Raw genomic sequence first — 49,766 nt, 5'->3', positions numbered from 1 at the left:
TCACCCTCGGCGAACTGGACGAGGCTCGACGCCTCGATGAGGACACTCTCGCCCGACGCCGCCGCATCCTCGGCAACGACCACCCCGACACCCTCGACTCGGCCCACAGCCTCGCCATCACCCTGCACACCCTCGGCGAACCAGCCGAGGCTCGACGCCTCGATGAGGACGCCCTCACCCGACGCCGCCGCACCCTCGGCAACGACCACCCCGACACCCTCAGCTCGGCCCACAACCTCGCCGTCACCCTGCACACCCTCGGCGAACTGGACGAGGCTCGACGCCTCGATGAGGACACTCTCGCCCGACGCCGCCGCATCCTCGGCAACGACCACCCCGACACCCTCGGCTCGGCCCACAGCCTCGCCATCACCCTGCGCACGCTTCGCTGCTATTCGGAGGCACTGCAACTGCTCGAAGACACACGCGCTCGCCTGATAAACACTTTTGGTAACCAGCACCCCCAAACTCTGGAAGTGACTAAAATCCTTGCTGCCGTCTTGGGCGATACTGGGCAGCGCTTCAAAGCCCAAAGGCTACTGTCCCAGGCAAAGCGGAAAAAAGGTGGCTCAGGCAAAAAGCGCCGGTAGCCGGGCGCAGCCACTGCGGGCGAGAAATAGATCCCTCCCCGAGCAAGGTGTTCAGGGATCCGTCCGCGAACGGAGGCCTCCTAGATCACCGGCGGCCGCCCCAGCCGCGTCATGCGCAGGACCGTGGACCAGCGGATCGGGGTGCGGGGGCCGGCCGGGCGGCGGATGCCCTCGGCGAAGCCGGCGAACCAGGCGCCGAGGCCCGGGAGGGAGCGGGTGCGGGCCACGGTGAGGAGGGTCCAGACGCCGAGGTAGACGGGGACGAGGAGGGCCGGGAGGTTGCGCTTGGCCAGCCAGACGCGGTTGCGGGCCGTCATCCGGTAGTAGACGGCGTGCCGGGCCGGGCTGGTCTTCGGGTGCTGGAGGAGCAGTTCCGGCGCGTAGACGACCTTCCAGCCCGCGTCCAGGGCCCGCCAGGCGAGGTCCGTCTCCTCGTGGGTGAAGAAGAACTCCTCCGGCCAGCCGCCGATCGCGTCGAGCATCCGCATCGACAGGCCGTGGCCGCCGCCCAGGAAGGTCGTCACCTCGCCGCCGCGCAGCGGGTCCTTCGCGCCGAGGCGGGGCACGTGGCGGCGCTGGGTCTCGCCGGTCTCGTCCGCGATCCGGAACGAGACGACGCCGAGCGCCGGGTCCGCCCCGTACAGGTCCGCGAGGCGGCGGAAGACGTCCCGGTCGACGAGGAGGCCGTCGTCGTCGAGGTCCACCACCACGTCCACGTCGCCGAAGGAGCGGAGCGTCTCGATCGCGACGTTCCGGCCGCCCGACACCCCCCGGTTCTCCGGCAGTTCGACCCCGGTCACGCCCTCGGGCAGCTCCGGGAGCGTTCCCGTGCCGTTGCCGACGACCACGATCCGGGCGGCCGGCTCGTCCTGGTCCGCCACGGCGTCGAGCAGCGCCCGCAGTTCGGTCGGGCGCGTGCCCATCGTCAGTACCGCCACGCCGATACGCGGTCGCGCCACGATCCGCTCCGTTCCTCGCAGGCCAAAGAGTCCTCGCAGGCCTCGAAGGCCCCACGGGCCGCGATGCTAGCCGTCCCCGACACCTCGCGTTCATCCGCACCACGCATGTCGTGCACCGAGGGGGTGTTCGGGGGGAGCGCGGCGAGGAGCACGACCGCGCGGCTCTACGCTGGTCCCCTTCCGTCAGGTTGATCGATCTTCGAAAGGGTGGTCTCCAGGTGCTGGTCGCGGACCGATATCGGCTTCACGTGTGTATCGGCCGGGGCGGCATGGGCGAGGTGTGGCAGGCCACCGACGAGGTCCTCGGCCGGGCCGTGGCCGTGAAGCTGATGCTGGCGAACGCGGCCGACCCCTCCGCGGGCGACCGGTTCCGCCTGGAGGCGCAGACCGCCGCCCGGCTGAGCCACCCGCACGTGGTGGGCGTCTTCGACTTCGGCACGTGGGACGGGAAGCTGTTCCTCGTCATGGAGCTGGTCGAGGGCGACAGCCTCGCCGGAAGCCCCTCCGACCCCCTGGTCCTGCCGCCCGAGCGGGTCGCCGTCGTCGCCGCGCACGCCGCCGCCGGGCTCGCGGCCGCGCACCGGCAGGGCGTGGTCCACCGGGACATCAAGCCGGGGAACCTGCTCATCGACGCCGAAGGGACGGTGAAGCTCGCCGACTTCGGCATCGCCCGCTTCGTCGACGACCCCTCGGCCGCGCTCACGACGACCGGTCAGATCGTGGGCACCGGGCTCTACCTGGCGCCCGAGCGGGCCCTCGGGCAGCCCGCCTCGTCCGCGTCCGACGTGTACTCGCTGGGCTGCGTGCTCTACCAACTGCTGACCGGAAGACCCCCGTTCAACGCGGACACCGCGACCGCCCTGCTCTACCAGCACATCGACACCCCGCCGGCGCCGCCCGCGCACCTCGGGGTCGCCCTGCCGGCCGAGTTCGAGTCGTACCTGCTGAGCCTGCTGGCCAAGCAGCCGGAGCAGCGCCCCTCCGCGCAGGCCATCGCCGACTGGTTCTCCTCCGGCGCCTGGCGCTCCCGCCACCAGGCCCCGCCCGCCCCGGGGCCGCGCCGCTCCGCCGGGCCCGCGCCCGCGTCCCGGCGCGCGTCCGCCCCCGCCGCCCGGCGCACCTCCGCCTCCGCCCCGCAGACGACGGGCCGGACCGCCGCGCCCGCGTCCCGGCGGCGCGAGCGCCCGGCCTCCACCGGCGGGCTCGCGGAGCTCTCCCGGCGCCGCCCCCGCAAGACGGCCGCCGTGGCCGGTGCCATCGCCTTCGTGGTCTTCATGATCATCGGGATGGCCTGGCTCTCCTGAGGCGGCGGGCACCTCGTACGGGCCGTGTCGCTCAGCTCCGTGCGAACGGCCCCGGCCGCCGCCGTACGGGCCCTGTCGCTCCGTACGAACGGCCCCGGCCGCTCAGTACGGCCCGAGCCGGTCGGTACGGGCGCCTCGGTCACCCCGTACGTACGCCCCGGTCCTCAGTACGCCCTCGGTGCCATCACCAGGGGATCGCCCCCGTCCGCCGGTATCAGCAGGCAGCGCGGTACGCCGGGGCCCGCCGCCACCCGTACGGTCACCGTCGTCGGGGGGTCGGTCGGCAGCTCGACCGGGAGGGCGACCTGCCGCTCGTGCCCGATCCCGACCCGGGCGGTCTCCTTGCCGTCGACGAGCACGTCGACGACCGCCGAGTGCCCCGTCCCCACGGTCACGGAGACCGAGTGCCCGAGGTGGTCGACGTGGAAGTGGTGCCGTCGTCTCATGGGTCACCTCCGTACCTCCCAGAGTAGGTACGGCCCGCTCCTCCCGCCCCTCCCCCGTCCTCCGCCCCGGCGTGCGGGCGCGGGGGCCCGGTGGTCAGATGGACCGGTACACGTCCACGTGAACCACCACGTACCGGTACGGCGAGCACCGCCCGCGCGGAACGGAGCACCCCGCCCATGAGCGACACCCTCCCCTCGTTCGAGGACACGACGGACTTCGAGAACGCCGACCGGGGCTTCCTCGCCGCCCTCGTCCCCGGCACGGTCACGGACGACGGCGGGCGGACGGTCTGGGACGGCGACGCCTACCGGTTCCTGGAGGCGGACTGCCCCGACACCGCGCACCCCAGCCTCTGGCGCCAGTCGCGGCTCTGCGCCCGGCAGGGGCTCTACGAGGTCACCGAGGGCGTCTACCAGGTGCGGGGCCTCGACCTGTCGAACATGACGCTCGTCGAGGGCGAGCGCGGGGTCGTCGTCATCGACCCCCTCATCTCCACGGAGACCGCCGCCGCGGCCCTCGCCCTCTACCGGGAGCACCGCGGCGACCGCCCGGTCACCGGCCTGATCTACACCCACTCGCACGGCGACCACTTCGGCGGCGCCCGGGGCGTCCTCCCGCACGGCACCGAGGAGGGCGTGCCCGTCCTCGCCCCGGCCGGCTTCCTGGAGCACGCCGTCAGCGAGAACGTGTACGCGGGCAACGCCATGACCCGCCGGGCGAGCTACATGTACGGCGCGAACCTGCCGAAGGCGCCGGACGCCCAGATCGGCGCCGGACTCGGCCAGACCACCTCCATCGGCACCATCAGCCTGATCCCGCCGACCGTGGACGTCACGGAGACCGGCCAGGAGGAGACGGTCGACGGCGTGCGGATCGTCTTCCAGCTCACGCCGGGCACCGAGGCCCCGGCCGAGATGAACTTCCTCTTCCCCGACCTCCGCGCCCTGTGCCTGGCCGAGAACGCCACGCACAACATGCACAACGTCCTGACCCTGCGCGGCGCGGTCGTCCGGGACGCCCGGATCTGGTCCGCGTACCTCGACGAGGCGATCGAGTACTTCCACGGGCGGTACGACGTCGCCTTCGCCTCCCACCACTGGCCGACCTGGGGCCACGACGAGGTGGTGCGGTTCCTGACCGAGCAGCGCGACCTCTACGCGTACCTGCACGACCAGACGCTGCGGCTGCTCAACGAGGGCCTCACCGCGCCGGAGGTCGCCGAGACGATCGAACTGCCGCCGGCGCTCGCCCGCGCCTGGCACGCGCGCGGGTACTACGGCTCCCTGAACCACAACGCGAAGGCGGTCTGCCAGCGCTACCTGGGCTGGTTCGACGGCAACGTGGCCCACCTGTGGGAGCATCCGCCGGTCGAGCTCGCGAAGCGGTACGTGGCGGTGGCGGGCGGGCCCGCCGAGACCCTCGCCAAGGCACGCGCGTACGGGGAGGAGGGCGACCTGCGGTTCGCCGCGACCCTCCTGAACCACCTGGTCTTCGCCACCGCGCCGGAGGCCCCCGTCGGCGAGGAGCGCCCGGCGAGCGCGGTCCACGAGGAGGCCAAGGAGGCCCTCGCCGGGGTCTACGAGCGGCTGGGGTACGGCTCCGAGAACGGCCCCTGGCGCAACTTCTACCTCACCTCGGCGCAGGAGCTCCGGCACGGCGTCAGCGGCGAGATGGTCGACATGACCAACCCCGAGATGGCGATGGCCCTCACCGTCCCCATGCTGGTCGACTCGCTCGCCGTCGCGATCGACGGGCCGCGCGCCTGGGACGAGGACCTGACCCTCGACCTGGTCCTGACGGACGACCCGGAGGGCGGGCGGAGGCGGCTCACCCTGCACAACGGCGCCCTCACCCACCGGACGGTCACCGACCCCCGGACGCCCGCCGGGCTCACCCTGACCCTGTCCAAGCATCAGCTCCTCGGCCTGCTCGCCGGGCAGGGGCTCGCGGAGCTCGGGGTCGGTGTGGAGGGCGACCCGGCCCTGCTCGGCCGCCTCCTGTCGTACGTGACGAAGCCCGATCCGCTGTTCCCGATCGTGACCCCGTGATCCCGGGTCGCACCCGGCCCTGATCCGCCGGACACCCCCTAGGGCTCCTCGGAGAGGGCGAACAGGCCCAGGCGCGCGCCCTCTTCGTACGCCCGGCGCAGTTCCTCCGTGCCGAGCGCCTCCCGCAGGGCCCGCTCGCTGCGTCCGCGCGCCGTCACGCCGGCGGCCGCCGGGCGGTAGGCCTCGTCGAAGACGGAGCTGCGCAGCACGTCCACGGCGCCCAGGAGGTGGGCCGCCGAGACGGGCCTGCCGGTCGCGATCCGCAGCTCCGCGAGGAGTTCGGCCGCGCAGGACGCCCCCGCCGCCGAGCCGAGCGCCAGATGGGCGCGGAGCGCCCGCCGGGCGTGGTCGGCGGCCCTCCCCCGCTCCCCGTCCCAGGCGAGCAGCTCGGCGCGCGCGTGGTGCGCCCAGGCGTCGGCCCACAGGTCCCGCCCCGACCAGGCCCACCGCCCCGCCCGTTCGAGCGGCAGCCGGTCCAGGGCCTCCTGCGCGGACTCCGGGTCGGTGCGGGCGAGGGCGAGGGCGAGACCGGCCCAGGCCAGTTCGCGGCCGGGACCGAAGTCCGGGGGCTCCTCCGTCAGGGCCAGCGCCTCCCGGAACTCGGCCGCCGCCGCGCGCGTGCGCCCCTGGTGGAGGGCGGTGGAGCCGCGGAGCTGCGCGAGCAGGCCCAGGCAGCGGTCGTCGCCGTCCCGCACGGCCGCCGCCCAGGCCTGGGCGAGGAGCGGGTCGGCGTCCTCGGGTCGGCCCGCCTCCAGCTCCAGGTGGGCGGCGAGCCACAGGGCGCGGGCCGGCGGCGGCCCGGGGTGCAGGGCGAGGGCGTGCCGCAGCCGGGTCCGGCCCTCGGCGACCCGTCCGCAGGCCACCCACAGGAACCACAGGGAGACCGCGATCTCGACGCCCGTGCCGGCCTCGGCGCTCGGGGAGAGCGGGGCGGTCGTGGGGTCCATGGCGGCGGCCAGGTCCGGGAGTTCCCGCAGGGCGAGGTCGCGGGCGTCGAGCTGCCGGCCGCTCTGCCACCGGTCGGCGGCCCGCCGGGCGAGCCGGGCGCACCACCTGCGGTGGTGCAGGACCACGGCCCAGCGGTCGCCGCGCTCGGTGAGCCTGCGGGCGCCCACCGCGCGCATGGGGAGCGGCATCCAGTAGCGGGGCGCGTCCTCCTCGCCGTCGAACAGGTCGTCGACGGGCAGCAGCGCGAGGGGGGCGAGCCGGTCCAGGACCGCCTGGACCCGCGCCGAGGGGAGCGTGCCGGAGGCGCACACCTCGCGGACGGCGTCCCGGCAGAAGGCGCCCTCGAAGACGGAGAGCCGCTCCCACAGGAGGCGTTCGTCGGGGTCGCAGCGGGCGTACCCGCTCTCGGCGGCGGCGAGTTGACCGGCGGTCACCGGTTCGCCCCACAGCAGCTCGGTCCCGGAGGGGTCCCCGGCTCCGGCGCCCCAGGCGTCCCCGGTACCTCCTCCGGCGTCTCCGGGCTCCCCGGTGTCCCCGGCGTCCCGGATGTGGCCGGTGCGCCGGACGCGCCGGGCGCGCCCGGTCGTGCCCCCGGCCGGTTCTCCGGCCGTCCGGCCGGCCGGACGGCCGTCCCCCCGCAGGTGCCTCGTCATCCCCGCCCTTCCTGGTTCACGCGCGCGCGTGGGGTGTGTGCCGTGGAGCCCCGGCCCGTACGGCGGCGGCCCTTCGTGCCCGTGGCCCGTCGCACCCGTGACCCGCCGTTCCCGTGGCCCGCCGCACGGACCGTACCCGCGTGCCGTGTTCGCGCGTTGTGCCCGACGTCATGGCGGAGGCCACCGTCACGGGATTGAATGCACGTGCCCCGGTGCACATCCTGGGGCGCCTCGGAACCCACAGGCCGGGTTTTCCGGGGATCGGCCAAGGAGGCACATGGATACCGGGGAATCCGTCCTGGGAGAGGCGGATCTGGCACTGATCCACGCACTGCAGATGGCCCCGCGCGCCAGCTGGACCCAGCTCTCGGCCGTCCTGGAGGCGAGCCCCGACACCCTCGCCCGGCGCTGGGAGCACCTCAGCGGCAAGGGCTACGCCTGGAGTTCCCTGCTCGCCGCCCGGCACGGCAAGGAGGCCACCCTGTACGCGTGGGTGGAGCTGGAGTGCGTCGCCGGAGCCATCGAGGCCACCGCGGGCGAGCTCTCGGAGGACCCCTGCACCCTCGGCGTCCACCAGGTGACCGGCGACGCCGACCTGGTGCTGCTCGTCGCCTCGCCCGACCTCCACGCCCTCGACGCCTACCTCGCCGGCCGGGTGCGGCGCCTGCCCGGGGTGCTCAAGTGCCGCGCGCAGGTCGTCACGCGGCTGCACAACCGCCCGTACCGGTCGCGGATCGACCAGCTCACCCCCGGGCAGATCCAGCACCTCACGGAGCTGACGGGCGGGGACCGGCGGAACAGGACCCACGCGCGCGCGTACCCGCGCGTCACCGATCTGGACCGGCGGATCGTCGCGGAGCTGGCGGGGGACGCCCGCCGCAGCGCCGCCGAACTCGCCCGGCAGTGCGGCACGAGCGAGTCGACGGTACGGCGCAGGCTGGACGTCCTGACGGCGTCCGGCGCGTTCCACCACCACTGCCTGCCCGCGCCGCGCTTCTCCGGACGCCCGGTGTGGGCGCTGGTCACGGCGGACATCCCTCCCCTGGAGGTGCCGGAGACGGTCGCCGCGCTCGGCCGGCTGCGCCAGACCCGGCTCGTCACCTCGGTCACCGGGCCGCACAACCTGGCGCTCGCGATGTGGCTCCGTACCGTCGACGAGCTGCACGAGGTGACGGCGGTGCTCGTACGGGCCGCTCCGGCGCTGCGGATCACGGGCACCGCGCTCTCGCTGCGCACGCACAAGATCGGGGCGCAGGTCCTCGGCCCGGACGGACGGCGGACGCACCACGTGCGCCCGGAGCGAAAACCCCAGGGCCCGTAGGGCCCCTGCGGGTCAGGCCGGGCGGGACGCCCTGACCGAGTACATCAGCGGGACGCGGGGGCGGTCCGCCGGGAAGCGGTAGCAGCCGTCCTCGTGCCGCTGGAGGGTGCCGTAGCGGGGGACGGACGAGACGTCGTGCTCGTGCAGGAAGTCGATCCGCAGGCCCGCCCGCGCGAGCGCCGTGACGACCTCGCCGACCGGGTGCGCCCGGTCCGCTTCGGAGTCGGCGTACGCGCCGGGGGCGGTGTCGACCCACGGGTCGCGGACGAAGTAGTCGTGCACGACCCGGCTGCCGGTCTCGTCGTCGAGCGAGTCGGCCAGCGGATGGAACTCGGCGAGGTAGAGGAAGCCGCCGGGGGTGACGAGCGAGGCGGCGGTCTCCGCCCAGCGCTCGACGTCGGGCAGCCGGCGCAGCGCCCCGCCGCCGGTGTAGACGACGTCGTACGAGCCGTCGGGGACGGCCTCGGCCGCGTCGTACACGCCGGCGGCGACGAAGGCGGCCCGGTCCTGCGCGAGGCCCAGGTCGGCGGCGAGCGAGCGGGCGGCCTCGACGGCCTGCTCGGAGGGGTCGAGGCCGACGACGTGGGCGGCGCCCCGCCGGGCCCAGGAGAGGGTGTCCAGGCCGGTGCGGCACTGGAGGTGCAGCAGGGTGCGCCCGGTGACGTCCCCGACCTCCGCGACCTCGAAGTCCCGCAGGACGTCCTCGCCCGCGCGGAAGGCGTCGAGGTCGTGGACGGGGCCGGCCGCGTGGACCGGGACGCGCTCGTCCCAGTCCGCCCGGTCGGCCCCGTACCTCTCCTCGGGGGTCGGATCGTGCATGTCGGCGAGGTTATCCACAGGTTGCGGAGCACGCGACCCGGCGGCCCTCCGCCCGGAGCATGATGGGTGCCATGACTGAGAGCAGGAAGCCCGAGAGCCCCGAGAGCCCCGACGCGCCCGTCTGGGAGCAGCGCTTCCGCGCGCCCCGCGTCTCCCTGCCCGAGTGGGCCGAGGAGGCGCCGGACCGCTCGCTGTTCGTGTCCAACGCGACGGGGACGTACGAGCTGTACGCGTGGGACCGGGCGACCGGGGAGCAGCGGCAGGCCACGGACCGGCCGAACGGGACGACGGACGGGACGCTGTCCCCGGACGGCGCGTGGGTCTGGTGGTTCGCGGACACCGACGGGGACGAGTTCGGGGTGTGGATGCGGCAGCCGTTCGCGGGCGGCGCGGACGAGCCGGCCGTGCCGGACCTGGCCCCCTCCTACCCGGCCGGGCTCGCGATCGGCCGGGAGGGCACGGTCGTGGTGGGCCGCTCCACGGACGAGGACGGCTCGACGGTCCACCTCGTACGGCCCGGGGGCGGCGCCCCGGTCGAGATCTACCGGCACCGGGAGTCGGCCGGGGTCGGCGACCTGTCGTACGACGGCTCGCTGGTCGCGGTCGAGCACACCGAGCACGGGGACGCGATGCACTCGGCGCTGCGGGTCCTGCGCGCCTCGGACGGGAGCGTGGTCGCGGACCTCGACGACACCAAGGGCGGCACGGAGGAGCTGGGCCTCACGGTCCTGGGCTTCGCCCCGGCCGCCGGGGACACCCGGCTGCTCGTCGGCCACCAGCGGCGCGGGCGCTGGGAGCCGATGCTCTGGGACGTGGCGACGGGCGCCGAGACCGATCTGCGGCTCGACCTGCCGGGCGACGTGTCGGCGGAGTGGTATCCGGACGGCTCGGGCCTGCTGATCGTGCACGGCTTCGAGGCCCGCAGCGAGCTGTGGCGGTACGAGATCGGCACCGGCGCCCTGGTGCGGGTGGACACCCCGGCCGGTTCGGTGTCGAGCGCGACGGCCCGGCCGGACGGCAGCGTGGAGTACCTGTGGTCCTCGGCCGCCGAGCCGCCGGTGGTGCGCTCCACGGACGGCGGGGTCGTCCTGGACCCGCCCGGCCCGAAGGCGCCGCCGTCGCTGCCGGTGGAGGACGTGTGGGTGGAGGGCCCCGGCGGCAGGGTCCACGCGCTCGTGCAGCGTCCGGCGGAGGGCGAGGGCCCGTTCCCGACGGTCTTCGAGGTGCACGGCGGTCCGGCCTGGCACGACAGCGACGCCTTCGCGTCGGGCCCGGCGGCCTGGCTGGACCACGGGTACGCGGTGGTGCGGGTCAACTACCGGGGCTCGACGGGGTACGGCCGGGAGTGGACGGACGCGCTGAAGCACCGGGTCGGCCTGATCGAGCTGGAGGACGTCGACGCGGTCCGGACGTGGGCGGTGGCGAGCGGGCTCGCGGACCCGGAGCGGCTGGTCCTCTCCGGCGGCTCGTGGGGCGGCTATCTGACGCTCCTCGGCCTCGGCACCCAGCCGGACGCCTGGGCGGTCGGCCTCGCGGCGGTCCCGGTCGCGGACTACGTGACGGCGTACGAGGACGAGATGGAGGCCCTGAAGGCGCTGGACCGGACACTCCTGGGCGGTTCGCCCGAGGAGGTGCCCGAGCGGTACGCGGCCTCGTCGCCGCTGACGTACGTGGACGCGGTGAAGGCCCCGGTGCACATCTCGGCCGGGGTCAACGACCCGCGCTGCCCGATCCGCCAGATCGACAACTACGTCGACCGGCTCGCGGCCCGGGGCGCGGTCCACGAGGTGTACCGGTACGACGCGGGCCACGGCTCCCTGGTGGTGGAGGAGCGGATCAAGCAGGTCGCCCTGGACCTGGCGTTCGCCGCGAAACACCTGGGGACCCGGCCGGTCTAGGGGGTGTCCGGCGGATCGGGGGTGTCCGGCGGATCGGGGGCGGGCAGGACGCGGCGTCCGGTGCGGCACCTCGCCACGACCCCGGCCCCGGCCCCGGCCATGGTCCCGGCCCCGCCCGGCCCCGGTCCCGACCTCGGCCCCGGCCCGGCCCGGCCCGGCCCCGCCATGGTCCGCCGGACACGCCCCGGTCGGGCACCCGGCCGACGGGGGGCCGAGCGGCCTTGCGTACCGTGGGGGCGTGTACCGGTTCCTGAGAACTCCCCGCTGGTGGGGGATCAACCTCTTCGTCCTCCTCGCGATCCCGTTCTGCGTCTTCATGGGGACCTGGCAGCTGGGGAAGTTCGAGGACCGCGTCGACTCCCACCAGGAGGCGGAGCAGCGGGCCGCCCCGAGCACGGCGAAGGCCGAGCCGCTGGACGCGCTGCTCCCGGTGGACAAGGAGACCTCGGGCCGCACGGCCGAGGCGCGCGGCCGGTTCGGGGAGCAGTTCCTCGTGCCGGGTCGCGAGCTGGACGGCCGGACCGGGTCGTACGTCCTGACGCTGCTGCGGACGGACGGCGGCCGGTCGCTCCCGGTGGTCCGGGGCTGGCTCCCGGAGGGCGCCCGGGCGCCCGTCCCGCCGTCCGGCGAGGTCACGGTGGCGGGCGCGCTCCAGGCCTCGGAGAACCAGGGGTCGAAGGGCGTCCGCGCGGCGGGCGGGCTGCCCGAGGGGCAGCTCGGCATGATCAGCGCGGCGTCCCTGGTGAACGTGGTGACGGACGACGTCTACGACGCCTGGATCACCCTCGCGGACTCCCCCGCCGGTCTCACCCCGGTCCCGGCGGCGGCCGCCGCGGGCACGGGTCTGGACGCGAAGGCGTTCCAGAACCTCGGCTACACGGCGGAGTGGTTCGTCTTCGCCGGCTTCGTGCTCTTCATGTGGTTCCGCCTGGTCCGCCGCGAGGCGGAGGCGTCCCGGGACGAGGCGCTGGGGCTGTAAGGGCCCGGCGCGGGGCCCGGAGGGCCTGGAGAGGCCCGTAAAGCCTCGGCGCGAGGCCCGTGGGCCCCGGCGGGCTCGCAGGACCCGGCGTCCCGGACGCCCGGCAGCCGCCCCGGCCCCGGAGGCCCGGCCCCGGAGGCTCGGCCCCAGGGGCTCAGGAGGTGCCGATGAGGCCGGTGCGGTAGACCGTGCCGGAGCAGGCGTGGGGGACGACGGCCGACATCGAGGGGCCGCCGGGCTCCGCGGTGTGGCTGACCACGACGCTGCCGTCCGCCGGGCCGCCGGCCGCCGGGAGCAGCTGGGCCGCCGGGCCGCCGTCGGCCGGTCCCGGCTCCGGGCTGCCGCCGGTTCCGCCGGGGCCCGGGCCCCCGCTGGGGTCGGGGTTGCCGGTGGGCTCGGTCGGGGCGGGCGTCGGCGGCGGAGTGGTCGGCGGGTCGACCGGGGTGGTCGGCGTCGGCGTCGGGGTGGTCCCGGTCGTCGGACAGGTCTCGCTGGGCACCCAGACGAACTTCACCTCGTAGGAGCCGTTCGGCTCCAGGAGGAGGCGGGAGGACTCCTGCGCGGGTCCTGGCAGTCCGCCGCCCTCGCCGCCCGAGGTGCTCCGGACCACCGCGATGCGTCCGGGGTCGGCCGCTCCCCGGGCCTCGAAGCCGACGGTCCCGGCGCCGTCCACGACACAGGCGGTGCCGGAGACGTTGACGACGCGGAAGCTGCCGTACACCTTGCCCTCGGCGTCGGGTCCGCCGGACCGCGCGCCGCCGCCGGACAGCTGGCCGACGGCGCAGCGGTCCGTCCCGGGGGCGATCTCCTGCGCGTCCCCGGGGGTCTCGCCGGACGCCCCGGCGCCGGTCTCCGGCTCGCCGGAGGAGCCGTCGGCGACGCCCTCTCCGCCGTCCCGGCTCGGGGAGGCGCTGCTCGCGGGGGTCCCGGCGCTCCGGCCGCCCTCGATGCCGGTCTCGGTGCCGGTGCCGCCCTGGGCCTCCTCGCCGTGGCCGGCGTTCACGGGGCTGGCGGCGGTGGTCCCCTCCGAGGAGGCGACGTGCACGAAGGCCGGGACGGCCGTTCCGATGAGGACCGCGGCGGCCGCGGCGCCGACGACGGCCTGCCGCTTGCGGGCCCGCCGGGCGGGCACGGCGCGGCGCAGGTGCTCCAGCGAGCCGAGGGAGGGCTCCAGTCCCTCCACGGCGCCGTGGAGCATCCGCCGCAGCGCCAGCTCCTCGTCCCCGTCGCCCTCGCCGGGCCCGGACTCGATGTTCACCATGCGCTGTCCACTCAGATCGTCACGTTCGTCACGGGCACGGGCCCCGGGGCCCCCGGTGACCCTACGGCCACCGGCGCCCCCGGCGTCCGTCCCGCGTTCCTCGGGCTCCCCGGCTTCCCCGTGTTCCTCGGTGCGGTCCTCGGCGGGCGCGCTCCCCTCGGAGGCCTCGCGGCCCTCCGGGGTCACCGCGTCCTCGGCGGCGGCCCCCTCCTCGGGGGCCCTGCCCTTCTCGCCGCGCGCCCCGCTCACGACGTCGCCCCCATCGTGACGCGCAGGGCCGCGATGCCCCGCGAGCCGTACGCCTTCACCGAGCCCAGGGATATCCCCAGCGTCTCGGCGACCTGGACCTCGGTCATGTCCGCGAAGTAGCGCAGGACGAGCACCTCGCGCTGGCGCCGCTGGAGCCCGCGCATGGCCTTGATCAGGTCGTCGCGCTCCAGCTGGTCGTACGCCCCCTCCTCCGCGCTGGCCATGTCCGGCATCGGCTTCGAGAGCAGCTTGAGGCCGAGGATGCGGCGGCGCAGCGTGGACCGGGAGAGGTTCACGACGGTCTGGCGCAGGTAGGCGAGCGTCTTCTCCGGTTCGCGGACCCGCTTGCGGGCCGAGTGGACGCGGATGAACGCCTCCTGGACCACGTCCTCGCAGGAGGCCGTGTCGTCGAGGAGCAGCGCGGCGAGGCCGAGGAGCGACCGGTAGTGGGCGCGGTAGGTCTCGGTGAGGTGGTCGACGGTGGTGCCGACGGCCGGGGCGTCCTCGTCGCTCGTGCGGGGCGACGGAACGCCGTCCACCCGGTGGGACCGGGAATCGGTGGACACGGGAGCGATCACCGGCATCCCGCCGAGGGCCCGCGGACGCCGGAACGGGGCGACGACGGGTCCGCGCACGGTGCCGGCGACGCCGCTCCGTGCGGGGAGCAACGCCGTGCCCGCGCCGCGCAGCGGGGCGATGGTCGCGATGTCGAGTACCTCTGCCACGCCTGTTGGACACGCCTACCCCCGACAGGGTTGTACGCGCTCGCCGTCCTTTTCGACGGCGGGTTGTTCGTCCTCATGCGTAACCGTTCTCCCCCGATGCCCCGCTTTCACAGCGCGCCCGGCGCCGCACGCCCATGGGTGCCCGCTGAGACGCGCCCCACCCAACTACTGGTTGCAGCAAGGGGGAAATGCATCGTCGTCCAGGACATCGCCGCAGTTCAAGGGATATCTGACGCCTATTTGCTCACAGGTCGTTCACAGATCACACAAATCCATGACACACGACTCCCCCCGGACGGGCGGCCGCGGGCCGCCGCACGGGGGGAGTCGTGGAAGAGCCGGTGGGAACGGGCGGGGTCAGCGCCCGGTGCCGCCGTAGACCACGGCCTCGTCCGAGTCGCTGTCCAGGCCGAAGGCGGTGTGGACGGCGCGCACGGCCTCGTTGACGTCGTCGGCGCGGGTGACGACCGAGATGCGGATCTCGGAGGTCGAGATCAGCTCGATGTTCACGCCCGCGTCGGAGAGCGCGCGGAAGAAGTCCGCGGTGACGCCCGGGTTGGTCTTCATGCCGGCGCCGACCAGGGAGATCTTGCCGATCTGGTCGTCGTAGCGCAGCGAGTCGAAGCCGATCGCGCCCTTCGCCTTCTCCAGGGCGTCGATGGCCTTGCGGCCCTCGGCCTTGGGGAGGGTGAAGGAGATGTCCGTGAGGCCGGTGGAGGCGGCGGACACGTTCTGGACGATCATGTCGATGTTGATCTCGGCGTCCGCGACGGCGCGGAAGATGGCCGCGGCCTCGCCCGGCTTGTCCGGTACGCCGACGACGGTGATCTTCGCCTCGGAGGTGTCGTGGGCGACACCCGAGATGATGGCCTGCTCCACCTTGGAGTCCCCTGTCGGTTCGTTGCTGACCCACGTGCCCTGGAGTCCGGAGAAGGACGAGCGGACGTGGATCGGGATGTTGTAACGGCGCGCGTACTCGACGCAGCGGTGCAGCAGCACCTTGGAGCCGGAGGCGGCGAGCTCCAGCATGTCCTCGAAGGAGATCCAGTCGATCTTCTTCGCCTTCTTCACCACGCGCGGGTCGGCGGTGAACACGCCGTCGACGTCGGTGTAGATCTCGCACACCTCGGCGTCGAGCGCGGCGGCGAGCGCCACGGCGGTGGTGTCCGAGCCGCCGCGGCCGAGGGTGGTGATGTCCTTCTTGTCCTGGGACACGCCCTGGAAGCCGGCAACGATGGCGATGTTGCCCTCGTCGAGGGCGGTGCGGATCCGGCCCGGCGTGACATCGATGATGCGCGCCTTGTTGTGGACCGAGTCGGTGATGACACCGGCCTGGCTGCCGGTGAACGACTGGGCCTCGTGGCCCAGGTTTTTGATCGCCATGGCCAGCAGGGCCATGGAGATCCGCTCCCCGGCGGTCAGCAGCATGTCGAACTCACGCCCGGAAGGAATCGGGGATACCTGCCCGGCGAGATCGATCAGCTCGTCCGTCGTGTCGCCCATCGCGGAAACCACGACGACCACCTGGTGGCCGTTCTTCTTGGCGTCCACGATCCGCTTGGCGACGCGCTTGATGCCTTCGGCATCGGCAACGGAGGAGCCTCCGTACTTCTGCACGACAAGGCCCACGTGCGCTCCTCGCTCAGTCTGTGCCGCAGCCGGCGCTGCGATCGGCTCAGTCTAACGAGCGACTCGAAAACGCCTACGAGATACCGAATGGTGAGACAAGCCGCTCAACAGGTGATCACCTGACCGAAATGCACCGGAACGGCCCCCTCCGCCGGCCTTTCCCCGCCCCGCTCGCGTCGCTTCCCCCGCCCACGGGCCCGCTCGCGTCGCTTCCCGCCCACCGGCCCGCTCGCGCTACTTCCTCAGCCCCAGCCCTAGCGGTCCCGCGATCTCGCGGATCATCACCCGGCCCGCCTCCTCCGCCAGGTCGTCGTCGCCCAGGTCCTCGTCCGTGTCGAGGCCGTCCAGGGCGGCGAGCGGCTGGTCGAGGCGGACGTGGGCGACCAGGGACTGGAGGGCGCGGAGGGTGGCCGAGGCGGTCGGGCCCCAGTTGGAGAAGTACGAGAACTGCCACCACCACAGGGCCTCGCTGGTCCGGCCCGCCCGGTAGTGGGCCAGGCCGTGGCTCAGGTCGGCGACGATGTCGGCCAGGTTGTCGGAGATCCGGGCCGGGACCGGGGCCTTGCGGGGCTCGTACGGGTCGAAGACCTCGGAGAAGACGTCGACCGGGTCCAGGAGCGCGGCGAACCGCTCGCGCAGGTCGTCCGCGTCGGGCTCCGGACCGGTGTCCGTCTCGTAGCGCTCGTCCGGGACGATGTCCTCGTGCGCGCCGAGCCGGCCGCCCGCCAGGAGGAGCTGGGAGACCTCCAGGAGCAGGAAGGGCACCGTGCTGTCCGGCTCGTCGCCCTTGGCCACCTCGGTGGTCGCGACGATGAAGCTCTCGATGGAGTCGGCGATCTGGACCGCGAAGTCGTCGGGGTCCTGCGTGACGGAGTGCAGGGTGGGGTCAGACATGAGACTGCCTTCCTCGGAGCACCCACACGTGGGCTAGGTCGTCATACATCCAGCAGCCTCCGGCCCTCGAAGGCGCGGCCCAGGGTCACCTCGTCCGCGTACTCCAGGTCGCCGCCGACCGGGAGGCCGCTCGCGAGCCGGGTGACCCGCAGGCCCATGGGCTTGATCATCCGCGCCAGGTACGTCGCGGTGGCCTCGCCCTCCAGGTTCGGGTCGGTCGCGAGGATCAGCTCGGTGACCGTGCCGTCCGCGAGCCGCGCGAGCAGCTCCCGGATGCGCAGGTCGTCCGGGCCGACGCCCTCGATGGGGCTGATCGCGCCGCCGAGGACGTGGTAGCGGCCGCGGAACTCCCGCGTCCGCTCGATCGCCACGACGTCCTTGGGCTCCTCGACCACACAGATGACGGTCAGGTCCCGGCGCGGGTCCCGGCAGATGTTGCACTGCTCCTGCTGCGCCACGTTGCCGCAGACCGCGCAGAACCTGACCTTCTCCTTGACCTCCAGGAGCGCGTGCGCGAGCCGCCGGACGTCCGTCGGCTCCGCCTGGAGGACGTGGAAGGCGATCCGCTGCGCGCTCTTGGGACCGACGCCGGGCAGCCTGCCCAGTTCGTCGATGAGGTCCTGAACCACGCCTTCGTACAACGGAACGCCCTTCTCGGGTGTGCTTGATTCTTACGGTAGTGGCTGCGGCCGGGCCTTAGAAGACCCGTGGGAACGGTGCCGCGTCCGGGGTCTCAGAAGCCGAGGCCCGGCATGCCGCCCATGCCCTGCGCCAGCGGGCCCAGCTTGGCCTGCTGGAGCTGCTGCGCGTTGTCGTTGGCGGCCTGTACGGCGGCGACGATCAGGTCGGCCAGCGTCTCGGTGTCCTCCGGGTCGACCGCCTGGGGATCGATCACCAGGCCGCGCAGCTCGCCGGAGCCGGTCACGGTCGCCCTGACCAGGCCGCCGCCCGCCTGTCCGTCGACCTCGGTGGCGGCGAGTTCCTCCTGCGCCCGCGCGAGGTCCTGCTGCATCTTCTGCGCCTGCTGGAGGAGCTGCTGCATGTTGGGCTGGCCACCACCGGGAATCACGGTCACTCCTGAGGGTCAATTTGTCTGACTCGGTACGCCGAGCCTACGTGGTCCCCGCCCACCCTGCCTCCATCACTCTTTCGGGTGAGAAACTGCGGGCTCCTCTACCTGATCAACACCCACTTGCGGGCGGAAATCCTGGGATTCCGGGCCCATCGCCCTCCATTCGGCGGTAGGAAGGGCAGGCACCACGTGCACCGCACGCCACAGCAGGACACGAGCGACACGAGCGCCGAGCCGAGCAGAGGCGCTGAGCTGAACAGAGGAGTCCCCCGGTGAGCCAGCAGCCGGAGATGCCGCCACCGGGGCACCCCGGGGGAGACGTCCGCCCCGATCCGACCGGCCGTGACCTGAGCGGCCGCGACCTGAGCGGCAGGCCCTTCCCCCTGGGGGACTGGGGCGAGCCGGCCGAGCGGCTCGACGAGCTGTACCGCTGGGTGGAGGCGAACGCGCTGCGCACCGCCGAGTGGTACCTCTCCGACCGGGTCTGGAAGCGCCGTGCCGCCCGGCTCCTGCGGATCGGCACCGCCGTCGGGGTGATCGCGGGCGCCGCCCTGCCGCTGCTCGACCTGACCGGGGTCGCGGCGGGCACGGCCGGCTGGGGCTACCTCTCGCTGCTGCTCGGCGCCGCCTGCCTGGCCTGCGACCGGTACTTCGGGGTGACGTCGGGCTGGATAAGGGACGTGGCGACGGCGCAGGCGGTGCAGCGGCGGCTCCAGGCGCTCCAGTTCGACTGGGCCTCGGAGAGCGTCCGGGAGGTCCTGGGGCCCACCGAGGGCACCGCCAGCGAGGCCGCGGAGCGCTGTCTCGGCGTGCTGCGCCGCTTCTCGGAGGACGTGACGGAGCTGGTACGGGCGGAGACCGCCGACTGGATGGTCGAGTTCCGCTCGGGCCCGGCGCCGCTCGCGCTCCAGTCGGTCGGCGTGGTGCCGTCCCGGCCCGAGAGCGTCCAGCCGACGGGCGGGCGCTTCCCGCTGCCGCCGGGCACCCGCCCGAACATGCCGCGCCAGCGGCCCCCGGAGACCCGCTGAGGGTCCTCCGGGGGCGCCGGTCCCGGCCGGAACTAGCTCAGGATGATCATCGAGCCCTGGGCCAGGCTCCGGGTCGCCGCCGCGTGCAGCCCCAGCCACACGTGCCGCTCCCGGGCGAAGGGCCCCTGGTCGTACGGGGAGGGGCCGACGGCCGGCTCCTCCAGGGCGGTCGGCCGCTCCGGCGGCAGCGGGGCGGCCGGCGGGTTCGCCGGGTCGATGCCGATCGCGGGCGCCACGAACTGCAGCTCCCGCAGCAGCCCGTGCGAGGAGCCGAGCGGCCCGCCGCCCTCCAGGAGCTCGTCGCTGGCGAGCGGCGCCGGGAAGTCGACCGGCACGTACGCGCCCGCGTGGTCGTAGTGCCAGACCAGGTGCGACCGCTGGGCGGTCGCCTCGAACATCTCCAGGAGCTGTTCGTAGTCCCCGCCCAGCTCGCCGACCGGCTCGACCGGCAGTCCGTGGACCTGGAGCAGATAGGCGCGGCGCAGGAAGTGCAGGGCCTCGTAGTCGAAGCCGGCGACCGGGGCGACGTCGCCGGAGAGCCCCGGCATGTACGCGTAGACGGGTACGGTCGGCAGGCCCGAGGCGCTGAGGACGGCGTCGTAGGCGGCGATCTCTTCGGCGAAGGGGTTGTCGGGGCTGTGGCACAGCACGTCGACGAGGGGGACCAGCCACAGGTCACAGGCCAAGGGAGGCTCGCTCTCCGTCGGTTGCAGGGACGGCCAGGGTAGTCGGATCGTCGGACGACGCCCACCCGTTGGGGACCTGCCCCCGGAGACGGGCCCTCAACCCGCCGGGTCCCGCCGTGCCCCGCCCTACCCGCCCCGCCGCTCCAGCCGGTCCGCCCACTCAAGGGCGTGCGCGTTGTACGCGCGCACGATCGTCACGGCCGCCTCCGCGTCGCCCCGGGTGATCGCGTCGACCAGCTCCACGTGCCCGCTCCACAGCCAGCCCATGAGGTCCCGCTCGGAGCGCAGGTGGGGCACGGAGAAGGCCCAGGCCTGGACGCGGAGCCGGTGCAGGAAGTCCGCGAGGTGGTCGTTGGCGGCGATCAGACGGCCCAGCTCGCGCCAGTACCGGATGTCGTACCCGACGAGGACGTCCAGGTCGCCGGCGCGGGCCGCGCGCGCGGCGGCCTCGCCCCGGCGGCGCACGGAGACGAGCGCGACCCCGATGCCGGGCTCGGGGGCCGGGGGCGGGGCCGGGAGGGCGGTGGCACGGCGGCGGAAGATGCCGTCGACCACGAGCATCCGGGCCTCGACCATCCGCCGGTAGTCGTCGACGGAGTACTGGTGGACGCGGAAGCCCCGGTGCTGGTCGGAGTCGAGGAGCCCCTGCGCGCAGAGGTCCACGAGGGCTTCGCGCACGGGCGTGGCCGAGACGCCGTACTGCTCCGCGATCTGTTTGACGGTGAACTCGCGCCCGGCCTTGAGACGGCCCGCGAGCACCTCGTCACGCAGCGCGTCCGCGATCTGCTGTCGCAGGGTGCTGCGGGTGACGCCTCCGCTCGCGGGCATGGTGGTGGGTCCCCTCCGTCCGGCTCCGGACACCCTAATCCAGACGGAGGAGACCTCTCCGGTACGGCTCGTACCGCCCGTACCAGCGGTTACGCGGTTCCGCGCGGGCGGTTACGCGGTGTGCTCGTCGGCCACCGAGAGGGCCGCGTCCAGGGCCGCGAGGCCCTCCTTGGCCTCCGCCTCGGAGACGTTGCAGGCGGGGACGGCGTGGGTGCGGTTCATGTTCACGAAGGGCCACAGGCCGTTCTTCTTCGCGGCGGCGGCGAAGGCGGCCATGGGCGCGTTGGCCTCGCCGGACGCGTTGTACGGAACGAGCGGCTCGCGCGTCTCCCTGTTCCTGACCAGGTCGAGCGCCCAGAAGACGCCGAGGCCGCGGACCTCGCCGACGGACGGGTGGCGCTCGGCCAGCTCGCGCAGGCCGGGGCCGAGGACGGTCTCGCCGATGTGCGCGGCGTGCTCGACGACCTTCTCGTCCTCCATCACGTGGACGGTGGCGACGGCGGCGGCGCAGGCCAGGGGGTGGCCGGAGTAGGTCAGGCCGCCGGGGTAGGGGCGCTTGTCGAAGGTGGCGGCGATCTCGGCGCTGATGGCGACGCCGCCGAGCGGCACGTAGCCGGAGTTCACTCCCTTGGCGAAGGTCAGCAGGTCGGGCACGACGTCGAAGTGGTCGGCGGCGAACCACTTTCCGGTGCGGCCGAAGCCGGCCATGACCTCGTCCAGGACGAAGACGATGCCGTACCTGTCGCAGATCTCGCGCACGCCGGCGAGGTAGCCGGGCGGCGGGGTCATGATGCCGGCGGTGCCGGGCACGGTCTCCAGGATGATCGCGGCGATCGTCGCCGGACCCTCGAAGGCGATCGTGTCCTCCAGGTGCTGGAGGGCCCGCGCGCACTCCTCCGCCTCGGTGGTGGCGTAGAAGGGCGAGCGGTAGAGGAACGGGGCCCAGAAGCGCACGACGCCCGCCGAGCCGGTGTCGGAGGCCCAGCGGCGCGGGTCGCCGGTCAGGTTGATCGCGGTGGAGGTGGCGCCGTGGTACGAGCGGTAGGCGGAGAGCACCTTGGTGCGGCCCGTGTGCAGCCGGGCCATGCGGACGGCGTTCTCGACGGCCTCGGCGCCGCCGTTGGTGAAGAAGATCTTGTCCAGGTCGCCCGGGGTGCGCTCGGCGATGAGGCGTGCGGCCTCGGAGCGGACGTCCACGGCGAAGGCGGGCGCGAAGGTGGCGAGCTTCCCGGCCTGCTCCTGGATCGCGGCGACCACCTTGGGGTGCTGGTAGCCGATGTTGGTGTAGACGAGGCCGCTGGTGAAGTCGAGGTAGCGGTTCCCGTCGTAGTCCCAGAAGTACGAACCCTCGGCGCCGGCGACGGCGAGCGGGTCGATCAGGCCCTGGGCGGACCAGGAGTGGAACACGTGGGCGCGGTCGGCGGCCTTGACGGCGGCACCGGCCCGCGGATCGGGTGCGGCGTGAGGGGTCATGCGGCCGAGGGTAAGGAACCGCAGGTGGGAAGGGCCATGGCCATCTTGTCCACCGAGACCGGGAGGGACGCGACACGTTGTTCCCCCGGCGTTCCCCGAGCCCCACCATTGACAGGAAGCTGTCGTCATGACAGTCTACTGTCATGACAAACGAGAGCGACACCCGCACCGTCCACCTCGCCGTCTACGACACCCTCGCGGACTGGGAGACCGGCCACGCCACGGCCTGGCTCGCCCGCGCGGGACACACGGTCAAGACCGTCGGCCCGGTCGCCGGCGAGCCCGTCACCACGATCGCCGGGATCCGGATCGTCCCCGACCTGGCCCTCTCCGACCTGGACCCCGAGGACAGTGCCCTGCTGATCCTGCCGGGAGCCGACAAGTACGACGAGGGCGACGAGCTGGCCCCGTTCGCGGCCAAGGCCCGCGCCTTCCTCGACGCCGGGGTCCCGGTCGCCGCGATCTGCGGCGCCACGGCGGCCCTGGCCCGTGAGGGCCTGCTCGACGACCGCCGCCACACGAGCGCGGTCTCCTTCTACCTGGCCGCCACCGGCTACAAGGGCGCCGAGCACTACGTCGACGCGGACGCGGTCCGGGACGGCGACCTCATCACGGCGGGCCCGACCGAGCCGGTCGCCTTCGCCCGCGAGATCTTCGCCCGGCTCGGGGCGTACGAGGGGAAGCGGGACGCCTGGTTCCGCCTCTTCCACGACTCGGACCCGGCGGCCTTCGAGGAACTGAACGGATGAGCCGCGAGGAGCAGGACGCCTTGTCCCGCACGGCCCTGGGCGTCTTCCGCCTGAACGGACAGTTCCTCGCCGTCTCGGAGAGGCTGGCCGAGCCGGCGGGCCTGACCGCCGCCTGGTGGCAGGTCCTCGGCGCGGTGCTGCCCGAGCCCCTGCCGGTCGCCGGGATCGCCCGCGCCATGGGCATCACCCGCCAGAGCGTCCAGCGGGTGGCCGACCTCCTCGTACGGGAGGGCCTGGCGTCCTACGAGCCGAACCCGGCCCACCGCCGCGCCAAGCTCCTCGCCCCCACCGAGGCGGGCCGGGCGGCGGTCCGCCGCATCGACCCGGGCCACGCGGAACTCGCGGCGCTGCTCCAGCGGGAGCTGGGCGGGCAGGAGGCGTTCGACGAGACGGTACGGGTCCTGGAGCGGCTCTCCCGGGCCCTCACGACCCTGGAGGGGTTTGCGCCGGGAGCAGCGGACGCCGCTCCATCAGCTCCGTGACGGCGCTCCTCAGGAGCAGCGGATGCACGAACCGGTCGGGCCCCGACGGCAGGCACCGCCACGCGAGCGGCCAGGTCCGACCGGTCAGCGCGGGCACGGGTACGTAGCTCACGTGTGCGGGCCCGGCACTGAACCGGGTCACCCCGCGCGGCCACGACTTGTGGGACGTCGTCCCCGGCGGCACCAGGAAGTAGACCCCGCACCGCCCGTTCGCCTCGATGACGACCGGTCCCGGATCGCCGTTGGTGAGCGCCTCCATCCAGTCGGCCAGCCGACGCCCGTCGTCGCCGTCCACTCGAACGGCGTCGAATTGTACGCCGGCCTTACGAAGTTGGAATCCGGAAACTGGAATCCAGTCGACGTTCACTTCCCGATTCTCTTCAATCACCAGGACATGTTCCCGCGCCGACGCTAGCGTTTTCCACGACTGCTGACGGTGCGTCGGTAATTGCTTGAACTGCGCCAACGCGCCCCACAGGGAGTTGAATTCGGCGGGGAACAGTTGAGGCCGGTTGAGTCCGGTTGAGTTCGATTGGGGATCGTGAATGGCGCGAGCGGAGAACAAGGAAACGGCCGGTCCGGTGGCGCGGATGGTCGCCACTCTGGCCAAGCGAATGCGAATGAAGGAGGGACTGACGCAGGAACAGCTCGGCTCCCGGATGGGGTACACGGGCGCGGCGATCAGTGCGCTGGAGACGCTGGCCCAGCCGGTGAGCGACGGCATGATGGAACAGTTGGAGGCGGTGCTCGGCGGGGGCACGGGCATCTTCGCGGAGATGCGGCCACTCGTACGGCTGGAGAAGCTGCCGGAGCTGTTCCGGGACTACGCGCAGATCGAGCAGGCGGCCCTGAGCCTGTGCCTGTACTCGACCCCCAACATCCACGGACTGTTCCAGACGGAGCCGTACGCGCGGGCCCAGATCGCGGGCGGGTACCCGACGCCCACGGAGGAACGGGTCGAGGAGCTGGTCACTGCCCGGATGGACCGCAAGACGATCTTCGACAAGAAGCCGCTGCGACTGATCGAACTGATCCTGGACGAGGCGGCGCTACTGCGGAAGTACGGCAGCGAGGAGATCATGCGGGAGCAGTACCGCTACCTACTGGAGTGCGCACGGCGCAAGAACGTCACGATCCAGGTCCTGCCCCTGGACGTCGGCCTGAGCGGGGAGAACGCTGGAGCACGAGGCGAGTTGAACCTGGTGGAGACCGACGAGCACACCCGGATCGTCTACATGGAAGTCCAGGACGAGAGTGTGCTGATCACCGACCCTGTGAAGGTGAGCACGTACGCCCAGCGTTATGCGAAGATCCGGGCACAGGCCCTGGACCCTCGCGCCTCACTGGGCCTCATCGAGCGGTTGGCGGGAGAGGGAACATGAGCAACACCTTGCACTGGTTCAAGTCCAGCTACAGCAACGACAACGGCGGCAACTGCGTCGAGGTCGCCGCCTGCCCGCACGCCGTGCACCTGCGTGACTCCAAGCAGCAGGACGGCGGGCCCACGTTCGCCGTGGAGCCCGCCGCCTGGAGCCAGTTCGTCGCCTGGCAGAGCTGACCGCTAGCAGTACAGGTTCGCCCCGGTCGGGACGCCCAGGATCTGGGTGTACTGCTGGTACTTGGAGACCCGGCTCTGCACCTGGGCCGGGTTCTTCCCGTCGCACTCCAGCGAGCCGTTGATGGAGCGGATGGTCTGGCCGAAGCCCGCGCCGTTGACCATGGCGTTGTGGCCGGTCATCGTGCCGGGGCCGTTCTGGGTGTTCCAGTACCAGAGACCGGTGGCCATGGCGACGGCCGGGTCCTGCTCGACGCGCCAGGGGTTGTTCAGGAGGTCGATGCCGAGGGCGTCACCGGCGGCCTTGTAGTTGAAGTTCCAGGAGAGCTGGATCGGCCCGCGGCCGTAGTACGCGGCCTGGCCGGCCGGGCAGCCGTAGGACTGGCTCCGGTCGCAGTAGTGGGGGTAGTTGGCCGTGTTCTGCTCGACGATGTAGTAGAGCCCGGCGGTCTCGTGGGAGACGTTCGCGAGGAAGGCCGCGGCCTCCTGCTTCTTCACCGTGTCGCTGCCGGTGTTGGCGAAGGCCGGGTACGACTTGAGGGCGTTGACCAGGCCCGTGTACGTGTAGAACGGGTTCCGGTTCGGGAACATCTGGTTGAACTGGGCTTCGGAGACGACGAAGTTGGGGTTCTGGCCGCCACCGCCGCCGGTGCCGCAGGCGCCCTCGTCGCGCCAGACGTCCGAGGAGCCGGGGCGCTCGTTCTGGGTCCACCACTTCGCGTACCAGTTGCGGCCGTTGTACGAGGCGGTCATGCCGCCGGTGTAGACGCTGCCGGAGTTCCAGGCGGTCACACAGGCGGGGGCCGCTCCGGCGGTGGTCGCGGGGAGCAGTACGGCGAGGCCTACGGCCGTACAGAGCGCGGCGAACAGCGTGAGCAACTTACGGAGCATCGCTCGTCCTTCCGGGTGGGGGGGGTCCGGGTTCGGGAAGGGCCAGCGAAGCGCGATTGGTCTGGACCTGTCAAGGTCCAGACCAGAAATAGTGACGTCGGTCCGGAGAGAGAACACCCCTCCCCGATATGCGAGTTCAGTCGAAGCGGATGTGGCGGGCCCCGACCGCCGCCCGGCGCAGCCGCGCCCGGAGCGGGCCGTCGGTGTCGGGTGCGAGGTCGAGCCCGGCCGAGGCGGCGATCCGGTCGGCCACCTGCGGGACCGTCAGGCGGTCGGTGCGGACGTGCTCCGCGAACTCCTCGCCGCACAGCCGGTCCAGGCACAGGTCGAGCTTCGACACGGCGAAGCTCTCCCGCCGCAGCGGCGCGTCCTTCCCGCCCAGGACCCGCACCGCGTGCCCGAAGCCGCGCTCGCGCAGCCGGCGCAGGACCGTCGCGCGCTCGGCGAGCAGCGCGAAGTGCCGCACGTCGTGACCGGCCGCGCGCAGCCGCCCGACCGTCTCGTCGAAGGACCGGGGCTCCACGACCGTCATGGGCGCGATCACCACGCCCGGGTGCTCGCGGAGGGCCAGGTCCAGGACCTCGTACACGCCCTGCCGCCAGGCCGGGAGGTCCTGGAAGTCGCCCCGGAGGCCCGGGGGCGTCATGCGGTGCAGACCGAAGCCGACGTGCTCGGGATCGCAGACCACGCTCCCCGGCAGCCGCCTCCGCAGCTCGTACGCGGTCTGCGTCTTGCCCCCGCCGAACGGTCCGTTGATCCAGATCAGCATCCCCGGAGTCTAGGAGCCCCCGGGGCGCCGGCGGTCAGATCAGCAGCACGATCCGGCCCGGCCGGTGGCCGGCCTCCGCCCGGCGGTGGGCCTCGGCGGCGGACGCCAGGGGCACGATGTCGGCCGTCCGGGTGGCCAGCTCGCGGGCGGCCACGCCGTCCAGGATCGCCTTCAGGCGGGCCGCGTCCGGGCGGGGCCGGATCGCGGTGACGTCGATGTCCCTGACCCGGTCCGGCAGCCGCTCCCCGGAGGCCGAGACGAACGTCCCGCCGTCCCGCAGGGCGGGCAGCAGCGGAGCGCCGATGAGCGCGGCGTCCAGGACGGCCGCGACGCCCTCGGGGACGTGGGCCCGCACCTTGGCGACGACGTCCGCCGGGTCCCCGCGCGGGACCAGTTCCTCGGCGCCGAGCTTCAGCAGCTCGTGCCGGACGTCCTCGTCCGCGAGGGCGATCACCCGGTACCCCGCGGCGGCGGCGTGCTGGACCGCGAAGCGGCCCACGACCCCGCCGGCCCCGCTGACCAGGACCGGGGAGCCCTCGGGAAGGTCCAGGAGGTCGACGGCCTGGTCCGCGACCAGCGCGGAGAGCGGCACCGAGGCGGCCGTCGTGAAGTCCATGTCGTCCGGGATCGGCGCCAGCCACTCGGGAGCGGCGCGGATCACCTCCGCGTAGGAGCCCTCGCCCGTCCCCTCCGACACCCAGGGGATGAAACCGGCCACCCGGGTGCCCTCGGGGAGGCCGGGCGCGGCGTCCAGGAGCACGCCCGCGAAGTCGAAGCCGAGGACGAAGGGCGGGGCCAGCTCGCCCAGGAAGGCGGCCCACTGCCCGGAGCGGATCCGCAGGTCCGCCTGGTGCACGGCGGCGGCCTTGAGCCGTACGCGCACCCGGCCCGGGACGTCACCGGCCTCCGGCTCGGGGCGGTTGGCGATCCTGAGGACCTCGGGTCCGCCGTAGGAGATCACTTCGACGACGCGCATGGGGCACTCCTGCACTGCTCGGTACTGCTCGTGTACTCCTCGTACGGACGCCCCCTCGTGGCCATTACACAGAGGCTCCCCACCCCCGGCAACCGCTGATGACCCGCCCGCGCGACGCCCCGGCGGGACGGCCGGAGGGCGGTCGGGAGGGCGGTCGGACGGGGCGCCGGACACGCGGCCGGAATCCGGCTTGCGGAAGGAAGAACACCGGATGACGGATGGCGACACCCTCCACGGAACCGCACACGCGTCCGTACCGTCGCGCGCATGGACTGGCTCACCTCCGAGAACCTCGTCGCCGTGGTCACCGCACTCGTCGGCGTCCTGGTCTCGATCGGCGTCGCCTGGTACCAGTGGTGGGTGCTGCGCCAGCGGCGGATCGGCTACCGCGTCCAGCTGGACACGGCCGTCGGCGGCGGGACGAACGGCGCCGCCGCCAGCACCGGCACGGCCGTGCGGCGCGGCTACTTCAACACCAGTCCCGGCCTGGAGGACGCCACCCTCGTCCTGCTCAGGATCGAGAACGACGGAGCCCTGGCCGTCACCGCCGACCACTACACGGACGGGGACGACCACGGGCTCACGGTGGAGTTCGAAGGGCGGCACGTGAAGGCGGTCGTCGTCACCGCCCCCGACCACCCCCGGCTCCTCAGCCACTTCCCCGACACCTGGACGGGTCCCGCCGAGGGCGCCACCAGCGTCCCGCTGCCGAAGGTCCCGCTCAACCGGGGCGCCTACTACAAGCTGCTCGTCCTGCTCGGCGGCGGCCCGATCGGCGGCGCGGTCAGGGTCGACGGCAGCATCGCCGAGGGCCGCGTCCACCCCACCCGCAGCCTCACCCCCGACGACAAGCTGCCCGTCTTCAGCCGGGCCGCGCTGTCCGTCACGGTCGTCCTCACCGCGTGCGTCGTCGCCCTCGCCGCGATCATCGTGCGGGAGGAGGTCCCGCCGCCGATCGGCTGCGCCCGGGGCACCCTCACGGTCACCGGCTCGACGGCCTTCGCGCCCGTCGCGAAGGAACTCGCGCAGCGGTACGAGAAGGACTGCGAGGGCGCGCGGGTGATCGTGGACGCGCACGGTTCGACCACCGGCGTCCGGGAACTGGACGCCGCCGGGAAGAAGGCCGCCGCGGCGAAGAAGGGCCCGCCCGCCGTCGTCGCGCTCTCCGACGGGCACAAGCCGAACGGCCACCCGGAGCTGCGGGAGAGCCCGGTCGCCGTCTCCCTCTTCACCCTCGTCGTCCACGACGGGATCCCCGTCGCCAACCTGGGCCGGGCGCAGATCCAGGCCGTCTACCGGGGCGACATCACCAACTGGAGCGTGCTCGGCGGCCCGAACCTGCCGATCCGGCTGGTGAGCCGGAACGCCGGCTCCGGCACCAGGGAGGTCTTCCAGCGCCGGGTCCTCGGAGAGAACGAACCGGCCCACTCCTCCCTCGACTGCGAGCACCGCGACGACCCCCGGGCGGAGGTCACCCGCTGCGAACTCGACTCCACCGAACAGGTCCTGGACGCCGTCGCCCGGCTCCCGGGGGCCATCGGCTACGGCGAACTGCGCGCGAGCGGCACCGTGAGGGGCCTGCACCGGGTGGCGATCGACGGCCGCGAGGCCGACGTCGACGAGCTGGGCACGTCCCCCTACCCGTACCGGGAGATCGAGTACGCCTACACCTGGGGCGAGCCGCCGGCCGGCTCCCTGGCGGCCGGCTTCCTCACCTACCTCACCCGGGGCGGCGGCCAGGACGTCGTCCGCGTCCACGGCCACCTGCCCTGCGCCACCCCGAAGGGGCTGAAGGTCTGCGGGGACGGGTGAGCACTCCCCGGGGCGGCCCGGCGACTCCCGGGGCGGCCCGGCGACTCCCGGGGCGGCCCGGCGACTCCCGGGACGGGCGCCGACCGGTCTGGCATGCTCTGACGACGTGGAGCCATTGAACCCGGAAGACCCGGCGGGCATCGGCCCGTTCCGACTGATCGGCCGCCTCGGGGTCGGCGGGATGGGCCGGGTGTTCCTGGCGCGCTCGGCCGGGGGCCGCACGGTCGCCGTGAAGGTGGTGCACGCGGAACTGGCCGCCCAGGACGAGTTCCGGCGCCGGTTCGCCCGCGAGGTCGCCGCCCTGGAACGGGTCGGCGGCGCGGGCACGGCCCCCGTCCTCGGCTCGGACACCGGCGCCGCGGCCCCGTGGGTCGCCATCGGGTACGTGCCGGGCCCGTCGCTGCGGACGGTGGTGGGCGACGAGCACGGGCCGCTGCCGACCGGGACCGTACGGACCCTGGCGTCCGGGCTCGCCCGCGCCCTCGGCCACGTCCACACCGCCGGGCTCGTCCACCGCGACCTCAAGCCCTCGAACGTCCTGCTGACCGTCGACGGGCCGCGGATCGTCGACTTCGGCATCGCCCGCGCCGTCGACACGGTCGCCGAGGGCGGCGGCCTCACCACCACCGGGGCCGTCGTCGGATCGCCCGGCTTCATGTCGCCGGAGCAGGTGCGCGGCGAGCGCCTGACGCCCGCGTCGGACGTCTTCTGCCTGGGCTCGGTCCTCGTCTACGCGGCGACCGGACGCGCCCCCTTCGGTACGGCGGACAGCGGCGTCCACGCCACCATGTTCCGCATCGCCCACGACGAGCCCGACCTGACGGACCTGCCGCCCGAACTCTCGGGCCTGGTCCGGGCCTGCCTCGCCAAGGACCCGGCGGCCCGCCCGTCGACCGGGGAACTCGTCGGGACCCTCCCGGTCACCGACCCCTGGCTCCCGGCGGACGTCCTGGCACGCCTCGGCCGGCACGCGGCACGGCTGCTCGAAGCGGAGGCGGGGACGGAGCCGGCCCCGAAGGCCCCGGGCGCCCCGGCCTCTCCGACCACCGGGGACACCGGGGACACCGGCCGTACGGCCGCCGGGGAACCGGCCCCCGGAGACCCAGTGCCCGGAGACCCGGCCCCCGGAGACCCGGCGCCCGGGGAATCGAACTCCGGGAAACCGGACTCCGGGAAACCGATCCACGGGAGACCGGCGCCCGGGGACCCGACCCCGGCCCCCGCCGACCCGTCCGGATCCACCGTCACCCCGCCCCGCCCCCGGCGCCGCCGCCGGGCCCTGCTCGCCGCCCTCACGACCCTCGCGGTGGCGGCCGCGGCCACCGTCGCGTACACCTTGCGGCCCGACCCGGCGACCGGCGCGGGCGCCGACGGTGCCGACGGGAAGGGGAAGCAGGGGAAGGGGCGGACGGCGGCCCCCGCCGGGATCGTCCCGGCCGCCTTCCTCGGCGCCTGGGAGGGCGTGCTCCAGGGCGGCGAGGACCACCCCCGGGAGACCGCCCGCATCGAGATCACACAGGGCCCGGCCGGCGCCAAGAACGCCGTCTACGTCCAGGTCTCCGAGAGCCGTCTGTGCATGGGCCGCTCCCGGCTCGTCTCGGCCGACGAGGACAAGGTCGTCTACGGCGAGTCGGACGTGACGACCAGCGTGCCCGCCGGGCGCTGCACCCCGGCCGCCCACCAGACCCTCGCCCTGCGCTCCCCCGACGTCCTGGAGTGGACCTCGGGCGCGGCGAAGGCCACCTTCCGCAAGGCCCCCACCGGCACGTCCGTCGTCCCCGCGCGCTTCCTCGGCGAGTGGCAGAGCGTCCCCCGGCCGGAGGTCTACGGCGACCAGGACGGGCGGTACGGGACGTGGGTGACGGTCACCCAGGGGCCGGTCGGCACCCGGGTCGTCCGGTTCCAGGACGTCTTCCCCCGCACGGACGAGGAGGGCGGCACCACCGCCGGGACGGTCTCCTGCGGCTCCACCGCCGTCCTCGGCGGCTCCGGGAACCTGCTGGTCGTCGGCCCGCAGGTGCGGGACCAGACCGCCTGGGACCCGGAGTGCGCCGAGAACGGCTCCAGCTACCTGGGAATCGTGAAGTGGAAGGGCGAGGAACGGCTCCTGGTCCATCCGATGCTCGACGGGGAGCCGGGCGAGTACCGGCGCCGACAGGGCTGAAACCGGGCCGAGGAGGCGAGGAGGAGGCTAGGCGGCGAGGAGGCGAGGAGGGCCCCTCAGCCGCCGAGCAGGGACAGGATCTGCTGGATCAGGGCGAGGGCGGGCGCGCCGACCGTCCCCACCACCTCGGCGATCGCGCCGGCCCGCTCCAGGGCGCTCCGCCGCACCTCCGGGTCGGCGGATCCGCCGATCTCCGCCTCGGCGGCCTCCACGGTCCGCGCCGAGAGGGGCGGGAGCTGCTCCCGCAGCTCCCGGAGCAGGGGCAGGAGCTGCTCGACGGCCCGCTCCAGCTCGGCGGCCCCGGCGGGCGTGCCCGTCACGAACGTCTGCCGCTTGTCGATGCCGACGCTGTCCGTGGTCTGGTTCATGTGCACCACGTCACCGTGGTAGTGGTGGTCCCCGCTCGTCACTTCGTCACTCCCGTGTTGCCGCTGCCGCCGTAGATGTTCACCGAGTCCCCGAAGTAGTAGTTGCTGGGGTTGCTGATCGTGAGCGCCCCGACCGTGACCGTGAGCTCCGCGTCCGGCTCGTCGATCGCGGTCGCGATCTTCCCGACGAGTTCGTGCAGGTACCGGGGTTCCCCGGAGACCATCGCGGTCGACTGCCCGTTCGTCTCGATGGCCAGCACGACATGGGCCGAGGCGGTGACCACGGCCAGCATGTCGACCAAGAACCAGATGAGGGCGCCGACGACGACCAGGAAGGAGGTCTGGTACAGGAAGGCGAGGAAGCCGCCCGGTTCCTCGCCCCGGGCGAAGACTTCGGACAGGAACGCGAAGAAGCCGATCCCGAGCGCCGCGAGCAGCGTGAGTCCCACGCGCTTCAGGAACGTGCGGACGGCGTCGGCCCGGCGGGGCCGGAGGACGAAGGTGTAGACGCGGACGATGTTCTCCAGCGGATAGGCGGCTCCGTTCACCCAGAGCAGCCTCTTGCTGATGACCAGCGGAAGCTGCGGTACCGGGCCACCGCCGTGGGGCGGGCGGGGCGGTGGCGGCGGTGCGGCGGGCGGTGCGGGCGTTTCCATGCTTCCCCCTGGGACGGAACGACGCGTGAGGGAGCCCATTAACCACCCAACTCACCTTCTCCACAAGGCGAGTTCAGGCCTGCCGGGAACGGCGGAGGGCCCGCCCTCCCGGCGAACCGGGAGGGCGGGCCCTCACGCGTACTCCCTCTACAGGTCCTACAGGAAGGAGTTGATCTCGATCGTCTCGGTGCGGCCGGGGCCGACGCCGATGGCGGAGATCGGTGCGCCCGACATCTCCTCCAGGGCCTTCACGTAGGCCTGCGCGTTCTTCGGCAGGTCGGCGAAGGTCTTGGCCTTGGTGATGTCCTCGGACCAGCCCGGCAGCATCTCGTAGACCGGCTTCGCGTGGTGGAAGTCGGACTGCGAGTAGGGCAGCTCCTCGACGCGCTTGCCGTCGATCTCGTACGCGACGCAGACCGGGATCTGCTCCCAGCCGGTCAGCACGTCCAGCTTGGTGAGGAAGAAGTCGGTCAGGCCGTTGACGCGGGTGGCGTAGCGGGCGATGACCGCGTCGAACCAGCCGCAGCGGCGGTCGCGGCCGGTGGTGACGCCGCGCTCGCCGCCGATGCGGCGCAGGTCCTCGCCGTCCTGGTCGAAGAGCTCGGTCGGGAACGGACCGGCGCCGACACGGGTGGTGTAGGCCTTGAGGATGCCGATGACCCGGCTGATCTTCGTCGGGCCCACGCCGGTGCCGGTGCAGGCGCCGCCGGCGGTCGGGTTCGAGGAGGTGACGAAGGGGTACGTGCCGTGGTCGACGTCGAGCAGGGTGCCCTGGCCGCCCTCGAAGAGCACGACCTTGTCCTCGTCGAGCGCGTCGTTGAGGATCAGGGTGGTGTCGGCGACGAACGGCTTGAGCTGCTCCGCGTACTGGAGCATCTCCTCGACGATCTGCCCGGCTTCGATGGCCCGCCGGTTGTACAGCTTGGCGAGGAGCTGGTTCTTCCCCTCCAGGGCCGCTTCGACCTTCTGGGCGAGGATCGACTCGTCGTACAGGTCCTGGACCCGGATGCCGACGCGGTTGATCTTGTCGGCGTAGGTCGGGCCGATGCCCCGACCCGTGGTGCCGATCTTGCGCTTGCCGAGGAACCGTTCCGTCACCTTGTCGAGGGTGACGTTGTACGGGGTGATCAGGTGGGCGTTGCCGCTGATCAGGAGCTTCGACGTGTCGACGCCGCGCTCGTTCAGTCCGCTCAGCTCGGAGAGCAGGACCGCCGGGTCGACGACGACACCGTTTCCGATCACCGGGGTACACCCCGGCGAGAGGATTCCGGAAGGGAGAAGATGCAGCGCGTACTTCTGGTCGCCTACGACGACCGTGTGGCCGGCGTTGTTGCCGCCCTGGTAGCGCACCACATAGTCAACGGATCCACCGAGCAGGTCGGTGGCCTTTCCCTTGCCCTCGTCACCCCACTGAGCACCGAGCAGCACAAGTGCGGGCACAGGCGTACACCCCTTCCGGGTGGGGCATGTCCAAGGTCAGGGGGCGTACGCCGCCTCACCGGTGTGCCCCGGAATAGACGAAGCCCCTGGCGCAATAGCGCAAGGGGCTCTTGCACAAAGATGCTACCCGAGGAAGGACCGAGGTGTCGGATCACGACCAGCTGCTGGTCATCGTCGACCCGGTCGCCCGCCGAAGCGACGGCGAGTCCGTACGGATCGCGAAGGATGTCCTGTCCGCGGGCGCGGAGGCGAAGATCTGCCTGCCGGAGGGTCCGGAGGAATTCTCCCGGGCCCTGTCCCGGCGCGGCTCCCGGCGCCCCGTGCTGCTCGGGGACGACCGGGCCCTGCTGCGCGCGGTGACGCTGCTGCACCGCGAGCGGGACCTCGCGGAGGGGGCCCTCTCCCTGGTCCCGATCGGCGCGCCGGAGACCGTGGAGGTGGCGTACGCGCTCGGCGTGCCGCGCTCCACGCCCGCGGCGGCACGGGCGGCCCTGGACGGGGCGGTGCGCCGCCTGGACCTCCTGGTGGACGACAGCGACGGCGTCGTCCTCGGGGACCTCCTGGTCCCGGCCGTCCCGGCCCCGGCCCCGGCGGCCCCGTCGGTCTGGGGCACCTGCCGCTCCCTGGTCCGCACCCTGGTGCCCCCGGCGGTCCGCCTCCACCCCCTGCGGGTCGAGGCGGACGGCGTCCTCCTGGCGGACGTCGACACCCCCCTGGAGGCCCTGACGGCCCGCTCGGTCGCCGGCGCGGCCGAGGTGACCGTCCACCCCCCGTCCGCCCCGCCCCGCCGCGCCACCGCCCACACCCTCACCGTCTCGGGCCCGGACTTCCGCTACCGCGCGGACGGCCGCCTGACGGGGCCGGTGCGGAGGCGGACGTGGACGGTGCGGGAGGGGGCGTGGGGGCTGCGGCTGCCGAGGGGGTGAGTGCCGTTCTTACGACCGGCCCCCTACCCGACGGTCGGACTGCGGCGTTCGAGCAGGACCACGTCGCGCCAGGTCCCGTGGTGGCGGCCGAGGCGTTCGCGGACGCCGACGGTGCGGAAGCCCGCGCGGTGGTGGAGGGCCAGGCTGGCGGTGTTCTCCGGGAAGATCCCGGACTGGACGGTCCAGACGCCGGCCGCGTCGGTGGAGGCGAGCAGGGCGGTGAGCAGGGCGCGGCCGACGCCCCGGCCCCGGGCGTCGGGGTGCACGTAGACGGAGTGCTCGACGACGCCCGCGTAGGCGCAGCGGTCCGAGACCGGGGTGACGGCGGTCCAGCCGACGACGCCGTCCGCCCGGTCCAGGGCGACGAAGCGGTGGTCCGGCAGGCGGGAGGCGTCGAACTCGGGCCAGGTGGGCGCGGTGGTCTCGAAGGTGGCGTTCCCGGTCGCGATGCCCAGCCGGTAGATCTCCAGGACCCGGTCGGCGTGCTCGGGGCGCATCGCGGCGAGGTGTGCGGCGCCGCTCATGCGCGGACCTCGACGCCCAGCTCCGCGAGCAGGCCGCGGACGCGCCGCTCGATGGCGTCGCGGATGGGCCGGACCGCTTCCACGCCCCGGCCGGCGGGGTCGTCGAGCGTCCAGTCGAGGTAGCGCTTGCCGGGGAAGTACGGGCAGGCGTCACCGCAGCCCATGGTGACGACCACGTCGGAGGCCCGGACGGCGTCGGCGGTGAGCACCTTGGGGGTCTCGGCGGCGATGTCGACGCCCGCTTCCGCCATGGCCGCCACGACGGCCGGGTTCACCGCGTCGGCGGGGGCGGACCCGGCGGACCGGACCTCGACGCGGTCGCCGCCGAGACGGGCGAGGAAGGCGGCGGCCATCTGGGACCGTCCGGCGTTGTGGACGCAGACGAACAGGACGGAGGGGGGCGGGGCGGGGGTCATGTGGGTACTTCCCGGGTCGGGGCGGGGACGGGGCCTGCTTCGGGGGCGAGGCCGGCTTCAGGGGCGAGGTCGGCTTCCGCAGTACGGCCGGCTTCCGCAGTACGGCCGGCTTCCGCAGTACGGCCGAAGAGGGCGGCGGCCAGGACGACTCCGGTGCAGGCGCCCAGGATTTGGGCCGCGACGAAGGGCGGCACGGAGGCCGGGGCGATGCCCGCGAAGGTGTCGGAGAAGGCCCGGCCGACGGTGACGGCCGGGTTGGCGAAGGCGGTGGACGAGGTGAACCAGTAGGCCGCGCCGATGTAGGAGGCCACCAGCACCGGGGCGAGGTGCCGTCGCCCGGTCCGGCCGAGCCCGAGGACCAGGAGGACGAGGCCCCCGGTCGCGACGGTCTCGGCGAGCCGGAGGTGGCCGGCGGACCGGTCGTGGGCGGAGAGGGAGACGAGGGGGCCGGCGAACAGGGCGTTGGCCAGGACCGCGCCGCCGACGGCTCCGAGCGTCTGCGCGGGCAGGTAGGCCGCGACGTCGCGCGGCGTCGGCCCGGTCCCGTCGCGGCGCCCGGTCCACCACAGGGCCAGGGTGACCGCCGGATTGAAGTGGGCGCCGGAGACCGGGCCGAGCAGGGCGATCAGGACGCCGAGGCCGAGGACGGTGGCCAGCGCGTTGGCGAGCAGCCGGACGGCGGCGTCCTGGGTCAGCTCGGCGGCCTGGATCCCGGAGCCCACGACGACGGCCACGAGGGCGGCCGTGCCGACCAGCTCGGCGAGCGCGCGGCGCCGCAGCGGCGCTTCCATCAGGGCGCCGTCGCGGGCGCGGCGTCGGCCGGGGCCCGGAGCAGGGCGGAGAGCCGGGCGAGGGCGGCGGGCAGGACCCAGTAGTAGACCCAGGTGCCCCGGCGCTCGGAGCCGACCAGGCCGGCGTCGCGCAGCACCTTCAGGTGGTGGGAGATCGTCGGCTGCGAGACGTCGAACGGTCCGGTGAGGTCGCAGACGCACGCCTCGCCGCCCTCGTGCGAGGCGATCAGCGAGAGCAGCCGCAGCCGCACCGGGTCGGACAGGGCCTTGAACATCTTCGCCAGGTCGACGGCGGAGGACTCGTCCAGCGGCTCCCGGACCATCGGCGAGCAGCAGTCGGCCGTCTCGTCCCGCTCGACCAGGGGCAGTTCCCATTTCGACATGCGTCGATATTGACAGCCATCTATCCCAGTGACAACCTCGACCCCGTCGAACCATATCGACAACCATCGAAACAAGGAGAAGGAGACGGTCATGTCCCGCGTCCAGCTCGCCCTGCGCGTCGCCGACCTCGAAGGCTCGGTCGCCTTCTACGCGAAGCTCTTCGGCGTGGAACCCGCCAAGCGCCGCCCCGGATACGCCAACTTCGCCGTCACCGAGCCCCCGCTCAAGCTCGTCCTGATCGAGGGCGGGGCCGGCGAGGACACCCGGCTCGACCACCTCGGCGTCGAGGTCGAGAGCACCGAGCAGGTCACCGCGGCCACCACCCGCCTGAAGGACGCCGGCCTCGCCACCGCCGAGGAGAACGACACGTCCTGCTGCTACGCGCTCCAGGACAAGGTCTGGGCCACGGGCCCCGGCAGGGAGCCGTGGGAGATCTACGTGGTCAAGGCCGACGCCGACACCCTCGCGAAGGACACGGGTGCGGCCTCCGCCTGCTGCGCTCCGGCCTAGAAGGGTCCTTCCCGACTCACCCCACCGACTTCCGCACCGCCTCGGCCAGCGCGGCCGCGCGCACGTCGTCCGGCCCGCCGACGACGTGGTTCATCACGTAGCCGAAGGCGATGCCGTGCTCGGGGTCGGCGAAGGCGAGGGAGCCGCCGCGGCCGGTGTGGCCGAAGGCCGTCGGGCCGGTCATGGGGGTGCGGGCCGTGGGCAGCATGTAGCCGGTGGCGAAGCGGCTGGGGACCATCATCACCCGGTCCTCTCCGCTCGCCCGCTCCTCGGTCGCCGAGGCCAGGGTCTCCGGCGCGAGGAGACGCACACCGTCCACCTCGCCGATGAGGGCCGCGTACATGCGGGCGAGGGCGCGTGCGGTGCCGATGCCGTTGGAGGAGGGGAGCTCGGCCGCCTGGACCTCGGGGGCGTCGAAGTCGATCGCGGCGGGATCGGTGACCGCGAAGGCCCGGTTGCTCAGGGAGTCCGGGTCGTGCCGGGCGGCGACCTGCTCGCGGAGCCCGGCGGGGACGGATGCGGCGGGGACCGCGGTGAGGTCCGCGGCCGGCTGCCGGTACACCATGCGGCTGACCCGCTCGCGCTCGCCCGGCGGCAGGCCGATGAAGAAGTCGAGGCCGAGCGGGCCGGCGATCTCGTCGGCGAAGAACCTCCCCGGCGTCCGGCCGGAGACCCGCCGGATCACCTCACCGACCAGCCAGCCCCAGGTCCGGCCGTGATACCCGTGTGCCGTGCCCGGGACCCACAGGGGGCGCTGGTCCGCCAGCGCCGCCACCATGGGGCCCCAGGCCAACGCGTCCGCCAGCGGGAGCGGTCGGTCCAGGGCCACCAATCCCGCTTGGTGGCACAGCAGCTGACGCACCGGAACGTCCGCCTTGCCGTTCGCCGCGAACTCCGGCCAGTACGTCGCCACCGGTGCGTCGAGGTCCAGCAGGCCGCGCTCGGCCAGCATGTGCGCCGCCGTCGCGGTGGCGCCCTTGGTCGCCGAGTACACCAGTTGCAGGGTGTCCCGGGTCCAGGGCCGCCCGGTCCCGGGATCGGCGGTGCCGCCCCACAGGTCGACGACCGGTCGGCCGTGCCGGTAGACGCACACGGCCGCACCGATGTCCCCGTACCGCTCGAAGTTCGCCGCGAACGCCTCACGCACCGGCTCGAACCCGGGCGCCGTCTCACCGTCGATCGTCGTCATGCCGCTCATCCTGGCAGCGCGGCCGCCCGCCGCGGAGGGCCGTGGGCGACCGTCCGCCCGATCGCCCCGGGCGGAGAGGGGCCCCGGACGGCAGGGCGCCGCTCTCCCGAAGCGGTGCTCACACCTCCACCACCAGCCCCTCGAACCCCCTGATCACATACCCCGCCTTCCGCACCGGCTCCGACACCAGCCGCATCCCCGGGGCCCGCCTCAGCAGCTCGTCGAAGACCGTCGTCAGTTCCAGGCGGGCCAGGGGGGCGCCCAGGCAGTAGTGGATGCCCGCGCCGAAGGTGACGTGGGGGTTGTCGGGGCGGGTGAGGTCGAGGGTGTCGGCCGTGGGGCCGAAGCGGGACGGGTCGCGGTTGGCCGAGCCCAGGAGGAGGGCCACCTCCGAGCCGCGGGGGACGGTCAGGCCGTCGATCTCGATGTCGTCGAGGACCCAGCGTTCGAACATCTGGAGCGGGGTGTCGTAGCGCAGGAGTTCTTCCACAGCTGTGGACAAGTTTTCGAGAGACGGGCGGACGCCCTCCTGGAGGAGGATCCGCCAGCCGTTGACCGTGGTGTTCACCGTCGCCTCGTGGCCCGCGTTCAGGAGCAGGACGCAGGTCGAGACCATCTCCTGTTCCGTCAGCTCCGGGACGGCGAGGAGGGCCGAGATCAGGTCCTCCCCCGGAGCCTCGCGGCGCCTCGCGATCAGTTCGCGGAGGTAGTCCGAGAACTCGATCGACGCCTCCACCGCCCGCCGCGCCGTCTCCTCCGACGGGTTCAGCTCGAACATCCCGCAGATCGCCGCCGACCACGGGCGCAGCCGCCCCCGCTCCTCGTCCTCCTCCGGGATCCCCAGCATCTCCGCGATCACCGCGACCGGCAGCGGTTCCGCCACCAGGGCCTGGAGGTCGCCGCCGCCCGCCGCCACCAGGTCCCCGACCAGGCCGGCGGCGAGGCGCCGTACCGCCGGGGCCAGGTCCTCCACCGTCCTCGGGGTGAACGCCTTGGACACCAGGCGGCGGATGCGGGCGTGGTCCGCGCCCTCCAGGTCCAGGAGCCCGTGGTCGTTCAGGGTGTGGAAGGGCTCGTGCGCCGGGTCCGGGGCCTCCCGGCCGAACTCCTCGTGCGTGAAGCGGTGCGTGTACGTCCGGCCCAGGCGCCGGTCCCGGAGGAGCGCCGAGACGTCCTCGTGGTGCGGGATCAGCCATTGGCCCGTGGGGCCGTGCCAGTGGGCCCTGCCCTCCGCCCGCAGTGCGGCGTAGGCGGGGTAGGGGTCGGCGGTGAACTCCGGGGACGAGGGGTCGTACGCGGTGGTGGCCATGCACACCGACGTTAGCCGCCGACCCGCACCAGCCCCGCCTCGTACGCGAACACCGCCGCCTGCGTCCGGTCCCGCAGCCCCAGCTTCACCAGGATCCGGCTCACGTGCGTCTTGATCGTGGACTCCGCGACGACCAGGTGGTCCGCGATCTCCGCGTTCGACAGGCCCTGCGCGATCAGCACCAGGACCTCCGTCTCGCGCTCGGTCAGCTCCCCGATCTGCGCCATCGCCGGCGGGCGCGGGGAGGACCCCGGCGCCTTCGCGAACTCGGTGATCAGGCGCTTCGTGACGGTCGGCGCGAGCAGCGCCTCGCCCGCCGCGACGACCCGGACGCCGTCCGCGAGCTGCCGGGCCGAGGCGTCCTTGAGCAGGAAGCCGGAGGCCCCGGCGCGCAGCGCCTGGTACACGTACTCGTCCAGGTCGAACGTGGTCAGGACCAGCACCTTCGCGTCCGCGTCGGCCGCGACGATCTCCCGCGTGGCCTCGATGCCGTTCAGCTCCGGCATCCGGATGTCCATCAGGACCACGTCCGGACGGAGGGCCGCGACCTGCGCGATCGCCTCCCGGCCGTTGACCGCCTCGCCGACGACCTCGATGTCCGGCATCGCGCCCAGCAGGACCGAGAAGCCCTCCCGGACCATCATCTGGTCGTCGACGATCAGCACCCGGATCACGACACCGCCTCCTCACGGCTCACGGGGACGAAGGCCGCCACCTCGTAGCCACCGTCCTCGGTCGCCCCGGCCGTCATCTCACCGCCCAGCATCGTCACACGCTCCCGCATGCCGGTGATGCCGTGACCCGCCCCCATCGACAGGGGCGGGCGAAGCCCTCCTTGAGGGGTGGTGGCCGGGCGACGGGCGGGCTTGACCAGGCCGCGCGCCGGGCCGTTGGCGATGCGCAGGCCCAGGCCGCCGAGCACGTACGACACCTCGACCTTCGCCGCCGCGCCCGGCGCGTGCCGCAGCACGTTCGACAGGGCCTCCTGGACGATCCGGTACGCGGACAGCTCCACGCCCTGCGGCAGCTCCCTGACCGCGCCGGTCACCGTCTTCTCGATGTCGAGTCCGGCCTCCCGGACGTTGGCGACGAGCGCGTCCAGGTCGGCGAGGGTGGGCTGCGGGGCGTCGGGCGCCTCGTAGTCCTCGGCCCGGACGACCCCGAGGATGCGGCGCAGCTCGGTCAGCGCGGCGACCGCGTTCTCCCGGATGGTGAGGAAGGCCTGCTCAAGCTCCGGCGGCGGGTTCTCGACCCGGTACGGCGCGGCCTCCGCCTGGATCGCGACCACCGACATGTGGTGGGCGACGACGTCGTGCAGCTCGCGGGCGATGGTGGTCCGCTCCTCCAGGAGGGTCCGCTTCGACCGCTCCTGCGCGGTGACCGTCTGCTGCGCGGTGACCTCGCGGTCGGCCTGGCGGCGGATCTGGAAGACGGTGACGACCAGCAGGACGAACGCGGAGGCGAAGAGCAGCGGGGCAGTGTCGGAGCTGCGCCCGACGCCGAGGAACCACTCCATGAAGAGGGAGAAGACCGCCGTCACGGTCCACATCCACGCCGCGGCGCGGGGCCGGGAGCGGACGGCCACCACGCCCAGGACCACCAGGTGCGTGAGGAGCATCGCGTCCGGCCAGGGCCAGCCGTCCCCGTAACCGGTGATGTAGCCGACGAAGGGCGTCACGCCGAGCGAGGCCCAGAAGGCGAGGACCGGCCGGACCAGGGTGAGCAGCACGATCACGGCGGGCACGGCGGCGGTCAGGAACGCCAGCGGACCGAAGTGGTAGTCGATGCCGTCGTATCCCATGCCGAAGACGACCAGCGCCCAGAACCCGACGAACGCGTGCGGGAGCAGTCCCGTGTAGATGCGTATCCGCCTCGGCAGGAAGCGGGTCGGGCCGCGGTCCACGTCCATGCGCGGCAGCGGCCGGTAGGCGAAGGCGTCGTGGAAGAGTTCCTGCCGCAGGCCCCCGAGGGCCGCCTGCACCAGGCGGAACTCGGGGGCGCGGCTCGTCCCGGGGGTCTGTGTCTGAGTCACGCCGATTACGGTACGGGGGCCGCCGGGGCGGGTCGTCCCGCTCCGTACGGATCCTTCCCCGTCCGTCCTGAGTACTACGGAAGGGCCGGACCGGTACCGGGGGCCTCACCAGGCCAGCTGGGCGATCTCCTCCGCCACCACCGCGCACGCGTCCGTCGCCGGGTCGATGAGCGGGAAGTGGCCGGTCTCCTCCAGGAGCGTCAGGCCGACCGTCTCGCCCGCCTTCGCCGCCGCCTCCGCGTACGCGTCGGCCACCGCGTACGGCACGACGACGTCCTCGCGGCCCTGCACGACGGTGGTCGCGATGCCGGTCGGGAGGAGGAGGGCCGGGTCGGCGGAGGCCGCGCGCTCCTCGTACGCCTCCGGGCCGCCGAGGAGTTCGGTGACCGCGCCGCCGCACACCCCCAGCTCGACCGCCCGCGCGAAGTGGGCGATCGGGGCGAGGGCGACGACCCCGCGCAGCGGCGGCGGTGCGGGCAGCCGCCATGGGGAGCCGGCCGGCAGGACGTGCCGGGCGGCGGCCCACAGGGCCAGGTGCCCGCCGGCCGAGTGCCCGGTGAGCACGATCCGGCCCGTGTCGGCCTGCGGCAGGTGCGTAGCGGCGAGCTCCGGTACGGCGTCGAGCGCGGCGGCCACGTCGTCGAAGGTCTCGGGCCAGCGCCCGGCGACCGGGGCCGTGCCGCCCTGGCGCGGCAGGCCGCCGCCGCGCCGGTACTCGACGCTGGCGACGGCGAAGCCGCGCCGGGCCAGGAAGTCCGCGAGCGGCGTCAGGTGCCCCCGGTCGTACGGCGCCCGCCAGGCGCCGCCGTGCAGGGCGACGACGAGCGGGGCCCGGTCGCGTCCGTCGCGCGGGGCGTAGAAGTCGACCACCTGGTCCGGGTGGTCGCCGTACGCGGCGGTGGCGTCCGGGGCGACGACCGGGTGCGAGAAGGCCGACGCCTCTTCGGCGGCGTCGCGCGCGGCGGGATCCATGGGCTGTTCCAACCTCTCGGGTACGGGGCCGAATTGGCCTGACCTGCGGGGACGGTACCAGGACCGGAGCCCCGCAGATCAGGTGATCATCGGACCCGCGTACCCGTTACGCGGCCGGCACGTCCGCCAGGACCTCCGCCAGGATCCGCGCCGCGCGCTCCGCGTCCGCGAACCCGACGTACAGCGGTGTGAAGCCGAACCGCAGCACGTCCGGGCGGCGCAGGTCGCCCACGACCCCGCGCCGGATCAGTTCGACCATCACGGCCGGGGCCTCGGCGCACCGCAGCGCGACCTGGCTGCCGCGCTCGCCGTGCGCCTCGGGCGTGACCGACTCGACCCGGCCCCCGGGGGCGTACGCCCGCACGCACTCCAGGAAGAAGTCCGTGAGGGCCAGGGACTTGGCCCGCACGTCCTCGACCGCGACCCCGTCCCACACGTCGAGCGCCGCTTCGAGCGCCAGCATGGAGAGGATGTCGGGGGTGCCGACCCGGCCCCGCACGGCGCCCGCCGCCGCCTCGTACCCGGGGGTCATGCCGAACGGGTCGGCGTGCGAGTTCCAGCCGGGCAGCGGCGAGTCGAAGGCGGCCTGGTGGCGCTCGGCGACGTACAGGTAGGCGGGCGAACCGGGTCCGCCGTTCAGGTACTTGTACGTGCAGCCGACGGCCAGGTCGACCCCGTGGGCGTCCAGGCCGACGGGCAGGGCGCCCGCGCTGTGGCACAGGTCCCAGACGGCGAGGGCGCCCGCCGCGTGCAGGGCGGCGGTGATGCCCGGCAGGTCGTGGAGCCGGCCGCTGCGGTAGTCGACGTGGTTGACGAGCGCGGCGGCCGTGCGCGGACCCGCCGCCTCCGCCATCGCGGCCGGGTCGAGGGGCACGATCCGGTGACCCGTCATCCGCGCGGCCGACTCCGCGATGTACCCGTCCGTGGGAAAGGTCGTGGCGTCCACCAGGATCTCGTCGCGTCCGTCGCCCGCCAGACGGGCGGCGGCGACGACCGCCTTGAAGACGTTCACGCTGGTCGAGTCGCCGACCACGACCTGCCCGGGACCGGCGCCGACGATCGGCGCGATCCGCTCGCCGATCCGTTCGGGCGCGGTCCACCAGCCCGACTCGTCCCAGGAGCGGATGCGCAGCTCGCCCCACTCGCGGCTGATGACGTCGGCCATGCGGGCGGGGACGTGGGCGGGCAGGGCGCCGAGCGAGTTGCCGTCGAGGTAGACGGTGTCCGCGTCGAGGGCGAACCTCTCGCGGTGCCCGGCGAGGCCGTCGGCCGCGTCGAGGTCCCCGGCGCGGGCCGCGAGGTGGTCCTCGCGACGGCCCTTGAGGCGGTCCTTGAGCTGGTCCTTGAGGCGGCCCTTGAGGAGGTCAGACATGGCTGCGGGCCGTCCAGAGCTCGGGGAACACGTTCTTCTGGGCCCGCTTCTCCAGCCAGGCCACGCCCGCCGAACCGCCGGTGCCGGTCTTGGCGCCCATCGCGCGCCGGGTCGCCACCAGGTGGTCGTTGCGCCAGCGCCAGACCAGCTCGGCCACGTCGCTCAGGGCCTCGCCGAGCCGGACCAGCTCGGCGTTCTGGTCGGAGTCCGCGTAGATCCCGGCCCAGACCGCCTCGACCTCGGGAGAGGGCTCGTACCGCCCCGCGAGGTCGCGGGTCAGGACGGCGGCCGGTACGGGCAGGCCGCGCCGGGCGAGCAGGCCGAGGACCTCGTCGTACAGGCTCGGCTCGTGGAGCGCCTTCTCCAGCTCGGCATGGACGCGGGGCGCGCCCCGGTGCGGGACGAGCATGGACGCGGACTTCTCGCCGAGCAGGAACTCCATCCGCCGGTACATCGCGGACTGGAACCCGGAGCCCTCGCCGAGCGCGCCCCGGTAGGCGTTGAACTGGGCGGGGGTGAGCTGGGCGAGCGGCCGCCAGGAGTGGTTCAGGGCCTCCAGCTCGCGCACGGAGCGCTTGAGCGCGTCCATCGCGACGGGGACGCGGTCCTCGCGCAGGGCGCGGCTCGCGGTCTCCCACTCGTGGACGATCACCGTGAACCACAGCTCCATGACCTGGGTGGTGACCAGGAAGACCATCTCGCCGGGGTCGTCCGAGCGGAGGTGCTGGAGGTGGGTGAGGACGTCCGCCTGGACGTAGTCCTCGTACGGCGTCGTGCCCGCGAAGTCGAGGTTCGGGGCGTCGGAGGCCGGAGCGGCCCCCGAGACGTCGGGAGAAGCCCCGGAGGAATCGGGAGAACCCGGGAAGGTGGACATTTCTGTCTCCTCGGTACGTTCTACCGGGTAGCGGTCCGCTCGCACCGTGCGGCACCTCGTGCGGCACGGGAGCTCCGGTCCCCTCGGGAGGCGCGCTCCGTCGCGCGCCGTCCCAGACGCATCATGGCACGATCGGCCCGGTGATGTAGCTCCCGTCTTCGGCATACGGATAAGCGTTCGAAACGCAGCCGTCCAGGCCCTTGATCTGCTGCATCATCGCGGGCGCGGGTTTTCCGGGGCCGGAACAGGCCATGTGCTCCCGGATGCCGATCTCGTGGCCGACCTCGTGGTTGATGATCAGGTGCCGGTACTCGGCGGGCGGACCCGCGAAGGTCGGGGAGCCGAGCATCCACCGCCTGAGGTTCACGACGACGCCCTCGGTGGTCTCGCAGTTCAGCTCGCCGCCGGTGTCGAGGCCCTCGCGGAGGCAGAGCGCGTCGGCCGTGTCGGGGGTGGCGATCCGGATGACGAAGTCGGCCTCCTCCCGTTCGGAGACGAGCTGGAAGCGGCCCCGGCCGTGGGCGGCCCAACCGCGCGGATGGGCCAGGATCCGCTGGATCTCGGCGGCCGTCCCGTCCGCTTGGAGGCCGATGCCGTTCTCGACCTCGACCCGGTAGCGGCGCAGTTCGCCGCTCGCGCCGGTGGGGACGCCGGAGGCCTGCGCGGTGGTGAAGGTCCCGGGGCCGGACTTCGGTACGACGGGCTTCTCCGGGGTGGCCCCGAACGTCGGGGTGGGGATCCGTTTCGGGGTGGGGGTCGGCTTCGGGGCCGGCGCGAGCGTCCGTTCCGGTTCCGGCGACGGGGTCGGGGCCGGGGCCGGTTCCGCCGTGGCGGGCCGGGGCGCGGGCGGGTCGGTCGCCGGGGCCGCGCTCCCGGCCTCGGGGCCGGGCACGGGGAGGGCCGGGGCGGCGGTCGCGCCGTCGGTCGCCCTGCCGTTGAAGTGGGCGAGGGCGGCACCGCCGCCGAGCGCGAGGGAGGCCAGGACCAGGACGGGGAGGGCGAGCCGGCGCACGGGGCCGCGTCTGTTCCCGCCCCGTCGGCGGCCCTGTGCGCGTCGCCGTCCTACGGGTGCGGCACGTTTGCCCACGACAGACTTCTCCCCTGTTCCGGCCGGTGTGGGGGAAGAGGAGGTGGGGCCTCGGTACCGGCGTTCGTCGGTGCTGCGGTTCCGGGGATCGTACCGGTCCCGCTCGAACAGACTCGAAAAGCGCGCGGGCGGTTCCGCAAAGACGTGCGACATCGAGAAGACGCCGAAAAGGCGTCGGGGCGGCGGCCGTTCGCCGGCCACCGCCCCGGGGAGTCGCGCCCGCGTCAGCCGAGCGTCTCCGCCGCCGTCTCCGAGGAGTCGCGCAGGAAGGCCGTGCAGCGCTCGTACTCCTCCTTCTCGCCGATCTCGCCGGCCGCCCGGGCCAGGGCGTGCAGCGCGCGCAGGAAGCCGCGGTTCGGCTCGTGCTCCCACGGGACCGGGCCGTGGCCCTTCCAGCCGTTGCGGCGCAGGGCGTCCAGGCCCCGGTGGTAGCCGGTGCGGGCGTAGGCGTACGACTCGACGACCCGGCCGCCCTCGTAGGCGTCGTCGGCGAGGCGCGCCCAGGCGAGCGAGGAGGTCGGGTACTTCGCGGCGACCTCCGCCGGAGCCGTGCCGCTCGCGAGCAGCTCGCGCGGACCCGGTTCGTCGGGCAGGTGGGTGGGGGCGGGTCCCCCAAGGAGGTTCTCGTGGATGGCCATGGGCCCAGTCTGCCTCAGTACGGACGCCCCGAACCGCCCCGGTCCGGTGCCCGGTGGCGCCCCGGCCGCCCGGCCCCGCCACGATCCCGGCCCCGGCCCGGCTCCCCGACCTCACCACGGCTTCGGCCCCGCCCCGGCTCCCCGGCGCCACCCGGCTCAGCGACCCGCGTCCCGGCCGCCCCGCCCACCAGGGTCGAGCGGCGGCGCCTGCACCCCGCAGTGCACCCGGCACTCCGGATGGCAGCGGTCGCCGGCCTCGGCACCCGCCCCCGCCCCGGCCGGACCCGCCGCCGGTGCCCGCACCGTCGTCCAGGCCAGGACCGCGCCCGCCACCAGGATCCCCGCGCACATCGGCATCGCGCGCCGGAAGGTCTCCCCGAACTCGGCCGCCGAGCGGTACGCCTCCGGGCCCATCCCGGCCAGCATCGGCAGCGCGGCCACCGCGAGCAGCCCGGCCGCCCGCGCCGCCGCGTTGTTGATCCCGCTCGCCAGACCCGCCCGGGACACGTCCACCGAGGCGAGGACGGTCGCGGTCAGCGGGGCGACCAGGGCCGTCATGCCGAGCCCGAGCACGAGCAGGGCGGGCAGCACGTCCCGTACGTACGAGGGGTCCTCCCCCACCCGCAGCATCAGCAGCATCCCGGCGGCGCACAGCAGCGGACCCACCGTGAGCGGGATCCGGGGGCCGATCCGCTCCCCCAGCTCCCCGGACTTCGCCGAGAACAGCAGCATGAGCACGGTCGTCGGCAGCAGGGCCGTGCCGGCGGCGAGCGCCGAGTAGCCGGAGACGACCTGGAGCTGGAGGGCCGCCAGGAAGAAGAACCCGCCGAAAGCGGCGTACACGCAGAGGGTGACGAGGTTGACGGCCGTGAAGGTCTTCGAGCGGAAGATCGACGGCGGCACCATCGCCGCCTCGCCCCGCCGCCGCTCCAGCACCACGAACCCGGCCCCGACGGCGACCCCGGCCGCCCCCGCCCACCAGGCCGCACCGATCAGCGCGTACGTCACGAGCGCGAGCGCCGCCGCGCCCAGGAACGCCCCGAGCACGTCGAAGCGGCCGTGCGCGGCCTCGTCCCGCGACTCCGGCACGTGCCGGAGGGCGACCGGCACGCAGACCAGGGCGAGCGGCACGTTCAGGAGGAACACCCACCGCCAGCCGGGTCCGTCCACCAGCCAGCCGCCGACGAACGGCCCGATCGCCGCGCCCACCCCGCCGAAGCCCGACCAGAGCCCGACGGCCCTGGCCCGGTCGTCCTCGTGGAAGCTCGCCTGGATCAGCGCGAGCGAGCCCGGCGTGAGCAGCGCCCCGCCCACGCCCTGGAGCGCGCGGGCCGCGATCAGGACCCCGGCGTTCGGGGCGAGCCCGCAGAGCAGCGAGGCGGCGGCGAACCACACCACCCCGGTCACGAAGACCCGGCGCCGTCCGAACCGGTCGCCGAGCGACCCGCCGAGCAGGATCAGCCCGGCCAGGGTCAGCATGTAGGCGTTGACCGTCCACTGGAGGACGGCCAGGTCGGCGCCGAGGTCCTCGCCGATGTGCGGCAGGGCGACGTTGACGACGGTGGAGTCGAGCAGCGCCATCCCGGAGCCCAGGACGGTGGTGAAGACGATCCACCGCCCGGTCCCGGAGGCCATCCGTACGTTCCGCTCGCCCATGTCCGCATGGTCCCGCGGAACGGCCCGTCGCGCACGCGACGGATTCAGGCGGTCCGCAGCCGGCCCGCCGCCCTGACCAGGGCCTCCACGCCCCGTTCCGCCTTCTTCCGGGGGCAGCCCACGTTCAGCCGGACGAAGCCCGGCGTGCCGTACGTCCCGCCCGGCATGATCGCGACCTTCTCCGCCGTCACCAGCTCCTCCTGGAGCCGGGTCTCCTCGATCCCGAGGGGCCGCAGGTCGATCCAGGCCAGGTAGCCGGCCTGCGGGGGCTCCCAGACCACCCCGGGAAGGCCCTCGGCCAGCCGCTCCCGGATCAGCTCCATCGTGCCCGCGACATAGCCGCGCAGCTCGTCCAGCCAGGCCGCGCCGTGCCGGTACGCGGCGATGTGGGCGGTCAGCGAGAGCACGGCGGGCGAGGCGAGCCCCTCGCCGGTCTCCATGCGCCGCACGAAGGCCTCGCGCTCGTCGGGGTCGCCGACGATCCCGTACGAGCCGGAGAGCGCGGGGAAGTTGAAGGCCTTGGTGGCGGAGGTGACCAGCGCCCAGCGGCGCCCCCGGCCCCGCTCCGCGATCCGGGTCCACGGCACGTGCCGGTGTCCCCCGGTGGTCAGGTCCGCGTGGATCTCGTCGCTGACGACGCTCACGCCGTACCGCTCGGCGAGCTCCGCGAAGGCGGTCAGCTCCGCCTCCGTCCACACCCGGCCGGTCGGGTTGTGGGGGGAGCAGAGCAGCAGCATCCGGCTGTCCGGCCGGGCCAGCTCGCGCTCCAGCGCCTCCGCGTCCCCGACCGGGACCCCGCGCAGCTCGCGCCCGAGCCCGGTGACGGCCTTGCGGAAGCCGTCGTACGTGGGGGTGTGGACGACCACGCCGTCACCGGGTCCGGTCCACATCCGCAGGAGCTGCGAGAGCTGGTTGAGCACGGAGGGCGCGTACACCAGGGAGTCCGGGTCGATCGCGGTGTCGTGGCGGCTCGCGTACCAGTGGCGTATCGCCTCGCGGAAGTCCCCGAGCCGCCAGTCCGTGTAGCCGAAGACCCCGTGGTCGACGCGCTCGCGGAGGGCGGTGAGCACCTCCGGCGGGGAGGCGAAGTCCATGTCGGAGATGGTGAAGGGCAGCAGGTCGGGCACGCCGAAGCGGTCCGCGATGCCGTCCCACTGGACGGACCAGGTGCCGCGCCGGTCGATCTCCCGGTCGAAGTCGTACATCAGGCCCTCTCGCCCTCTCTCCCCGCCCGTCTTCGGCGTACGAAGGGCCCGGCATCCCCGTTCGGGGGTGCCGGGCCCTTCGCTCATGACGTGCTTACTTGAGCTTGGTGCCGGTCGAGCGCAGCGCGGCGCACGCCTCGGTCACGCGGACGGCCATGCCGGCCTCGGCCAGCTTGCCCCAGGTGCGCGGGTCGTAGGTGGACTTCTT

General features: G+C 73.7%; 51 protein-coding genes (1 of these 51 cut by a window edge). 15 read left to right on the top strand and 36 right to left on the bottom strand.

Annotated features, from left to right (window positions below; all coding sequences use genetic code 11):
• On the top strand, positions 1-590 hold a 590-nt coding region (locus tag ACWGSR_RS04930; RefSeq protein ID WP_453563569.1), incomplete at its 5' end, for a tetratricopeptide repeat protein.
• Positions 591-670: 80 nt separating this feature from the next.
• Here ACWGSR_RS04930 and ACWGSR_RS04925 read toward each other — a convergent pair.
• Positions 671-1,549: a glycosyltransferase family 2 protein gene (locus ACWGSR_RS04925; protein WP_453563567.1), complete on the bottom strand. Its 879-nt coding sequence runs from the start codon at positions 1,547-1,549 to the stop codon at positions 671-673.
• Positions 1,550-1,767: 218 nt separating this feature from the next.
• Between ACWGSR_RS04925 and ACWGSR_RS04920 the strand changes: the two genes are divergently transcribed.
• Positions 1,768-2,853 carry a serine/threonine-protein kinase gene (locus ACWGSR_RS04920; RefSeq protein WP_453563565.1) on the top strand — a complete coding sequence of 362 codons (1,086 nt, stop codon included), beginning with the start codon at positions 1,768-1,770 and terminating at the stop codon, positions 2,851-2,853.
• A 164-nt stretch (positions 2,854-3,017) separates the two neighbouring features.
• Here ACWGSR_RS04920 and ACWGSR_RS04915 read toward each other — a convergent pair whose 3' ends face one another.
• A complete protein-coding gene (locus ACWGSR_RS04915; protein ID WP_376232946.1) occupies positions 3,018-3,299 on the bottom strand; it encodes a hypothetical protein in 282 nt (93 codons plus the stop codon).
• 177 nt (positions 3,300-3,476) lie between these two features.
• On the opposite strand from ACWGSR_RS04915, the gene ACWGSR_RS04910 reads away from it, so the two are divergent.
• On the top strand, positions 3,477-5,348 hold the full coding sequence (locus ACWGSR_RS04910; protein ID WP_453563562.1) for an alkyl/aryl-sulfatase: 1,872 nt from the start codon (positions 3,477-3,479) through the stop codon (positions 5,346-5,348).
• Between the two features lie 38 nt (positions 5,349-5,386).
• Here the strand turns inward: ACWGSR_RS04910 and ACWGSR_RS04905 are convergent, their stop codons facing one another.
• Positions 5,387-6,949: a tetratricopeptide repeat protein gene (locus tag ACWGSR_RS04905; RefSeq protein WP_453563560.1), complete on the bottom strand. Its 1,563-nt coding sequence runs from the start codon at positions 6,947-6,949 to the stop codon at positions 5,387-5,389.
• Between the two features lie 277 nt (positions 6,950-7,226).
• Between ACWGSR_RS04905 and ACWGSR_RS04900 the strand changes: the two genes are divergently transcribed.
• The gene (locus ACWGSR_RS04900; protein ID WP_453563558.1) at positions 7,227-8,270 is read left to right on the top strand and encodes an Lrp/AsnC family transcriptional regulator; all 1,044 of its coding nucleotides are present in this window, start codon (positions 7,227-7,229) and stop codon (positions 8,268-8,270) included.
• Positions 8,271-8,282: 12 nt separating this feature from the next.
• Here ACWGSR_RS04900 and ACWGSR_RS04895 read toward each other — a convergent pair whose 3' ends face one another.
• A complete protein-coding gene (locus ACWGSR_RS04895; RefSeq protein ID WP_453563555.1) occupies positions 8,283-9,089 on the bottom strand; it encodes a class I SAM-dependent methyltransferase in 807 nt (268 codons plus the stop codon).
• A gap of 62 nt (positions 9,090-9,151) precedes the next feature.
• On the opposite strand from ACWGSR_RS04895, the gene ACWGSR_RS04890 reads away from it, so the two are divergent.
• Both ACWGSR_RS04890 and ACWGSR_RS04885 read left to right on the top strand, forming a co-directional pair.
• Positions 9,152-10,987 carry a prolyl oligopeptidase family serine peptidase gene (locus ACWGSR_RS04890; protein ID WP_453563553.1) on the top strand — a complete coding sequence of 612 codons (1,836 nt, stop codon included), beginning with the start codon at positions 9,152-9,154 and terminating at the stop codon, positions 10,985-10,987.
• Between the two features lie 238 nt (positions 10,988-11,225).
• Entirely contained in the window at positions 11,226-11,966 is a 741-nt protein-coding gene (locus tag ACWGSR_RS04885; RefSeq protein WP_376232957.1) for an SURF1 family protein, read from the top strand.
• A 154-nt stretch (positions 11,967-12,120) separates the two neighbouring features.
• Here the strand turns inward: ACWGSR_RS04885 and ACWGSR_RS04880 are convergent, their stop codons facing one another.
• The 6 genes from ACWGSR_RS04880 to ACWGSR_RS04855 all read right to left on the bottom strand — a co-directional run bounded on the left by ACWGSR_RS04880 (position 12,121) and on the right by ACWGSR_RS04855 (position 17,793).
• Complete coding sequence (locus ACWGSR_RS04880) at positions 12,121-13,476, bottom strand: hypothetical protein (protein ID WP_453563550.1); 1,356 nt, start codon at positions 13,474-13,476, stop codon at positions 12,121-12,123.
• Positions 13,473-14,201, bottom strand: a complete 729-nt coding sequence (locus ACWGSR_RS04875) for a SigE family RNA polymerase sigma factor (protein WP_376232961.1) — start codon at positions 14,199-14,201, stop codon at positions 13,473-13,475. Before ACWGSR_RS04875 ends, ACWGSR_RS04880 begins: the two co-directional genes overlap by 4 nt.
• Positions 14,202-14,558: 357 nt before the next feature.
• On the bottom strand, positions 14,559-15,830 hold the full coding sequence (locus ACWGSR_RS04870) for an aspartate kinase (RefSeq protein WP_366373543.1): 1,272 nt from the start codon (positions 15,828-15,830) through the stop codon (positions 14,559-14,561).
• A 234-nt stretch (positions 15,831-16,064) separates the two neighbouring features.
• Positions 16,065-16,724 carry a DUF5063 domain-containing protein gene (locus ACWGSR_RS04865; protein ID WP_376232963.1) on the bottom strand — a complete coding sequence of 220 codons (660 nt, stop codon included), beginning with the start codon at positions 16,722-16,724 and terminating at the stop codon, positions 16,065-16,067.
• 41 nt (positions 16,725-16,765) lie between these two features.
• The gene (gene recR / locus ACWGSR_RS04860; RefSeq protein ID WP_188271073.1) at positions 16,766-17,365 is read right to left on the bottom strand and encodes a recombination mediator RecR; all 600 of its coding nucleotides are present in this window, start codon (positions 17,363-17,365) and stop codon (positions 16,766-16,768) included.
• Positions 17,366-17,457: 92 nt separating this feature from the next.
• Positions 17,458-17,793, bottom strand: coding sequence for a YbaB/EbfC family nucleoid-associated protein (locus tag ACWGSR_RS04855; RefSeq protein WP_366373540.1), 336 nt, complete (start codon positions 17,791-17,793; stop codon positions 17,458-17,460).
• Positions 17,794-18,086: 293 nt separating this feature from the next.
• On the opposite strand from ACWGSR_RS04855, the gene ACWGSR_RS04850 reads away from it, so the two are divergent.
• Positions 18,087-18,824 (top strand): SLATT domain-containing protein, encoded by a 738-nt coding sequence (locus ACWGSR_RS04850; protein WP_453563664.1) that lies wholly within the window; start codon positions 18,087-18,089, stop codon positions 18,822-18,824.
• Positions 18,825-18,856: 32 nt separating this feature from the next.
• On the opposite strand, the gene ACWGSR_RS04845 is transcribed toward ACWGSR_RS04850, so the two are convergent.
• The 3 genes from ACWGSR_RS04845 to ACWGSR_RS04835 form a co-directional block, all read right to left on the bottom strand.
• Complete coding sequence (locus tag ACWGSR_RS04845; RefSeq protein ID WP_376232966.1) at positions 18,857-19,510, bottom strand: hypothetical protein; 654 nt, start codon at positions 19,508-19,510, stop codon at positions 18,857-18,859.
• 126 nt (positions 19,511-19,636) lie between these two features.
• Positions 19,637-20,338: a GntR family transcriptional regulator gene (locus tag ACWGSR_RS04840; protein ID WP_453563545.1), complete on the bottom strand. Its 702-nt coding sequence runs from the start codon at positions 20,336-20,338 to the stop codon at positions 19,637-19,639.
• Positions 20,339-20,449: 111 nt separating this feature from the next.
• The gene (locus ACWGSR_RS04835; protein WP_453563543.1) at positions 20,450-21,811 is read right to left on the bottom strand and encodes an aminotransferase class III-fold pyridoxal phosphate-dependent enzyme; all 1,362 of its coding nucleotides are present in this window, start codon (positions 21,809-21,811) and stop codon (positions 20,450-20,452) included.
• A gap of 143 nt (positions 21,812-21,954) precedes the next feature.
• Here ACWGSR_RS04835 and ACWGSR_RS04830 point away from each other — a divergent pair, with 143 nt between their 5' ends.
• Both ACWGSR_RS04830 and ACWGSR_RS04825 read left to right on the top strand, forming a co-directional pair.
• Entirely contained in the window at positions 21,955-22,560 is a 606-nt protein-coding gene (locus tag ACWGSR_RS04830) for a DJ-1/PfpI family protein (RefSeq protein ID WP_453563541.1), read from the top strand.
• The gene (locus ACWGSR_RS04825; RefSeq protein WP_453563539.1) at positions 22,557-23,042 is read left to right on the top strand and encodes a MarR family winged helix-turn-helix transcriptional regulator; all 486 of its coding nucleotides are present in this window, start codon (positions 22,557-22,559) and stop codon (positions 23,040-23,042) included. Before ACWGSR_RS04830 ends, ACWGSR_RS04825 begins: the two co-directional genes overlap by 4 nt.
• Here the strand turns inward: ACWGSR_RS04825 and ACWGSR_RS04820 are convergent.
• On the bottom strand, positions 22,984-23,430 hold the full coding sequence (locus ACWGSR_RS04820; protein ID WP_453563662.1) for a hypothetical protein: 447 nt from the start codon (positions 23,428-23,430) through the stop codon (positions 22,984-22,986). The genes ACWGSR_RS04825 and ACWGSR_RS04820 overlap by 59 nt on opposite strands.
• 157 nt (positions 23,431-23,587) lie before the next feature.
• Between ACWGSR_RS04820 and ACWGSR_RS04815 the strand changes: the two genes are divergently transcribed.
• Complete coding sequence (locus tag ACWGSR_RS04815) at positions 23,588-24,424, top strand: helix-turn-helix domain-containing protein (protein ID WP_453563536.1); 837 nt, start codon at positions 23,588-23,590, stop codon at positions 24,422-24,424.
• Positions 24,421-24,600 (top strand): DUF397 domain-containing protein, encoded by a 180-nt coding sequence (locus ACWGSR_RS04810; RefSeq protein ID WP_383434715.1) that lies wholly within the window; start codon positions 24,421-24,423, stop codon positions 24,598-24,600. The genes ACWGSR_RS04815 and ACWGSR_RS04810 overlap by 4 nt, the downstream gene beginning before the upstream one ends.
• 3 nt (positions 24,601-24,603) lie before the next feature.
• Here the strand turns inward: ACWGSR_RS04810 and ACWGSR_RS04805 are convergent, their stop codons facing one another.
• From ACWGSR_RS04805 to ACWGSR_RS04795, 3 genes are all read right to left on the bottom strand, one after another.
• Entirely contained in the window at positions 24,604-25,488 is an 885-nt protein-coding gene (locus tag ACWGSR_RS04805) for a glycoside hydrolase family 19 protein (protein WP_376232979.1), read from the bottom strand.
• A gap of 136 nt (positions 25,489-25,624) precedes the next feature.
• Positions 25,625-26,257, bottom strand: coding sequence for an AAA family ATPase (locus ACWGSR_RS04800; RefSeq protein ID WP_453563533.1), 633 nt, complete (start codon positions 26,255-26,257; stop codon positions 25,625-25,627).
• 34 nt (positions 26,258-26,291) lie between these two features.
• Positions 26,292-27,233, bottom strand: a complete 942-nt coding sequence (locus tag ACWGSR_RS04795) for an NADP-dependent oxidoreductase (protein ID WP_432085030.1) — start codon at positions 27,231-27,233, stop codon at positions 26,292-26,294.
• A gap of 267 nt (positions 27,234-27,500) precedes the next feature.
• Here ACWGSR_RS04795 and ACWGSR_RS04790 point away from each other — a divergent pair, with 267 nt between their 5' ends.
• Positions 27,501-29,045 (top strand): substrate-binding domain-containing protein, encoded by a 1,545-nt coding sequence (locus ACWGSR_RS04790; protein WP_453563530.1) that lies wholly within the window; start codon positions 27,501-27,503, stop codon positions 29,043-29,045.
• A 106-nt stretch (positions 29,046-29,151) separates the two neighbouring features.
• A complete protein-coding gene (locus ACWGSR_RS04785) occupies positions 29,152-31,209 on the top strand; it encodes a serine/threonine-protein kinase (protein ID WP_453563528.1) in 2,058 nt (685 codons plus the stop codon).
• A gap of 56 nt (positions 31,210-31,265) precedes the next feature.
• Here the strand turns inward: ACWGSR_RS04785 and ACWGSR_RS04780 are convergent, their stop codons facing one another.
• The 3 genes from ACWGSR_RS04780 to ACWGSR_RS04770 all read right to left on the bottom strand — a co-directional run bounded on the left by ACWGSR_RS04780 (position 31,266) and on the right by ACWGSR_RS04770 (position 33,673).
• On the bottom strand, positions 31,266-31,619 hold the full coding sequence (locus ACWGSR_RS04780) for a hypothetical protein (RefSeq protein ID WP_453563526.1): 354 nt from the start codon (positions 31,617-31,619) through the stop codon (positions 31,266-31,268).
• Positions 31,616-32,233: a DUF6232 family protein gene (locus ACWGSR_RS04775; RefSeq protein WP_453563523.1), complete on the bottom strand. Its 618-nt coding sequence runs from the start codon at positions 32,231-32,233 to the stop codon at positions 31,616-31,618. The genes ACWGSR_RS04780 and ACWGSR_RS04775 overlap by 4 nt, the downstream gene beginning before the upstream one ends.
• Positions 32,234-32,389: 156 nt before the next feature.
• On the bottom strand, positions 32,390-33,673 hold the full coding sequence (locus tag ACWGSR_RS04770) for an adenylosuccinate synthase (RefSeq protein WP_376232990.1): 1,284 nt from the start codon (positions 33,671-33,673) through the stop codon (positions 32,390-32,392).
• A gap of 143 nt (positions 33,674-33,816) precedes the next feature.
• Between ACWGSR_RS04770 and ACWGSR_RS04765 the strand changes: the two genes are divergently transcribed.
• Positions 33,817-34,599, top strand: coding sequence for a diacylglycerol kinase (locus tag ACWGSR_RS04765; RefSeq protein WP_376232992.1), 783 nt, complete (start codon positions 33,817-33,819; stop codon positions 34,597-34,599).
• A gap of 23 nt (positions 34,600-34,622) precedes the next feature.
• On the opposite strand, the gene ACWGSR_RS04760 is transcribed toward ACWGSR_RS04765, so the two are convergent.
• From ACWGSR_RS04760 to ACWGSR_RS04745, 4 genes are read right to left on the bottom strand one after another with little or no spacing between them, the layout of a single operon-like run.
• Entirely contained in the window at positions 34,623-35,123 is a 501-nt protein-coding gene (locus ACWGSR_RS04760) for an N-acetyltransferase family protein (protein WP_453563519.1), read from the bottom strand.
• Positions 35,120-35,539: an arsenate reductase ArsC gene (locus ACWGSR_RS04755; protein WP_376232995.1), complete on the bottom strand. Its 420-nt coding sequence runs from the start codon at positions 35,537-35,539 to the stop codon at positions 35,120-35,122. Before ACWGSR_RS04755 ends, ACWGSR_RS04760 begins: the two co-directional genes overlap by 4 nt.
• Positions 35,536-36,330, bottom strand: a complete 795-nt coding sequence (locus ACWGSR_RS04750) for an aquaporin (RefSeq protein ID WP_453563516.1) — start codon at positions 36,328-36,330, stop codon at positions 35,536-35,538. Before ACWGSR_RS04750 ends, ACWGSR_RS04755 begins: the two co-directional genes overlap by 4 nt.
• Entirely contained in the window at positions 36,330-36,713 is a 384-nt protein-coding gene (locus ACWGSR_RS04745; RefSeq protein ID WP_376232997.1) for an ArsR/SmtB family transcription factor, read from the bottom strand. Before ACWGSR_RS04745 ends, ACWGSR_RS04750 begins: the two co-directional genes overlap by 1 nt.
• 91 nt (positions 36,714-36,804) lie before the next feature.
• Here ACWGSR_RS04745 and ACWGSR_RS04740 point away from each other — a divergent pair, with 91 nt between their 5' ends.
• Positions 36,805-37,224 (top strand): ArsI/CadI family heavy metal resistance metalloenzyme, encoded by a 420-nt coding sequence (locus tag ACWGSR_RS04740; protein ID WP_376232998.1) that lies wholly within the window; start codon positions 36,805-36,807, stop codon positions 37,222-37,224.
• Between the two features lie 16 nt (positions 37,225-37,240).
• On the opposite strand, the gene ACWGSR_RS04735 is transcribed toward ACWGSR_RS04740, so the two are convergent.
• The 12 genes from ACWGSR_RS04735 to fbaA form a co-directional block, all read right to left on the bottom strand.
• Positions 37,241-38,413, bottom strand: coding sequence for a serine hydrolase domain-containing protein (locus ACWGSR_RS04735; RefSeq protein ID WP_453563513.1), 1,173 nt, complete (start codon positions 38,411-38,413; stop codon positions 37,241-37,243).
• A 118-nt stretch (positions 38,414-38,531) separates the two neighbouring features.
• Entirely contained in the window at positions 38,532-39,722 is a 1,191-nt protein-coding gene (locus ACWGSR_RS04730; RefSeq protein WP_453563510.1) for a cytochrome P450, read from the bottom strand.
• A gap of 11 nt (positions 39,723-39,733) precedes the next feature.
• Positions 39,734-40,396, bottom strand: coding sequence for a response regulator transcription factor (locus ACWGSR_RS04725; RefSeq protein WP_351973453.1), 663 nt, complete (start codon positions 40,394-40,396; stop codon positions 39,734-39,736).
• Positions 40,393-41,754 carry a sensor histidine kinase gene (locus ACWGSR_RS04720; protein WP_453563507.1) on the bottom strand — a complete coding sequence of 454 codons (1,362 nt, stop codon included), beginning with the start codon at positions 41,752-41,754 and terminating at the stop codon, positions 40,393-40,395. Before ACWGSR_RS04720 ends, ACWGSR_RS04725 begins: the two co-directional genes overlap by 4 nt.
• A gap of 105 nt (positions 41,755-41,859) precedes the next feature.
• Complete coding sequence (locus tag ACWGSR_RS04715) at positions 41,860-42,726, bottom strand: alpha/beta hydrolase (RefSeq protein ID WP_453563505.1); 867 nt, start codon at positions 42,724-42,726, stop codon at positions 41,860-41,862.
• A 106-nt stretch (positions 42,727-42,832) separates the two neighbouring features.
• Entirely contained in the window at positions 42,833-44,098 is a 1,266-nt protein-coding gene (gene kynU / locus ACWGSR_RS04710; RefSeq protein ID WP_453563503.1) for a kynureninase, read from the bottom strand.
• Positions 44,091-44,972, bottom strand: coding sequence for a tryptophan 2,3-dioxygenase (locus tag ACWGSR_RS04705; RefSeq protein WP_376233009.1), 882 nt, complete (start codon positions 44,970-44,972; stop codon positions 44,091-44,093). The genes kynU and ACWGSR_RS04705 overlap by 8 nt, the downstream gene beginning before the upstream one ends.
• 121 nt (positions 44,973-45,093) lie before the next feature.
• Positions 45,094-45,984, bottom strand: a complete 891-nt coding sequence (locus tag ACWGSR_RS04700) for a DUF3152 domain-containing protein (protein ID WP_453563501.1) — start codon at positions 45,982-45,984, stop codon at positions 45,094-45,096.
• A gap of 299 nt (positions 45,985-46,283) precedes the next feature.
• Complete coding sequence (locus ACWGSR_RS04695) at positions 46,284-46,697, bottom strand: DUF3151 domain-containing protein (RefSeq protein ID WP_383324231.1); 414 nt, start codon at positions 46,695-46,697, stop codon at positions 46,284-46,286.
• Between the two features lie 156 nt (positions 46,698-46,853).
• The gene (locus ACWGSR_RS04690) at positions 46,854-48,353 is read right to left on the bottom strand and encodes an MFS transporter (protein ID WP_376233016.1); all 1,500 of its coding nucleotides are present in this window, start codon (positions 48,351-48,353) and stop codon (positions 46,854-46,856) included.
• Positions 48,354-48,397: 44 nt separating this feature from the next.
• On the bottom strand, positions 48,398-49,558 hold the full coding sequence (locus ACWGSR_RS04685) for a MalY/PatB family protein (RefSeq protein WP_453563497.1): 1,161 nt from the start codon (positions 49,556-49,558) through the stop codon (positions 48,398-48,400).
• 94 nt (positions 49,559-49,652) lie between these two features.
• Positions 49,653-49,766, bottom strand: partial view of a class II fructose-bisphosphate aldolase gene (gene fbaA / locus ACWGSR_RS04680; protein WP_366373486.1) — the 3' portion only. 909 nt of this gene lie beyond the right edge of the window; the window shows 114 of its 1,023 coding nt (coding positions 910-1,023); the start codon falls outside the window, past its right edge; it ends in the stop codon at positions 49,653-49,655.

The organism is Streptomyces sp. NPDC055632 (genome assembly GCF_053618675.1).
Note: the sequence above shows the minus strand (reverse complement) of the source record. Positions and strands in the feature narration are given on the sequence as shown.

Excerpts from the sequence above, each read along its gene's own strand:
- ACWGSR_RS04915 (WP_376232946.1), bottom strand. The coding sequence starts at position 3,299 with ATGAGACGACGGCACCACTTCCACGTCGACCACCTCGGGCACTCGGTC.
- ACWGSR_RS04910 (WP_453563562.1), top strand. The coding sequence starts at position 3,477 with ATGAGCGACACCCTCCCCTCGTTCGAGGACACGACGGACTTCGAGAAC.
- ACWGSR_RS04905 (WP_453563560.1), bottom strand. The coding sequence starts at position 6,949 with ATGACGAGGCACCTGCGGGGGGACGGCCGTCCGGCCGGCCGGACGGCC.
- ACWGSR_RS04900 (WP_453563558.1), top strand. The coding sequence starts at position 7,227 with ATGGATACCGGGGAATCCGTCCTGGGAGAGGCGGATCTGGCACTGATC.
- ACWGSR_RS04895 (WP_453563555.1), bottom strand. The coding sequence starts at position 9,089 with ATGCACGATCCGACCCCCGAGGAGAGGTACGGGGCCGACCGGGCGGAC.
- ACWGSR_RS04890 (WP_453563553.1), top strand. The coding sequence starts at position 9,152 with ATGGGTGCCATGACTGAGAGCAGGAAGCCCGAGAGCCCCGAGAGCCCC.
- ACWGSR_RS04865 (WP_376232963.1), bottom strand. The coding sequence starts at position 16,724 with ATGTCTGACCCCACCCTGCACTCCGTCACGCAGGACCCCGACGACTTC.
- ACWGSR_RS04850 (WP_453563664.1), top strand. The coding sequence starts at position 18,087 with ATGCCGCCACCGGGGCACCCCGGGGGAGACGTCCGCCCCGATCCGACC.
- ACWGSR_RS04840 (WP_453563545.1), bottom strand. The coding sequence starts at position 20,338 with ATGCCCGCGAGCGGAGGCGTCACCCGCAGCACCCTGCGACAGCAGATC.
- ACWGSR_RS04835 (WP_453563543.1), bottom strand. The coding sequence starts at position 21,811 with ATGACCCCTCACGCCGCACCCGATCCGCGGGCCGGTGCCGCCGTCAAG.
- ACWGSR_RS04830 (WP_453563541.1), top strand. The coding sequence starts at position 21,955 with ATGACAAACGAGAGCGACACCCGCACCGTCCACCTCGCCGTCTACGAC.
- ACWGSR_RS04825 (WP_453563539.1), top strand. The coding sequence starts at position 22,557 with ATGAGCCGCGAGGAGCAGGACGCCTTGTCCCGCACGGCCCTGGGCGTC.
- ACWGSR_RS04815 (WP_453563536.1), top strand. The coding sequence starts at position 23,588 with ATGGCGCGAGCGGAGAACAAGGAAACGGCCGGTCCGGTGGCGCGGATG.
- ACWGSR_RS04810 (WP_383434715.1), top strand. The coding sequence starts at position 24,421 with ATGAGCAACACCTTGCACTGGTTCAAGTCCAGCTACAGCAACGACAAC.
- ACWGSR_RS04805 (WP_376232979.1), bottom strand. The coding sequence starts at position 25,488 with ATGCTCCGTAAGTTGCTCACGCTGTTCGCCGCGCTCTGTACGGCCGTA.
- ACWGSR_RS04800 (WP_453563533.1), bottom strand. The coding sequence starts at position 26,257 with ATGCTGATCTGGATCAACGGACCGTTCGGCGGGGGCAAGACGCAGACC.
- ACWGSR_RS04795 (WP_432085030.1), bottom strand. The coding sequence starts at position 27,233 with ATGCGCGTCGTCGAAGTGATCTCCTACGGCGGACCCGAGGTCCTCAGG.
- ACWGSR_RS04790 (WP_453563530.1), top strand. The coding sequence starts at position 27,501 with ATGGACTGGCTCACCTCCGAGAACCTCGTCGCCGTGGTCACCGCACTC.
- ACWGSR_RS04775 (WP_453563523.1), bottom strand. The coding sequence starts at position 32,233 with ATGGAAACGCCCGCACCGCCCGCCGCACCGCCGCCACCGCCCCGCCCG.
- ACWGSR_RS04760 (WP_453563519.1), bottom strand. The coding sequence starts at position 35,123 with ATGAGCGGCGCCGCACACCTCGCCGCGATGCGCCCCGAGCACGCCGAC.
- ACWGSR_RS04755 (WP_376232995.1), bottom strand. The coding sequence starts at position 35,539 with ATGACCCCCGCCCCGCCCCCCTCCGTCCTGTTCGTCTGCGTCCACAAC.
- ACWGSR_RS04750 (WP_453563516.1), bottom strand. The coding sequence starts at position 36,330 with ATGGAAGCGCCGCTGCGGCGCCGCGCGCTCGCCGAGCTGGTCGGCACG.
- ACWGSR_RS04745 (WP_376232997.1), bottom strand. The coding sequence starts at position 36,713 with ATGTCGAAATGGGAACTGCCCCTGGTCGAGCGGGACGAGACGGCCGAC.
- ACWGSR_RS04740 (WP_376232998.1), top strand. The coding sequence starts at position 36,805 with ATGTCCCGCGTCCAGCTCGCCCTGCGCGTCGCCGACCTCGAAGGCTCG.
- ACWGSR_RS04735 (WP_453563513.1), bottom strand. The coding sequence starts at position 38,413 with ATGACGACGATCGACGGTGAGACGGCGCCCGGGTTCGAGCCGGTGCGT.
- ACWGSR_RS04730 (WP_453563510.1), bottom strand. The coding sequence starts at position 39,722 with ATGGCCACCACCGCGTACGACCCCTCGTCCCCGGAGTTCACCGCCGAC.
- ACWGSR_RS04715 (WP_453563505.1), bottom strand. The coding sequence starts at position 42,726 with ATGGATCCCGCCGCGCGCGACGCCGCCGAAGAGGCGTCGGCCTTCTCG.
- kynU (WP_453563503.1), bottom strand. The coding sequence starts at position 44,098 with ATGTCTGACCTCCTCAAGGGCCGCCTCAAGGACCAGCTCAAGGACCGC.
- ACWGSR_RS04705 (WP_376233009.1), bottom strand. The coding sequence starts at position 44,972 with ATGTCCACCTTCCCGGGTTCTCCCGATTCCTCCGGGGCTTCTCCCGAC.
- ACWGSR_RS04695 (WP_383324231.1), bottom strand. The coding sequence starts at position 46,697 with ATGGCCATCCACGAGAACCTCCTTGGGGGACCCGCCCCCACCCACCTG.
- ACWGSR_RS04690 (WP_376233016.1), bottom strand. The coding sequence starts at position 48,353 with ATGGGCGAGCGGAACGTACGGATGGCCTCCGGGACCGGGCGGTGGATC.
- ACWGSR_RS04685 (WP_453563497.1), bottom strand. The coding sequence starts at position 49,558 with ATGTACGACTTCGACCGGGAGATCGACCGGCGCGGCACCTGGTCCGTC.